The sequence below is a fragment of the Pseudomonas sp. NPDC012596 genome (assembly GCF_042902325.1).
Classification (GTDB): domain Bacteria; phylum Pseudomonadota; class Gammaproteobacteria; order Pseudomonadales; family Pseudomonadaceae; genus Aquipseudomonas.
Genome location: NZ_JBIBEB010000017.1, coordinates 1 through 54,478, shown reverse-complemented (window position 1 = coordinate 54,478; position 54,478 = coordinate 1). Strand labels below are relative to the sequence as shown.

At 63.6% G+C, this 54,478-nt stretch carries 55 protein-coding genes and 1 pseudogene; 29 read left to right on the top strand and 27 right to left on the bottom strand.

Going from position 1 to position 54,478, the window contains the following annotated elements; all coding sequences use genetic code 11:
• The first annotated feature begins 30 nt into the window (after positions 1–30).
• The 3 genes from ACFY68_RS19755 (at position 31) to ACFY68_RS19745 (ending at position 2,883) form a co-directional block, all read left to right on the top strand.
• Complete coding sequence (locus tag ACFY68_RS19755) at positions 31–870, top strand: LysR family transcriptional regulator (RefSeq protein ID WP_387530877.1); 840 nt, start codon at positions 31–33, stop codon at positions 868–870.
• A gap of 224 nt (positions 871–1,094) precedes the next feature.
• Positions 1,095–1,706 carry an FMN-dependent NADH-azoreductase gene (locus tag ACFY68_RS19750; protein WP_387530667.1) on the top strand — a complete coding sequence of 204 codons (612 nt, stop codon included), beginning with the start codon at positions 1,095–1,097 and terminating at the stop codon, positions 1,704–1,706.
• A 130-nt stretch (positions 1,707–1,836) separates the two neighbouring features.
• A complete protein-coding gene (locus tag ACFY68_RS19745; protein ID WP_387530664.1) occupies positions 1,837–2,883 on the top strand; it encodes an alpha/beta hydrolase family protein in 1,047 nt (348 codons plus the stop codon).
• Here ACFY68_RS19745 and ACFY68_RS19740 read toward each other — a convergent pair.
• Positions 2,845–4,107, bottom strand: coding sequence for an MFS transporter (locus ACFY68_RS19740; protein WP_387530874.1), 1,263 nt, complete (start codon positions 4,105–4,107; stop codon positions 2,845–2,847). The genes ACFY68_RS19745 and ACFY68_RS19740 overlap by 39 nt on opposite strands.
• Positions 4,108–4,276: 169 nt before the next feature.
• Between ACFY68_RS19740 and ACFY68_RS19735 the strand changes: the two genes are divergently transcribed.
• Entirely contained in the window at positions 4,277–5,308 is a 1,032-nt protein-coding gene (locus ACFY68_RS19735; RefSeq protein WP_387530661.1) for an RHS repeat-associated core domain-containing protein, read from the top strand.
• A gap of 53 nt (positions 5,309–5,361) precedes the next feature.
• Here the strand turns inward: ACFY68_RS19735 and ACFY68_RS19730 are convergent, their stop codons facing one another.
• From ACFY68_RS19730 to ACFY68_RS19720, 3 genes and pseudogenes are all read right to left on the bottom strand, one after another.
• The gene (locus ACFY68_RS19730; RefSeq protein ID WP_346614264.1) at positions 5,362–6,948 is read right to left on the bottom strand and encodes an ABC-F family ATPase; all 1,587 of its coding nucleotides are present in this window, start codon (positions 6,946–6,948) and stop codon (positions 5,362–5,364) included.
• A gap of 33 nt (positions 6,949–6,981) precedes the next feature.
• Positions 6,982–7,257 (bottom strand): annotated as a pseudogene (locus tag ACFY68_RS19725) (integrase); the annotation flags it as partial.
• A gap of 75 nt (positions 7,258–7,332) precedes the next feature.
• Complete coding sequence (locus ACFY68_RS19720) at positions 7,333–8,052, bottom strand: SOS response-associated peptidase family protein (protein ID WP_346614263.1); 720 nt, start codon at positions 8,050–8,052, stop codon at positions 7,333–7,335.
• A gap of 101 nt (positions 8,053–8,153) precedes the next feature.
• Here ACFY68_RS19720 and ACFY68_RS19715 point away from each other — a divergent pair, with 101 nt between their 5' ends.
• Positions 8,154–8,582: a translesion error-prone DNA polymerase V autoproteolytic subunit gene (locus ACFY68_RS19715; protein WP_346614262.1), complete on the top strand. Its 429-nt coding sequence runs from the start codon at positions 8,154–8,156 to the stop codon at positions 8,580–8,582.
• Complete coding sequence (umuC, locus tag ACFY68_RS19710; RefSeq protein WP_387530657.1) at positions 8,572–9,846, top strand: translesion error-prone DNA polymerase V subunit UmuC; 1,275 nt, start codon at positions 8,572–8,574, stop codon at positions 9,844–9,846. Before ACFY68_RS19715 ends, umuC begins: the two co-directional genes overlap by 11 nt.
• A gap of 231 nt (positions 9,847–10,077) precedes the next feature.
• Here umuC and ACFY68_RS19705 read toward each other — a convergent pair whose 3' ends face one another.
• Complete coding sequence (locus ACFY68_RS19705; protein ID WP_387530654.1) at positions 10,078–10,425, bottom strand: hypothetical protein; 348 nt, start codon at positions 10,423–10,425, stop codon at positions 10,078–10,080.
• A 29-nt stretch (positions 10,426–10,454) separates the two neighbouring features.
• Here ACFY68_RS19705 and ACFY68_RS19700 point away from each other — a divergent pair, with 29 nt between their 5' ends.
• From ACFY68_RS19700 to ACFY68_RS19685, 4 genes are all read left to right on the top strand, one after another.
• A complete protein-coding gene (locus ACFY68_RS19700; protein WP_387530652.1) occupies positions 10,455–10,787 on the top strand; it encodes a hypothetical protein in 333 nt (110 codons plus the stop codon).
• A 63-nt stretch (positions 10,788–10,850) separates the two neighbouring features.
• Positions 10,851–11,147 (top strand): hypothetical protein, encoded by a 297-nt coding sequence (locus ACFY68_RS19695; protein ID WP_387530649.1) that lies wholly within the window; start codon positions 10,851–10,853, stop codon positions 11,145–11,147.
• A 177-nt stretch (positions 11,148–11,324) separates the two neighbouring features.
• Positions 11,325–11,657: a hypothetical protein gene (locus tag ACFY68_RS19690; RefSeq protein ID WP_346614257.1), complete on the top strand. Its 333-nt coding sequence runs from the start codon at positions 11,325–11,327 to the stop codon at positions 11,655–11,657.
• Between the two features lie 202 nt (positions 11,658–11,859).
• Positions 11,860–12,189, top strand: coding sequence for a hypothetical protein (locus ACFY68_RS19685; RefSeq protein ID WP_387530646.1), 330 nt, complete (start codon positions 11,860–11,862; stop codon positions 12,187–12,189).
• Between the two features lie 45 nt (positions 12,190–12,234).
• On the opposite strand, the gene ACFY68_RS19680 is transcribed toward ACFY68_RS19685, so the two are convergent.
• On the bottom strand, positions 12,235–12,441 hold the full coding sequence (locus tag ACFY68_RS19680) for a hypothetical protein (protein ID WP_387530643.1): 207 nt from the start codon (positions 12,439–12,441) through the stop codon (positions 12,235–12,237).
• Between the two features lie 194 nt (positions 12,442–12,635).
• Here ACFY68_RS19680 and ACFY68_RS19675 point away from each other — a divergent pair, with 194 nt between their 5' ends.
• Together ACFY68_RS19675 and ACFY68_RS19670 are read left to right on the top strand one after the other, a co-directional pair.
• Positions 12,636–13,424: a lipopolysaccharide biosynthesis protein gene (locus ACFY68_RS19675; RefSeq protein ID WP_387530640.1), complete on the top strand. Its 789-nt coding sequence runs from the start codon at positions 12,636–12,638 to the stop codon at positions 13,422–13,424.
• An 84-nt stretch (positions 13,425–13,508) separates the two neighbouring features.
• A complete protein-coding gene (locus ACFY68_RS19670; protein ID WP_387530637.1) occupies positions 13,509–14,009 on the top strand; it encodes a methylated-DNA--[protein]-cysteine S-methyltransferase in 501 nt (166 codons plus the stop codon).
• 26 nt (positions 14,010–14,035) lie between these two features.
• On the opposite strand, the gene ACFY68_RS19665 is transcribed toward ACFY68_RS19670, so the two are convergent.
• From ACFY68_RS19665 to ACFY68_RS19655, 3 genes are all read right to left on the bottom strand, one after another.
• Entirely contained in the window at positions 14,036–14,278 is a 243-nt protein-coding gene (locus ACFY68_RS19665) for a hypothetical protein (RefSeq protein ID WP_387530634.1), read from the bottom strand.
• A complete protein-coding gene (locus ACFY68_RS19660; protein WP_387530631.1) occupies positions 14,275–15,018 on the bottom strand; it encodes a carbon-nitrogen hydrolase family protein in 744 nt (247 codons plus the stop codon). Before ACFY68_RS19660 ends, ACFY68_RS19665 begins: the two co-directional genes overlap by 4 nt.
• Before the next feature lie 78 nt (positions 15,019–15,096).
• Positions 15,097–15,612, bottom strand: a complete 516-nt coding sequence (locus tag ACFY68_RS19655; RefSeq protein ID WP_387530628.1) for a DUF3016 domain-containing protein — start codon at positions 15,610–15,612, stop codon at positions 15,097–15,099.
• 74 nt (positions 15,613–15,686) lie between these two features.
• Here ACFY68_RS19655 and ACFY68_RS19650 point away from each other — a divergent pair, with 74 nt between their 5' ends.
• Positions 15,687–16,412 carry a metallophosphoesterase gene (locus tag ACFY68_RS19650; RefSeq protein ID WP_387530625.1) on the top strand — a complete coding sequence of 242 codons (726 nt, stop codon included), beginning with the start codon at positions 15,687–15,689 and terminating at the stop codon, positions 16,410–16,412.
• On the opposite strand, the gene ACFY68_RS19645 is transcribed toward ACFY68_RS19650, so the two are convergent.
• The 3 genes from ACFY68_RS19645 to ACFY68_RS19635 form a co-directional block, all read right to left on the bottom strand.
• Entirely contained in the window at positions 16,360–16,974 is a 615-nt protein-coding gene (locus tag ACFY68_RS19645; RefSeq protein WP_387530622.1) for a LysE family translocator, read from the bottom strand. The two genes, ACFY68_RS19650 and ACFY68_RS19645, sit on opposite strands and share 53 nt — an antisense overlap.
• Positions 16,975–17,038: 64 nt before the next feature.
• Positions 17,039–17,881 (bottom strand): helix-turn-helix domain-containing protein, encoded by an 843-nt coding sequence (locus ACFY68_RS19640; protein WP_387530619.1) that lies wholly within the window; start codon positions 17,879–17,881, stop codon positions 17,039–17,041.
• A 105-nt stretch (positions 17,882–17,986) separates the two neighbouring features.
• A complete protein-coding gene (locus ACFY68_RS19635; RefSeq protein WP_387530616.1) occupies positions 17,987–18,718 on the bottom strand; it encodes a hypothetical protein in 732 nt (243 codons plus the stop codon).
• A 294-nt stretch (positions 18,719–19,012) separates the two neighbouring features.
• On the opposite strand from ACFY68_RS19635, the gene ACFY68_RS19630 reads away from it, so the two are divergent.
• The gene (locus tag ACFY68_RS19630) at positions 19,013–19,636 is read left to right on the top strand and encodes a LysE family translocator (RefSeq protein WP_387530613.1); all 624 of its coding nucleotides are present in this window, start codon (positions 19,013–19,015) and stop codon (positions 19,634–19,636) included.
• Here ACFY68_RS19630 and ACFY68_RS19625 read toward each other — a convergent pair.
• The 9 genes from ACFY68_RS19625 to ACFY68_RS19585 all read right to left on the bottom strand — a co-directional run bounded on the left by ACFY68_RS19625 (position 19,633) and on the right by ACFY68_RS19585 (position 29,280).
• Complete coding sequence (locus tag ACFY68_RS19625; protein WP_387530610.1) at positions 19,633–21,969, bottom strand: autotransporter outer membrane beta-barrel domain-containing protein; 2,337 nt, start codon at positions 21,967–21,969, stop codon at positions 19,633–19,635. The two genes, ACFY68_RS19630 and ACFY68_RS19625, sit on opposite strands and share 4 nt — an antisense overlap.
• Before the next feature lie 136 nt (positions 21,970–22,105).
• On the bottom strand, positions 22,106–22,381 hold the full coding sequence (locus tag ACFY68_RS19620; RefSeq protein ID WP_009686637.1) for a peptidylprolyl isomerase: 276 nt from the start codon (positions 22,379–22,381) through the stop codon (positions 22,106–22,108).
• Between the two features lie 113 nt (positions 22,382–22,494).
• On the bottom strand, positions 22,495–22,974 hold the full coding sequence (gene eco / locus ACFY68_RS19615) for a serine protease inhibitor ecotin (protein WP_387530605.1): 480 nt from the start codon (positions 22,972–22,974) through the stop codon (positions 22,495–22,497).
• A gap of 55 nt (positions 22,975–23,029) precedes the next feature.
• Positions 23,030–23,800, bottom strand: a complete 771-nt coding sequence (gene hbdH / locus ACFY68_RS19610) for a 3-hydroxybutyrate dehydrogenase (RefSeq protein ID WP_387530603.1) — start codon at positions 23,798–23,800, stop codon at positions 23,030–23,032.
• Between the two features lie 46 nt (positions 23,801–23,846).
• Positions 23,847–24,863 carry an ABC transporter permease gene (locus tag ACFY68_RS19605; protein ID WP_387530600.1) on the bottom strand — a complete coding sequence of 339 codons (1,017 nt, stop codon included), beginning with the start codon at positions 24,861–24,863 and terminating at the stop codon, positions 23,847–23,849.
• Positions 24,863–25,921, bottom strand: coding sequence for a microcin C ABC transporter permease YejB (locus tag ACFY68_RS19600; RefSeq protein ID WP_387530598.1), 1,059 nt, complete (start codon positions 25,919–25,921; stop codon positions 24,863–24,865). Before ACFY68_RS19600 ends, ACFY68_RS19605 begins: the two co-directional genes overlap by 1 nt.
• Positions 25,918–27,843, bottom strand: coding sequence for an extracellular solute-binding protein (locus tag ACFY68_RS19595; RefSeq protein ID WP_387530595.1), 1,926 nt, complete (start codon positions 27,841–27,843; stop codon positions 25,918–25,920). Before ACFY68_RS19595 ends, ACFY68_RS19600 begins: the two co-directional genes overlap by 4 nt.
• Positions 27,844–27,856: 13 nt before the next feature.
• The gene (locus ACFY68_RS19590) at positions 27,857–28,138 is read right to left on the bottom strand and encodes a peptidylprolyl isomerase (protein ID WP_144173004.1); all 282 of its coding nucleotides are present in this window, start codon (positions 28,136–28,138) and stop codon (positions 27,857–27,859) included.
• 80 nt (positions 28,139–28,218) lie between these two features.
• Positions 28,219–29,280 (bottom strand): 3-deoxy-7-phosphoheptulonate synthase, encoded by a 1,062-nt coding sequence (locus tag ACFY68_RS19585; protein WP_346614240.1) that lies wholly within the window; start codon positions 29,278–29,280, stop codon positions 28,219–28,221.
• 635 nt (positions 29,281–29,915) lie between these two features.
• On the opposite strand from ACFY68_RS19585, the gene benA reads away from it, so the two are divergent.
• From benA to ACFY68_RS19525, 12 genes are all read left to right on the top strand, one after another.
• Positions 29,916–31,274, top strand: coding sequence for a benzoate 1,2-dioxygenase large subunit (gene benA, locus ACFY68_RS19580; RefSeq protein ID WP_387530590.1), 1,359 nt, complete (start codon positions 29,916–29,918; stop codon positions 31,272–31,274).
• The gene (benB, locus tag ACFY68_RS19575) at positions 31,271–31,756 is read left to right on the top strand and encodes a benzoate 1,2-dioxygenase small subunit (protein ID WP_387530587.1); all 486 of its coding nucleotides are present in this window, start codon (positions 31,271–31,273) and stop codon (positions 31,754–31,756) included. The genes benA and benB overlap by 4 nt, the downstream gene beginning before the upstream one ends.
• A gap of 70 nt (positions 31,757–31,826) precedes the next feature.
• Positions 31,827–32,837, top strand: a complete 1,011-nt coding sequence (gene benC / locus ACFY68_RS19570) for a benzoate 1,2-dioxygenase electron transfer component BenC (protein WP_387530584.1) — start codon at positions 31,827–31,829, stop codon at positions 32,835–32,837.
• Positions 32,838–32,885: 48 nt separating this feature from the next.
• A complete protein-coding gene (locus tag ACFY68_RS19565) occupies positions 32,886–33,647 on the top strand; it encodes a 1,6-dihydroxycyclohexa-2,4-diene-1-carboxylate dehydrogenase (protein WP_387530581.1) in 762 nt (253 codons plus the stop codon).
• A 51-nt stretch (positions 33,648–33,698) separates the two neighbouring features.
• A complete protein-coding gene (locus ACFY68_RS19560; protein WP_387530578.1) occupies positions 33,699–34,820 on the top strand; it encodes a muconate cycloisomerase family protein in 1,122 nt (373 codons plus the stop codon).
• 108 nt (positions 34,821–34,928) lie between these two features.
• Complete coding sequence (gene catC / locus ACFY68_RS19555; protein ID WP_346614234.1) at positions 34,929–35,219, top strand: muconolactone Delta-isomerase; 291 nt, start codon at positions 34,929–34,931, stop codon at positions 35,217–35,219.
• Positions 35,220–35,259: 40 nt separating this feature from the next.
• Positions 35,260–36,174: a catechol 1,2-dioxygenase gene (catA, locus tag ACFY68_RS19550; protein WP_387530575.1), complete on the top strand. Its 915-nt coding sequence runs from the start codon at positions 35,260–35,262 to the stop codon at positions 36,172–36,174.
• 215 nt (positions 36,175–36,389) lie between these two features.
• On the top strand, positions 36,390–37,475 hold the full coding sequence (locus ACFY68_RS19545; RefSeq protein ID WP_387530572.1) for a metal-dependent hydrolase: 1,086 nt from the start codon (positions 36,390–36,392) through the stop codon (positions 37,473–37,475).
• Positions 37,476–37,478: 3 nt separating this feature from the next.
• On the top strand, positions 37,479–38,180 hold the full coding sequence (locus tag ACFY68_RS19540) for a TraX family protein (RefSeq protein ID WP_387530569.1): 702 nt from the start codon (positions 37,479–37,481) through the stop codon (positions 38,178–38,180).
• 67 nt (positions 38,181–38,247) lie between these two features.
• Positions 38,248–39,159: a LysR substrate-binding domain-containing protein gene (locus tag ACFY68_RS19535; protein ID WP_387530566.1), complete on the top strand. Its 912-nt coding sequence runs from the start codon at positions 38,248–38,250 to the stop codon at positions 39,157–39,159.
• Between the two features lie 99 nt (positions 39,160–39,258).
• The gene (locus tag ACFY68_RS19530; protein ID WP_387530563.1) at positions 39,259–40,239 is read left to right on the top strand and encodes an LLM class flavin-dependent oxidoreductase; all 981 of its coding nucleotides are present in this window, start codon (positions 39,259–39,261) and stop codon (positions 40,237–40,239) included.
• A 160-nt stretch (positions 40,240–40,399) separates the two neighbouring features.
• The gene (locus ACFY68_RS19525; RefSeq protein WP_016499620.1) at positions 40,400–40,612 is read left to right on the top strand and encodes a cold-shock protein; all 213 of its coding nucleotides are present in this window, start codon (positions 40,400–40,402) and stop codon (positions 40,610–40,612) included.
• A 59-nt stretch (positions 40,613–40,671) separates the two neighbouring features.
• Here ACFY68_RS19525 and ACFY68_RS19520 read toward each other — a convergent pair whose 3' ends face one another.
• Complete coding sequence (locus ACFY68_RS19520; protein WP_387530560.1) at positions 40,672–41,769, bottom strand: alkene reductase; 1,098 nt, start codon at positions 41,767–41,769, stop codon at positions 40,672–40,674.
• A 122-nt stretch (positions 41,770–41,891) separates the two neighbouring features.
• Positions 41,892–42,902, bottom strand: coding sequence for an aldo/keto reductase (locus ACFY68_RS19515; RefSeq protein ID WP_387530557.1), 1,011 nt, complete (start codon positions 42,900–42,902; stop codon positions 41,892–41,894).
• A 274-nt stretch (positions 42,903–43,176) separates the two neighbouring features.
• On the opposite strand from ACFY68_RS19515, the gene ACFY68_RS19510 reads away from it, so the two are divergent.
• On the top strand, positions 43,177–45,357 hold the full coding sequence (locus tag ACFY68_RS19510; RefSeq protein ID WP_387530554.1) for a PQQ-dependent dehydrogenase, methanol/ethanol family: 2,181 nt from the start codon (positions 43,177–43,179) through the stop codon (positions 45,355–45,357).
• Between the two features lie 8 nt (positions 45,358–45,365).
• Positions 45,366–46,799: an aldehyde dehydrogenase gene (gene aldA / locus ACFY68_RS19505; RefSeq protein WP_387530551.1), complete on the top strand. Its 1,434-nt coding sequence runs from the start codon at positions 45,366–45,368 to the stop codon at positions 46,797–46,799.
• A gap of 128 nt (positions 46,800–46,927) precedes the next feature.
• Here the strand turns inward: aldA and ACFY68_RS19500 are convergent, their stop codons facing one another.
• Together ACFY68_RS19500 and ACFY68_RS19495 are read right to left on the bottom strand one after the other, a co-directional pair.
• Entirely contained in the window at positions 46,928–48,841 is a 1,914-nt protein-coding gene (locus ACFY68_RS19500) for a sigma-54-dependent Fis family transcriptional regulator (RefSeq protein ID WP_387530548.1), read from the bottom strand.
• A gap of 169 nt (positions 48,842–49,010) precedes the next feature.
• A complete protein-coding gene (locus ACFY68_RS19495) occupies positions 49,011–50,531 on the bottom strand; it encodes an FAD-dependent oxidoreductase (protein WP_387530545.1) in 1,521 nt (506 codons plus the stop codon).
• Positions 50,532–50,874: 343 nt separating this feature from the next.
• On the opposite strand from ACFY68_RS19495, the gene ACFY68_RS19490 reads away from it, so the two are divergent.
• Positions 50,875–51,831: an AraC family transcriptional regulator gene (locus ACFY68_RS19490; protein WP_387530542.1), complete on the top strand. Its 957-nt coding sequence runs from the start codon at positions 50,875–50,877 to the stop codon at positions 51,829–51,831.
• A 132-nt stretch (positions 51,832–51,963) separates the two neighbouring features.
• Here ACFY68_RS19490 and ACFY68_RS19485 read toward each other — a convergent pair whose 3' ends face one another.
• Together ACFY68_RS19485 and ACFY68_RS19480 are read right to left on the bottom strand one after the other, a co-directional pair.
• The gene (locus ACFY68_RS19485) at positions 51,964–53,115 is read right to left on the bottom strand and encodes an acyl-CoA dehydrogenase family protein (RefSeq protein ID WP_387530539.1); all 1,152 of its coding nucleotides are present in this window, start codon (positions 53,113–53,115) and stop codon (positions 51,964–51,966) included.
• Positions 53,116–53,131: 16 nt separating this feature from the next.
• Positions 53,132–54,202 (bottom strand): enoyl-CoA hydratase/isomerase family protein, encoded by a 1,071-nt coding sequence (locus ACFY68_RS19480; protein ID WP_387530536.1) that lies wholly within the window; start codon positions 54,200–54,202, stop codon positions 53,132–53,134.
• Positions 54,203–54,478 lie beyond the last annotated feature (276 nt).

Below are 54,478 nucleotides of genomic sequence, written 5' to 3'. Positions count from 1 at the left end.
CCAGGATTCGGTTTGAAGCTGAGCTTAACAATGAAGACAGGCAATCTGAGCGATCTAGTGGTCTTCGTGGCTGTGGCCCAGGAGAGCAATTTCACCCGGGCGGCGGCATGGTTGGGTGTGTCACCCTCAGCCGTTAGTCAAACAATACGGGGCCTGGAGGAGCGTCTTGGCGTTCAACTCCTGACCCGGACCACTCGGAGCGTCACGCGAACGGAGGCGGGGGAGCGATTACTGCAAGAGATCGCGCCCCTGCTGGATCAAATCCATGGTCACCTTGGTGCCCTGTCGGCGCTCGGGCAACACCCGTCAGGGACGGTACGTATCACTGCCGACGAGTACGCCGTCCGGCACGTTCTTTGGCCAAAGCTACGACCAGTGATTGAAACCTGCCCAGATGTCGCGATTGAATTGATGACTGATTATGGTCTGACCGACATCGTTGCGGAGCGATTTGATGCGGGTGTACGTTTGGGCGGGATCATTGATGCTGACATGGTGGCCGTGCCCATTGGGCCACCGATGCGGATGGTTACAGTCGCCTCACCCGCCTACCTGAAGCGTTACGGCGCACCCCGGCGACCTGAAGAGCTGATAACCCATCGTTGCATCAACTTGCGGCTGCCTACGCACGGCGGCGTCTATCCATGGGAGTTCACCAGCGATGGCAGCGAGTTTCGTGTTCGCGTGCAAGGGCCCCTGATCATGAACAGCGCGCTGCAGATACTTGATGCCTGTTTGGCTGGGGTCGGATTGGCCCAGGTCACCGATGCGCACGCGCAGGAATACATCAACAGCGGCGCGCTTGAAGAGGTACTGGGGGGCTGGTCAGAAATGTTCCCTGGCTATCTGGACGCACTGCGCAGGGAGTAGTTGCAGCTGTGACGTCCGCATTTGCGACAGGTGCAGAATTGGTAGCAGGTAAGGGTGACGTGATCAGGGAAGGGAAGATCAATGATTTCATGGCGCTGTCTCACTGTTCTATATGTGGGACAAACTAACGCATTTTTGCCGACTTATCAGCCATTCGACGCCCCGGTAGGATTCTCCCCATCGTGATCGCCCAACGCCGCGGTCTTCATACACAGGAGAGTCCCATGAAACTGTTGCACATCGATTCGAGCATCCTGGGCGACAATTCCGCCTCCCGCCAGCTGAGCCGTGAAGTGGTCCAAGCCTGGCAAGCCGCCGAGCCGGGTATCGAAGTGGTCTACCGTGACCTGGCCGCCGACGCCATCGCCCACTTCTCGGCCGCTACCTTGGTCGCTGCCGGCACGCCGGAAGACGTACGCGACGCAGCCCAGGCCTTTGAAGCCAAGCTGAGCGCCGAAACCCTGGAAGAATTCCTCGCCGCCGACGCGGTGGTGATCGGTGCACCGATGTACAACTTCACCGTACCAACCCAGCTCAAAGCCTGGATCGACCGCGTTGCCGTTGCCGGCAAGACCTTCCGCTACACCGAAGCCGGCCCTGAAGGCCTGTGCGGCAACAAGAAAGTGGTGCTGGTGTCGACCGCTGGCGGCCTGCACGCAGGCCAGCCGACCGGTGCTGGCCATGAAGACTTCCTCAAGGTGTTCCTCGGCTTCATCGGCATCACCGACCTGGAGATCGTTCGCGCCCACGGCCTGGCCTACGGCCCGGAACACCGCAGCCAGGCCATCGATGCCGCCCAGGCGCAGATTGCCAACGAGCTGTTTGCCGCCGCCTGATCGGCAGGCACGAAAAAACCGGTTGTCGCCTGTGCGGCAGCCGGTTTTTTTCATCCAGTTTTCATCTGCCCCACCCCAGCCTCGACCTATTCTGACGCTATCCCCTCGCTCCGCGTGGAAGCGCCGGCCGATGAACCTCTCCCGTTGCTTGCTGGCACTGTTGCTGTTCGCTGGGCTGTTGGCGCACGGCGAGGCTGCGCCCTGGGTCGCCGGGCTGCACCACATGACCCTGGCCGACCCCGTCGATGCGCGCCCGATGCAGGCGCTGGCGTTCTACCCGGCACAAGGCACCGCTCACAGCACCCGCATTGACGGTTACCCCGTCGAAGTCGCTGATGAAGCCCCGGTCGCCCTCGGGCAGTTCCCGCTGCTGGTGCTGTCCCACGGCAATACCGGCAGCCCGCTGGCGCTGCATTACCTGGCAACCGCCCTGGCGCGCCAAGGGTTTGTGGTGGTGGCGGTGGTGCACCCTGGCGACAACGCCCGCGACCCTAGCCGCCTGGGCACCCTGAGCAACCTGTATGGCCGGCCTTTGCAGGTCAGCGCTGCGATTACCGCCGCCCGTGACGATGCCTTGCTCGGGCCTTACCTGAACGATGGCAAAGTGGGCGTGATCGGTTATTCGGCCGGCGGCGAAACGGCGCTGATTCTCTCCGGCGCCCAGCCCGACCTGGACCGCCTGCGCCAGTATTGCCTGGAGCGCCCCACCGACGCCGATGCCTGCAAAACCCATGGCGTGCTGATCGCCGACCGCAGTGAGCTGGCGCCCAAGGCCGATGCCCGCGTGGGGGCGGTGATGCTGATGGCCCCGCTGAGCCTGATGTTCGGGCGCCACGCCTTGGCCAGTGTCAGGGTGCCGGCACTGATCTACAGCGGCGACAACGACCAGCTGCTGGCCGTGGACCGCAATGCCGAGGCGCTAGCGCGCAAACTGCCGGTAACGCCGGACTACCGCCTGCTGGCAGGCGCCGGGCATTTCGTGTTCATGGCCCGTTGCGACAAGGAGCAGTGGGCCCGCATGACGGCGCTGTGCAAGGACGCAGAGGGCGTCGACCGCCGCCATATCCATCACTCCCTGCAGCGCGATACGGCTGCCTTCTTCAGTCAGGCCCTTGGCGCGCCGGCGCACGGCGAACGTTCAGCCGCGACGGCTGCGCCGCGCCAGCAGCAACGTTAGGCCCACCCCGGCCAGGGCCAGCAAGGCGGCTACGCAGAAGATCGAGGCATACCCCAGGTGCACCGCCACGGCGCCCATCACCGGCCCGGCCACTGCCAGTGCCATGTCGAAGAACACCGCGTAGGCGCCCAGCCCGGCACCGCGGCTGCTGCTGGGCACCTGCCTGATCGCCTCGACACCCAGCGCCGGGTACACCAGCGACAGGCCAAAACCGGTCAAGCCGGCACCAACCAAGGCCCAGAGCGGCGAGGGCGCCAGCCATAGCAGGCTCAAGCCGAGCACTTCGGTGGCCATGCAGGCGACTGCCACGTTGTAGCCGCCAAAGCGGTTAACGGCGTTGACGAACAACAGCCGCGAAACGATGAAACACAGGCCGAAGGCACTCAGGCACCAGGCCGCACCTGCCCAGCCGCGCTCCAAATAATAAAGGGTGACGAACGTGGTCAGGGTGCCGTAACCGATCGATGCCAGTGTCAGCCCCAGGCCGCAAGGTGCAACCCGGGCGAACGCCGACCAGAACGGCAGCCGCTCACCCCGCACCACCACCACGTCCGGGCGCTTGCGCAGCACCAGTAAACCCAGCCCGGCAAGCACCAGCAAGGCAGGCCCGAGCACGCTGAAATCCAGGCCATCGACCGCCAGCACCCCCACCGGCGCGCCGATGGCAATGGCGCCGTACGAAGCGATGCCGTTCCAGGAAATGACCCGCGCCGTATGCTCAGGCCCAACCTGGCTGATGCCCCAGCTTAGCGTCGCAACACCGATCAGGCCCTGGGCAAGCCCCAGCAGCAAACGCCCGCCCAGCAACAGCGCCAGGCTCAGCAGTGGCACGCTCAAGGTCCAGGCCGAAGCGAACGTCAGCACCCCGCAGGCAGCAATGCCCATCAGGCCGTAACGAATCGCCTGCTTGCCGCCCAGCGTATCTGCCACGCGCCCGGCAAAAGGCCGGCTGAGCAGAGTGGCCAGGTATTGCAGGCCAATAGTCACCCCGGCAATCACCGCACCAAAGCCCAGCTGATCGTGCACATAGCTGGGCAACACCGCGATCGGCAGGCCGATGCAGAGGAATGCAATAAAGGTGTAGAAGACGATCGACAGGATCTGCAGGGTGATGCTGAAGGTGCTGCTGGCGGGGGCGGGCTGTTGCGCGGTCATGGGCTCGTTCGCGGGCGGGCGGTTGGGCGTGGCTTCATCATGGCCGTTGCGCGAAGGAAATGAAAGCAGGCTAACGAATTAATCTCGGCTGGAACGTTGGCCTCGCGTTGTTGTGACGCCTGGTGTGGGGCTTATCGATAATCGACCGAGGTGACAGTAGAGCCATCATTTCTACCAGTTGTCGGTACTGCCGGATTTGCCAGATGCTCTCTCAACCGAACCGAGAGGGTTGCAGCGCATGAAAATGTTCTACCAGCAGAATGCGGTGCAGACTGTACTGCACCCCGATGGCGACACAACGCTTTTAAGGGCACTAGACACGCCGCTTGCGGAGCATTGCTCCGGCGCTCGCTCACAAAGCCTCGTGCTCGGTTGTGATCAACAAGGCTCACCGATGAATGTCATGTCGGCCAACGCCTCTCGCACTGGGCGTTACACGCCGTACGGCTTGGAAACAACACTGCCATCAGCGACAGGGTTCACAGGGCAACTGAAAGCCTGGAGCCTGCCGGGATATTTTCTGGGTAGCGGTTATCGTTTTTTTAACACGGTGTTGATGCGTTTCCATTCGCCAGACTCCTTCAGCCCATTTGCGGCGGGAGGCATCAATGCCTACATGTATTGCGGAGGGGATCCGATTAATCGGATTGATCCTTCTGGACATATGGATATATTTTCGATCGGCCGTCCCAGGTCGCCGCTGCACGTTGGGTACGACTATTCAGTCCATTCTCTTAGTGCCGCCCGACATCGACTTCTTGTCGCTCCCTATCCTTCACAACGTCCAGGGGCTGCTGTCATTGCTAGTTCTTCAACTAATAGAGTGGCTAATGTCAGCGCTGGATCTTCAACTAATACAGTGGCTAATGTCAGCGCTGGTTCTCCAGATTATGTCATGACTACTATCAGTGCTGGTCCTTCAAGCACTTCGGGGACTACTGGCAGTACTACGTTCGTGAGAACCTCTACCAGAAATTATCGGTCTATGGATGACTCAACACGCCGTCATCTGGCTGAACCAGCAGTTGAGCAAAGTTTTCAAGATTTTATTCAAACTGCAACGCCTATTCGCGGGATGGATGGTCCACAAACACAGCGTTTGCTGTTTGCAATATACAAAGCTCTACGGGATAAAACTGAGATTACTGCAGAAGATCGTAGTAAGTTCGGAGCTGATGATTTCCAGAAGAAAAACGCTTCAGTTCGCGTGCGTCGCTGGACAATAGCGGAAATGAAGCGCGCTGGTGGTAATAATGTTCGATTAGACTAATTCAACGAATAGGTGACCTGGCGCCATTGCGGCGCCCAGGCCAACTCTTAGGTTTACACCACCACACCCTGGCTGCGCAGGTAGTCGTCATAAGTACCGCTGAAGTCCACCACACCGTCCGGCGACAGCTCGATGATGCGGGTGGCCAGCGACGACACGAACTCACGGTCGTGGCTGACGAACAGCAGCGTGCCTGGGTAGTTTTCCAGCGCCAGGTTCAGCGCCTCGATCGATTCCATGTCCAGGTGGTTGGTCGGTTCGTCCATCACCAGCACGTTCGGCTTCTGCAGGATCAGCTTGCCGAACAGCATGCGGCCCTGTTCACCACCGGAAATCACCTTCACCGACTTCAGAATCTCGTCGTTGGAGAACAACATGCGCCCCAGGGTGCCGCGGATGACCTGTTCACCGGAGGTCCACTGGCCCATCCAGTCGAACAGCGACACGTCGTCTTCGAAGTCGTGCGCGTGGTCCTGGGCGTAGTAACCCACTTCGGCGCTGTCGGTCCACTTCACGGAGCCGGCATCTGGCGTCAACTCGCCAACCAGCGTGCGCAGCAGGGTGGTCTTGCCGATGCCGTTGGGGCCGATGATCGCCACGCGCTCGCCGGCTTCGACCGTGATGTCGAAGTTCTTGAACAGCACCTTGTCGTCGAAGGCCTTGGCCATTTTCTCGACCACTACGGCCTGACGGTGCAGCTTTTTGGTCTGCTCGAAGCGGATGAACGGGCTGACACGGCTGGAAGGCTTGACCTCAGCCAGCTGGATCTTGTCGATCTGCTTGGCCCGCGACGTTGCCTGCTTGGCCTTGGAGGCGTTGGCCGAGAAGCGGCTGACAAAGGTCTGCAGCTCGGCGATCTGGGCTTTCTTCTTGGCGTTGTCCGACAGCAGCTGCTCGCGCGACTGGGTGGCCGCGGTCATGTACTCGTCGTAGTTGCCCGGGAACAGGCGCAGCTCACCGTAATCCAGGTCAGCCATGTGCGTGCACACGCTGTTGAGGAAGTGACGGTCGTGGGAAATGATGATCATGGTGCTGTTACGCGCCGTCAGAATCGTTTCCAGCCAGCGGATGGTGTTGATGTCCAGGTGGTTGGTCGGTTCGTCGAGCAGCAGCACGTCCGGGTCCGAGAACAGCGCCTGGGCCAACAGCACACGCAGCTTCCAGCCCGGCGCCACTTCGCTCATCGGGCCGAAGTGCTGCTCCAGCGGAATACCCAGGCCCAGCAGCAGTTCACCGGCGCGCGATTCGGCGGTGTAGCCGTCCATCTCGGCGAACTCGGTTTCCAGCTCGGCGACGGCCATGCCGTCTTCTTCGGTCATTTCCGGCAGCGAATAGATGCGGTCACGCTCGGCTTTGACCTTCCACAGTTGGCCGTGGCCCATGATCACCGTGTCGATCACGGTGAATTCCTCGTAGGCGAACTGGTCCTGGCGCAGCTTGCCCAGGCGGGTGTTCGGCTCGAGCATGACCTGGCCGCCGGACGGGTCCAGGTCGCCGCCGAGGATCTTCATGAAGGTCGACTTGCCGCAACCGTTGGCGCCGATCAGGCCGTAGCGGTTGCCGTTGTTGAATTTGACCGAGACGTTTTCGAACAGCGGCTTGGCGCCGAACTGCATGGTGATGTTAGCGGTAGAAATCAAAGTGCTTGTCCTGCGGGGGTTCCAGAGGTGTATTTAGGCCCTCTTGTCTGTGTTGGGCCAGTTCTGGGCCAATTCGACTCGGGGCGGCAGCTTCTCCAGCTCCCTCCAGTCCGAGGAGGAGCTGATCCATTTCGCGTAGGTAGAGGGCAACATCTCGACGCTGTGACCGAGCGGGTCTGCGATGAACGCAGGGTTCATCCCAACCATCAGGCTCAGGGTTGCAGAGGTGTGGCGGGTGTCGTACTGCCGGCGTTCACGGATGGCCAGCGCCTTGAGCGCTGATTTGAAGGGACGGATTGTAACACTTGGTTAGTCAAGCGCGCACGTAGCTGTTCGTCTCGCCGCCTTATGCGGCAGTGAATAGCGTTGCGTCGCCGCACCCGCTCAAAACTCCAGGTCACCTTGCCGAGCGGGTTCACTGATCGGCTCCAGCAACGCTGCACCCTGATTACGTACATTGCCCACAGCCTTGTCGACGGGATACCAGCGAAAATCCTCAGCCGGCCTGCAACCGCCCTGCATGATCGCGACTGCTCGCGCTGGTGATGTGGCCGAGTCAAGCCACTCCCTTGCCGTTTCCGCTGTGAGCACCAGCGGCTTCCTGTCGTGGATGTCTACCAAGCCCTGGTCGGCAGCCGCCGTGATGATCACGAACCCATCGCGTTCATCTGGCTCCAGGCCCTGGTGCACTTCGGCAAGCGCTGCGAAATACAGCGGCCCGCCGTCGGCGCTGGTGATGTAGTAGGGCTGCTTGCGTTTCGGGTCTGCAGGGTCGGGTATCCATTCGAACCAGCCGTTCGCCGGCGCCAAGGCTCGGCCGCCTGGCCATAGCCCTTTGAAGAATTTCCCGGTAACCACCGTCTCGCCCCGTGCATTGATCGGGTCGGGGCGCTTCCCCTTTGCCCAGAACGGCGACCAGCCCCACTTGACCCGGTCCACGCTCAGCCCGCCCTCCACCTGGCGAATAATCTCGACACGCGTCGAGGGCGCTACGTTGTAGCGGTCGATCGACGCGTGGTCATAGCCATTGATCACCACCAGGTCCAGTGACAGCTGCCGAAGGTAGTGATCCATCGACTCGTAGATCGAGTACCGTCCACACATATGCACCTCTCGCTTGTCAGAAATTTCGCTGCCCAGGATTGACCGGACGAACGATGCCAGATTAACTGTATATGCATACAGTCTGCATCGGGCCTTCCATCATGACCATCACGTTCCTGGGTACGCCAACCGGCGGTACCGAACCGCTACCGCTGTACTCATTCCATGTCCCGGCAGGTTTTCCATCACCTGCGGCAGACCACCTGGAAGGTCATATTTCCCTCGATGAGCTATTCGACCTCCGCGCGCCGCATGTGTATCTGGTGAAAGTCGAGGGCGACAGCATGCAAGGGGCGGGCATCTACTCTGGTGACATCGTCATCGTAGACCGCGGGCGTGAAGCAGAGCACGACGATATCGTCATAGCAGCGGTCAATAGCGAGCCCGTCTGCAAGCGGCTGCACCGCCGCGCCGGGGTGGTGATGCTCAAGTCCGAGAACCCCGCCTACCCACCGCGTTACATCATGGAAGGCGACGAGCTGGTTGTCTGGGGTGTGGTGCGCTACAGCGTGCGCGACCATGCCCAGTGACCAGGTGTTCGCGCTGATCGACTGCAATTCGTTCTATGCGAGTTGTGAGCGTGTGTTCCGGCCCGATTTGGCCAAGACGCCCATCGTCGTGTTGAGCAACAACGACGGCTGCGTGATTGCCAGGTCGTACGACGCCAAACCGTTCGTGAAAATGGGCGAGCCGTACTTCCAGGCAAAGGACAGGCTGCGCAAGCACGGGGTCATGGCCTTCAGCAGTAATTACGCGTTGTACGGCGACATGAGCGAGCGCGTGATGACGCTGATCGAGTCGATGGTGCCGGCGACCGAGGTGTACAGCATCGACGAGTGCTTCGCTGACCTGCGCGGCATTCAGGGCAACCTGACCCAGTTTGGCAGGCAGGTGCGTGCGCGGATCTTTCAATGCACGGGGATCCCCGTGGGCGTGGGGATCGCGGCCACCAAGACGCTGGCCAAGCTGGCCAATCACACCGCCAAGCGCTTGCTGGCGCAAACCGGTGGGGTGGTCGATATCTGCGACCCCTTCAAGCGCGACTGGGTGCTGCGCAATACAGACGTGAAGGAGGTGTGGGGGATCGGGCGGCGAATGACAGCGCACCTGGAGGCGATGGACATTCGCACGGCCATGGACCTGGCCAAAGCGAACCCAGCGACGCTCCGCCAGAAATTCAGCGTGGTCGTGGAGAAGACCGCCCGGGAGTTGCGTGGCACACCTTGCCTGGAGCTTGACGAAGCTGTACCCCCGAAGCAGGAAATCTGCTGCAGCCGCATGTTTGGCAAGCGGCTTGCCGAGCTTGCGCCAATCAAGCAGGCGGTGGCCACCTATGTGGGGCGAGCGGCAGAGAAACTCCGCGCCCAGGGATCGGTGTGCAAGCGCATGCGCGTGAGTATCCGCACCGGGATGTTCAACCCGGACGAGGCGCATCATGCCCAAGGTGCACTGGTCGAACTGCCTTACCCGACTTGCGACACGCTGCTGATGACCCGGCTGGCCACCGATGCAGTAGCGCGAGTCTTCCGGCCGGGTTTCCGTTACAGCAAAGCTGAGGTACTGCTGATGGACCTGCGCCAACCTGGCGAGTTTTCCGAGGACCTTTTCGCGCTTAAGCAGTCGGTAGCGTGTGACCGGCTGATGCAGGTGATGGACGACATCAACGAGCGTTGGGGCAGGGGGACCATGAGAGCGGGCAGCGTGCCGGTGTCCCCTGACTGGGGTATGCGAAGGGAAATGATGAGCCAGTCATACACCACGCGGATCGATCAGCTGTGGCGCGTCAGATGTTGAGGTACCGTTCGGGTTGGGCGGGACGCTCTACGAAAGATGGCGTGGCGCGGTCTCTGTAGGAGCTGGCTTGCCGGCGATCGGCTGCGCAGCAGTCGTAAAATCGGTTTCTGCGCAGTGCCAGACAGAATGCGGATATAGCATTTACGACTGCTGCGCAGCCGATCGCAGGCAAGCCAGCTCCTACACCAGCCGATCGCAGGCAAGCCAGCTCCTACAGCATTCGGGCAAAACCTAGAGCTTGTATTGAATGGTGTAGGACGCATCGGTTCGAGGTTCAATGATAACCGGCATGCCGAATAGCTTGCCTTTACATTCGCTGACGACGCAGCGATACACGGACCCCTGCCTGAGCTGGGTCCACAGGCCTTCGTCATGTATCACGATACGCACGACCCTGTTTTCCGGAGCCTCTCTGGCCTGGGCAACATGGTGGTCCAGGTCGCAGCCGAATTCCGGCGAGGTGAACTCGGGGTCATAGCCGATCAGCACCCCGTGCCGTTTAAGATCGTCCCTGATACGCTCAATCACGTCGTCTGCTTCTTGTTTTAGCATGATCGTCATCTCACGGTGCTTGAACACATCAAAACTCTAGCTGACCCTGATGGTTTTTGCTGTTCACCAAAGCAATCAACGGCCGCTTGACGCTAAACGGCAGCCTGGCCGATCATTGCCTCACCCCGTCATGCCTGTGCGTGTTGAGGCGTGATGCAGAAGCCCGACATAACGTCGGGTTTTTTCGTTATGGGGCAATTACACGATTCAGGATGTGTGGGTTGTTGCGATTTACCAGAAGAAAGCTGTATCGGCTGTTCAGGCGGTGGTTTGTCTACCTCTCTATTGCAGGCGCGATGGGAAACGCCAACCGGCTGTTCGAGCATTTCTCCTTGTGGAAATCCTGGCATCTGGTCAAAGGCATTGTCGCGCACTGGGTCGTTTACTGAGCTGTCATGCCTGAGCGGCGTTCTACACTTTGTTGAACTGCGACCATTGATCAGGAGTTTTGTATGGAGCGCTTACTGTTGGGTGCTGTTCTGCTTGCCGTGGCCAGCCTGGCCAATGCCGATATCCCGTTGGTGAACGCTAACTGCCCGGGCAACATTGAAGTGCATGCGGACGAGGGAGGGCCGGTGTTTATCAATGGCAAGGAAGCAAAGCTGAAAAAATTCAGTGATGCCTACTACGAGGCCAAGGGCAGCGGAGTGACCATTTCGATTTCGATCAACCCCGATGAGTCGCTCGGGGTGTCGTACACGGGGAAAGGGGGCGTGAATGGGGTGTGTGAACTGACTGAGCAGGATTGATCACAGTCGTTCATATAGCGAACAAGAATATTGGCGCGTTGCTGACGCGGTTTAATATAGTCACGCCTACAACTAAAACATGGGCTTTTCTGCTTCGCCAATTTTGCAACGTACTTGCAGGGGGCTGCAGGAGTGTGTCGCGTGAAGAGCCCAATATCATTCACAGGTGCAATACTGATGTCGGCTTTGGCTACAAGTTTCATTGCGGGGTGTGCACAAAACCCTGATGTTCGTGATGGCCACGATTATACGTCTGGCATCACCGACAAGAGCCCGCCGGATTATCTGGGGTGCGTCAAGGAAGAGTTGCATGGCAGTGCAACGACGTATGAAGTCGGTACGGGTGACGCGCTGAAGCTGTTCGTTGACAGCACTGATCCCACTACCGCCAACGGCCTGATAGAGCTGCGTAACGCCGGCACGCACCATCAATTCACCGCCTACCAACGTGATGCCTGGTATGACCACGGGCGGTTACTGGACGCGGCACTCATGTGCTCCAAAGCCTGATCGTAGTGTAGGAGTTGGCTTATCGGCGGTCGGCCCCTGTAGGAGCTGGCAAGCCAGCTCCTACAGGGGCCACGTAGAGCCTGGTACAGAAATACCGCCGCGCATATGGAGTGCGCCGCAAATCGCGGGTTCTACCTTTGTGGATTAGTGCATTCGCCAAAGCATGGCTAAAATGCACCCTGTCCATTTGGGTTAATTGCAAATGCCTACACTTCGCATTCTTTTCTGCTCCGTATTGGTCGTCGGCCTTGCCGGCTGCGCAAACCCTGGTAAGCCCACCGCCAGCAAGCTGACCAACAAATCCCCCGATGTCTATGCCGCGTGTGTCTTGCCAAAGTGGCAAGCACTGGCGCCGCTGACTACGCAGAAGTCCATCAGCCACGGTTATCGGCTGACCGCGCCCAGCGCAGTGGCGTCCGATGAAGTCCTCGAAGTGGTGGAGAGCCGTGCAGGCAGCCGGGCGACGTTCTATAAAGGCAGCTTCCTGTCGGGCAACAAACTGCGCCAGGCGGCGAGAGAGTGCTTGGATTGACTGCCCCATAGCCCGACCCGCCGGCATCGGCGGGCCGCAGCTTTTCTAGCGTATTTCAACCTTCAGGTTCATTTGGCGGCATTGCACCTCCGCATCCACCTTGCTCGGGTAGCTGGGTTTGAGCCGCTCCTTCGCGTGGTTGTCATAGATGTCGAAGCCCCCGCACACCGTAGCCGCGCAGTATTTGCCACTGATGCGCACGGACTCCCTTTCGATGGGCACAGCAGGAACGATAACAAATCGTGGTTGCATTGATCGTGCCTCCCCAGGCAGAGACTTAAGTATTAGTACCGCAAGGGATAACCAGCAAGGAAACTCATGGATAAATGAGCAGGGCGGACGATCAGCGACCCGTTGGTCGGATTGTGTAAGGTTTTGGTAAAACCGACTGCAACGTAGGCGTCAGGGGGTACTCTGTTCTAGATAGTCCAAACCGATGATTCAAGATGAACACACTTCCGTCGCAGCTCAATGCTGAACGCGGGGCGTTCTCCAGTTTCGAGGCGTGTCGCAATACCCAGAAGGGCCCTGTGGTGATTCTTGCCTCAGGGGCCTCGGCCAGGCAGTTCCCCTTGCGTGAATTCGCCCACCTTCCCGTAATTGCCATGAATGGTTCAGTCGCGCTCACCGCCGCCTGCGGGATAAAGCCGTTTTTCTACGTCTGCACCGACAAGAGCTTTCGTGATCAACAGCCTGAGCTGTTTACCACGGCCTTGCATCACAGCGAGCGCCTGGCCCTGTGGCCCGAGCAGTTCGCCGGCGCGGATATTCCGGCAGGCACCGAGTGCTACCCGCTGCACAAGGCCGACAACCCGGGAGTACTCGATGGCTTGCGTGGGCATGGTGCAAGCCATGTCTGCAGTCGCGCGCTGTGGAGCAAGCGGGCGCGGTCGATCGCCTTCAGCAAGGACCTGTCCAGTGGCTACTACGATGCTCGCACGGTGGCCTATGTCGCCCTGCAGCTGGCGTACCACCTGGGGTTCGAGCAGGTGCTGATGGTGGGTGTGGACCTCGACCAGTCGCTGGGCCGTTTTTACGAGAGCGGCGAGGGCGAATGTTCACCTTGCGGGCTCGACCAGCACTGGGACAGCCGCATCCTGCCATCGCTGGCGCTGATGGCCGAGCACGTAGTCAACGAGCATTTTCAGGTGTACAACCTGTCTGCCGTGTCGCGCATCCCCCCGGCGTTGATCCCCCGAATCGGCCTGGATGAAGCGCGGCGCATCGCTGCCTGAACATTACCGGCGCAAGAAAGCGAGTGCGCAGGCCGGGGCACGGCGCTACAGTGCGCCGACCTTGCCACGCAGTGAGTACCTCGCATGTCCAGCGCCTTCACCTTCATGCAATCCCCGGTCGGTACCCTGACCCTGGTGGCCCGCGGCGATTGCCTGGCCGCCGTGCTGTGGGAAGAAGAGCGGGAAAACCGCGTGCGCCTGGGCGCGCTGCACCGTGATGACCAGCAGCCGATACTGCGCGAGGCTGCGCGCCAGCTGGGTGAGTATTTTGCCGGCAAGCGCCGACGTTTCGAGCTGGCGCTGGACTTTGCCGGTACCGAGTTCCAGCGCCAGGTGTGGGCGGCGCTGCTGACCATTCCATTTGGCGAGACGCGCAGCTACAGCGACATCGCCCGGCAGATCGGCAGCCCCAGTGCGGTAAGGGCGGTGGGCGCGGCCAACGGGCGTAATCCGATCTCGATCATCGCGCCGTGCCACCGCGTGATTGGCGCGTCCGGAAGCCTGACCGGTTTTGCCGGTGGCTTGCCGGCCAAGCAATTCCTGTTGGCGCTGGAAGGGCGACAGAGCCTGGCGTTGGACTTGTAGCCGATACAGCCCGCAGCCCGGCGGCATCAGCTGAGCGCATAGACAATCAGGCAGATCACCAGCGCCACCGCCGAGCCCGCCATCAACGTGTACTGCCGATGTGCCCGACGTGCATGCGGCCGCACTTCCCGCAAGTACTGCCCGGGCGGCGGCGCATCCGGGCGGTGGCGCAACGCTTCAGCAATGTCCGCCAACTGGCCCTGGATCAACAGCCCTACCAGGTAGTAGGTACTGGCAAAACTGGCCAGGATCAAAAGCAGGTATTTCATGCCGCTGGCGCGTCCAGCGGTACGCCAGTGGCGCAGGAAGCCAGGGTGTCCAGCACGATCATGCCTTCATCACGTTCGCCCAGCGCCGCCAGCAATTGGCCCTGGCTGTCCCAGGCGGCCGAGCCACCGGCACCCACGAAGTTGTCGGCAGGGCCGACGCAGTTGGCCATCAACACCGGGATACCCAGGGTACGCGCCACTTCCGGGTAGTGCTCGTAGCCTTCGCGGATGCCCTTGGCAGTCTTCGCCACGCTCACCAGGTACAGCTGCGCGCCACGTGCGCGCGCGTCTGCGGCATGCGCCATGAACATCGATTCGTAACAGATGGCAGGCGCCACCTGCAGCTGCCCGGCCGCGAATACCAATGGCTGGTCACCGGCCGCGAAAAACGCCAGCTCGTCGGCATGCAGGCGCTGTTTGGCGTACGCCAGCGGCGGCTGGCGGGGGCGCAGGATCGGCATGCCGATCTGTATGCCCGCTGGGGTAGGCAGCGGCAGGCCCACGGCGACGCAGATATTCAGCCGGTCACAGAGTGCCTGCAACGGCTCGAGCCGGGCAGAGCTGATCGGCAATGCCACCTGCCGGGCCAAGGTGGGCTCGTAGCCGGTCAGCGACAGTTCGGGAAACACCACCAGGTCGGCGCCCAGCGCTGCGGCCTGCTCGATGCAGCGCAAGTGCCGGTCAAGGTTGCCTGGCAAATCGCCTTTGCGTGATGCCAGCTGGACGGCGCAGAGTTTCATGGGTGAGTCCTTTCCCTGATACAGATCGAAGGGCCGAGCATACTCTCGGCAGGATCGCCTGTGCCAGTGAAGGGATTTTCAGGAGGCTGGCTGGGGCGCGAAGCGCTGGCGGAACCAGTCGTTCAACATGGCTTTTTCCGCATACAGCCGGTCGCTGCCGCTGGTCACCCGGCCCGGGCGGCTGAGGTACATCTTGTCACTGACCCGTTCCTCAGCCTGCTGGGTCGGTTGGCCGGGCTGGCTCAGGGTGTAGCTTAGGTCGATGGTCGGCCAGGTGATGTCGCGCATGAAGCGCACATCGTAGGCACGGCTGTGCCACGGCTCGAAACGGCCGGCCAGGTCGATGTCACGGATGTCGATGACCAGTTGCTGGCCCGGTTGCAGGTAGCGCTGGCCAAGCTTGTGCAGGTATTGAGTAAGTGTCTTGATCACGTAAGCGTCGGCGCCGCGTTCGTAACCCGCGCTGTCCAGGCTGGCGTCGCGGAATTTTTCCGGGTGATCGAAATGCACCTCGACCTGCGCAGGTGGGGTGGCTTGTGCCATGCTGTTGGTTGATAGCGCCATCAGCGCGGCACAGACAAGAGCGGTACGCATGATGCACCTCCGGGGCGGGCTGCCTGTTCGCCCATTTTACGCCTGCCAGGGTGCGGCAGCAGAGGAACATTGTAATGAGCCGGTTTCGGCGGGTAGCCGCCAACAGCCACGGGCGTGACCTGGCCGTTGGCGATATTCACGGGCATTTTCGGCGCCTTGAGCAGTGCCTGGCCGCAGTGGGCTTCGACCCGCAGGTGGACCGCCTGTTCAGCGTCGGCGACCTGGTTGACCGCGGCCCGCACAGCGAAGAAGCCCTGGCCTGGTTGGCTAAGCCGTGGTTCCACGCGGTGCAAGGCAACCACGAGTCGCTGGCCATCACCCACCTGTATGGCGGGCGGCTTGACCTGGAAATGTACCGGGCGGCGGGCGGTGGCTGGTTCATCGACTTGCCCAGTGACCAGCAAGCGGTGTTTGTCGAGCAGTTCCTGCAACTGCCGATTGCCATGGAGGTTCAGACCCCGGCCGGGTTGATCGGCCTGTTGCACGCTGATAGCCCCTTCGCTGACTGGGCCGCATTGCGCGAGAGCCTGCTGTTCGACGATGACGCAAAAGTACGCGAGGTCTGCCAGTGGTCGCGCCAACGCCTGAAGGGCAGTGATACCCAAGCCGTAGAAGGCGTGCGAGCCCTGCTGGTCGGGCACACACCGGTGTTGCAGGCCAAAAGGCTGGGCAACGTCTGGCACCTGGACACCGGTGGCTGGGCCAGTGGCCATTTCAGCTTGATGGACATGGCCACCTTGGCCCTGCTCAGCCCTGCACCAGGTGAACCATCAACGCCGCCGCCAGCAGCATCAACATGACCCCCGATGCCCGTTCCAGCCAGGGCAGGGCATGGGTGAAGCGGCGCAGCAGGCGTCGATTGCCGATGGCCACGGCCACCAGCAGGTCCCAGAGCAGCACGATGCTGAACATCCAGGCACCATAGGCCCACTTCCAGCCAGCACCACTGCTGGCGACCATGCTCGCCAAGCTGGCATAGAACAGCGCGTTCTTGGGGTTGAGGATGCCAGACACAAAGCCCATTCTCAGCCCCCGCCACCAACCTCGAATAGCCCCGCGCGCATCGACGACAGCCAGGTCGCACTGCCCGGCATGGCGCAGGAACAGCGCGCCGATGTACAGCAGGTAGGCCGCACCGGCCAGCTGCAGGGCGATGAACAGCGCACTGCCTTCGCGCAGGATGGCCAGGCCGGCGAAGGCTACGCCGATGAACAGGCCATTGGCCAGGGCGATGCCCAGGCAGGCACCGCTGGCCACGCGCCAACCGGCATTGATCGAGGTGCGGGCAACGAGGAAAAAGTCCGGCCCGGGGGACAGCAGGGCGAGGAAGTGGGCGAGGGCGATGATCAGGAACTGCTCCATGGGGTGGGCTTGCTCAGGTGAGAAAGCCGCAGTGTGGAGGCAGGCCAGGCGCGGGTATTGAAGATTATTGCAGGCGGGCCGACGCCTGCCGGTATTCGCCAGGTGTCACCCCTACATGCGCTTTGAACACCCTCTGGAAATGGCTCTGGTCGGCGAAGCCCAACCGGTAAGCCACCTCGGCCAGGGCAAGCCCTTGGCGGAGCAAATGCCGGCCATGGTTGACCCGGGCATTGATCAGGTAGGCATGCGGCGTCAGCCCGGTTGCGGTGCGGAACGCCCGGATCAACTGGTAACGGCCCAGGCCTGCCTGGCGGGCCAACGCTTCAAGGCTCAACTGTGCAGGGTCTTGTGCTTCGATATGCTCGATCAGGCCTTTCAAGGCTGGCAGGGCCAGCTCAGGCGCTGGAGCAGGCGCCAACGGCGGGTGGGTGGAAAAATCATGGTCCCCCATGAAGGCGATCAGCGCGGCTTCCTTCTCGCCGATGCTCGCGGCAGAAAACAGCAGATCATTCAGCGCGCAAAACGCGTGATACAACGCCGGTGCCCGGCTGATCCGAGCCGGTGCCCCAGGCTCGGCCGCATCAAGGCCGGATTCCAGGCGCATGGCGGCCAGCCATTGCGCATCCATATGCAGCATCTGGTAGCTCCAGGCCTCGCCGGGCGCAGGGTTGCACGCATGCACCCGCTGCGCGGGCACCAGCACCACGGTGCCTGGCGTCAGGCGCTGCTGGCCTTGGGCAGCACCGGTGAAGTGGCTATAGCCTGCGTCCACAGCGCCCATGGAAAAGGTCGGGTGGCTGTGCGCCTTGTAGCAGGCGCGGCTATGGCAGGCGCGGCGGCTTTCCACCCAGGGCAGGGCGGGGTCACGCCAGAGGGAGGCTTGGGCTAAAGCGCGAGTGCGAGACATTGCGGCTTCCTCGGTAGGGCCGCAAGCTTAGCAGCGCCGGCCATACCGGGGCAAAACGGAGGAGGCTCCCGGGCGGAGCCTCCCAGGCCTTGCGCCTACCTGCTGCTACAGGGATTGCAAGGCGATGCTGGCGGTTTGCGAGTCCTGCGGGCTGTCAGCATCGATCCACACCCACTGGCTTCCATCGCCCTGCAGGTTTTCGTTGATGCTCTGGGTGGACGAGGTGGTGATATTGACCGTGCCCTGTTCCTTGGCCGTCGGCCCCATGCATTGCACCTGGCCGCTCAGCAAGCCATTGCTGGTTTCGTTGACCACGAACACCACCGCCTTGTCCTGGCGGAACTGGCACGAGATGAACTGGTTGATGGTACTGACGATGGTCAGTTTCATCCATTTGGAGGGCGGCACAGCGTAGTAGCGGGTGTATTTGTTGAACGGCACCTGCTCGCCGTTGGCCGGCAGCGGCTGGTTGTTCAGGCCGGCGGTATTGGTCGGCATGCTGACGCTGCCGATCCACGCTTCGACCTGGGCAATGCCGCTGTTGGGGGGTACCGACAGGGAAATCGTCTGGGTGTCCGTACCCGAAACGAAGCCTATCGAGGCCAGGCCGGCGTTGGCCGTGGTGCCGGGGATGGTCATCTGGCACGGTGGCTGGCTGTTGCTCCACACCAGGTTGACGTCGGCGTTGTTGTCCTTGCCCGCCGAGTTGTAGATGAACACCCCGTACAGCTGGCCTGGGCGCAGGGTGGTGCAGGTGGCAACGTCGCCGGAGCCAAGAGTAATGCGTTGGCCGCCGTTCCAGTTGATCTGTGCAGCGCTGATTCCGATGCTATCCATGTTGTAAATCCCTATACATGTTGAAAGGACAGGTGCTTTCACGCCGCTTCCGTTGCGCAGGGCTCCGTGCACCTGGGCACTTTTTTGTGCCAAGGGCAGGTATAGATCGCCTGGCATCGCCAGTTGATATTGATTTGCTATCAGTGTTTGCAGGCTTTCAAGCGAACCGCGATAGCCAACAGGCGAGCCCGCATGGCGCTTGGGCTTGCGCCCATACAGTTTTATTCTCCGGCTGTACCTTGACCGGATGGCCGGTAAGCGCCGAAATGACTGGCTGATGACAAGGAAAAGAACATGGACCTTTCGAGCCTGCTGCTATTCATCCCCGCCTGCTTCGCCCTGAACATGGCCCCGGGGCCGAACAACCTGCTGTCGCTGCACAACGCCAGCCGTTATGGCCTGCGTACCGCCTGCATGGCGGGTGGTGGGCGTATCCTCGCGTTCAGCGGCATGATCGCCTTGGCTGCCATGGGCCTGGCCGTGGTATTGCACACCAGCGAATACCTGTTCCTGGCGATCAAGGTGGTGGGCGCGGCCTACCTGTTCTACATCGCGTGGCAACTGTGGCGTGCCCCGGTGGGCGAAGCGGTGGTCGCAGGTGAGCAGCCACGTGGCGGCTGGCGCCTGGCGCGGCAGGAGTTCTGGGTGGCAGCGGGCAACCCGAAGGCGATCTTGATCTTCACCGCCTTTCTGCCCCAGTTCGTTTCAGTCGCCAGCCCTACGCCAGTGGGTGAGCAGTTCCTCTACCTGGGTGTGCTGTTCTTGTTGCTGGAGTGGGCGGCGATCGCCATCTACGCGGGCCTGGGCGCCTACCTGCAGCGCTGGTTCAGCCAGCCAGGGCCGCGCCGGATGTTCAATCGGGCCAGCGCATCCCTGCTGGGCTGCGCTGGCCTAGGGTTGCTGGCAGCTCGCCGCTAGAACTGCCAGCGCACACCCAGGTTCACGCCGCTGGCTTCCTGCTGGCGGCTGTCCAGGTTGCTGGCGTACTGCACACCGCCGTGCAGGCTCAGCGCTTCGTTCACCTGGGCGACCAGCCCGGCTTCAAGCTGCAGCGAGGTGTAGCGGTAATCGGTCTTGATCGAGTCCACGCCGTCAAACGTCAGGGTGTCGCGGCCACCGTCGCCATGCCACAGGTTGACCTGCGCGTAGGGCTGCAGCAGGCGGGCGCTGCTACCGGTAAAGCTGCCTTCCAGGCGCACGCCGAGGCGGCCGGTCAGCTCCACCTGGGCGTCGTAGGTAACATGCGAAATGCTGTCGTTGGCGCTGTCGAGTGACACCTTCTGGGCGATGAGCTGGGCCTGCGGTTCGACGGTCCAGCGTTCGGATACGCTGATCGGGTAACCGGACTCCAATGAGGCCGTCCAGGCGTGGCCGTTGATGTTCAGCTTGTCGCCACGCTGGGAGCGGGCGCGGCCGTCCAGGTCGGTGTACTGCAGCACGGCATCGAGGTACCCGCGCTGCGGGCCGACCAGCGTCCAGTAGGCACCCACGCTGTCCCCATCGAGCGTGAGGTCACCGACACTGCGGTCCTCGACGGCCAGGGCGAAGCCTTTTACATCCGCATTCAGGCGGCTGTGGCTGACGTAAATGCCCACCTGCTGGCGGTAACCGCTGTCACTGACGCGGGCATACAGGTCCTGGCCTACCTTGAAGCCGTACAGGTCGCCGTCCAGGCTCGGGCTGACCGTACCACTCCATTGCTGGCGCAAGGTGCCGCCATAGGCTTGGCCCCAGGCTGCGGGCAGGCCACCCTGGCCGTCGAGCAACTGCTGATCGCCCTGGCGCTGGTGGAACGTGCCAAGGGCCTGGCGGGCGATAAGGGCGGCGCCGCGTGGGGCAGCCGCGTAAACCGGTACTTCGGGGCGGTACAGCGGCGTGCTGACGCCGGCTACCGGGGCAGGCAGCTCGGCCTGGCCAGGGGCGGGTGCTGCCACCGGCGGCGTGGCCGCCGGCTCCTCGGTGGGGTCAGTGCCGGGGTTAACCGGTACGCTTGGCTCTGGCGGCACGGGGGTGACCGGCGGTGCCGCCACCAGCGTGGAACGCAGGAACCAGCTGTTTTCCGAACCTGCGGTGACACCGCCTTTGAACAGCCGGTAATCGTAGGCACCTGCCGACAATGTCTGCGTTTGGGTGAAGGCGGTGGCGCTGCTAGTGGCGCCGTCGCGGGCTTCGACCACCTGGATACCGTTTTGCGGCGTGGCCGCACCCGCGCCGCCCAGGTTGTTGACCAGCAGGCGGGTGCTGCCGCTGATGGCGCCCTGGCTGACCACCAGCCGGTCGGAGGCAGCGTTGTCACCGGCCAGCACGCTGTTCACACGCAATACGCCATCGTTGCCTTGGTAATCACCCTTGATCGTGAGGCGCCCCTGCGCATCGTTGCCGCCGCTCAAGTCAATTGTGCCGGCGTTGATTAGCGTTGCGCGTTGCCCTTCGGTGAACGCCGCAACCGTGCCCTGGCGGGAACGCAACGCGCTGCTGCCATCAAGGCTCAACGTGCCCGTTGCGCTATTGGCATCGCCCAGCGTCATCGTGTCGTTGAGTGTGAGGACGCTGTTGTCGGTCAGGCTGATCGTCTCCCAGTTGGGATACAGCACGCCGCCCGCCACCTGGCTGTTACTGAAGCGCAAACTGTCATTGCCGTCACCGCCGTCCAGCGTGTTGACCAGGGTGTTGGCGTCGAGGTTGCTGATAGTGGCCTGGTCATTGCCCAGGCCCATGTCGACCCGGCCACCGATGCTGCCGCCCGACCAATTGAAAACGTCGTCGCCGGCACTGGCCAGTACGTTGCCGCGCAAGGCGCCGCCACTGATGGTGATCGTATCCACACCGCCACTGGTGCTGATGTTTCCACCGATGGTGCCACCGCGCAGGATGATGGTGTCGTTGCCGAAACCGCTCACCAGGTTGCCATCGATGAGGGTCGCTACGGCTGTGTCCTGGGACATTTCGAAATAGTTGTTGGCGAGTTTCAGGTCCACCCGGCCGATGCGCCCGCCACTGAAAATGGCCCGGTCGCCGTCTTCGAAGGCACCGATGATGCGCCCGTCGGCCATGCTGAAGGTGTCGTAGCTTTCACCCTGGTTCAGTGACTGAACCGTGCCGCCTGTCATGGTGAAGTCATCGATGGCCGGTGTCTGCACCACGGCACCCAAGGTGTCGCCGGCCGAGACAGTCAGGTTCTCAGCGTGAATCGCGGCAGGCAGGGCAAGCAGGGGTAACGCGGCAGCGGCCAGCAAGTGAGGAAAACGCATCGGCAGGTCTCCGTGTCCATGTGAGAGGGACCACTACCTGGCGCCCCCCCAATGGGGGTTACACCGGCCCTGCCTGCTTTGTATGTAAATGCCCGCCAGTGGACAACTGGCAGAAATGCTAGGTGGCGCGTCGCTATCAGTCGCGATAGAACGTCTGCACCAGGTGGTAACCGAACTTGCTCTTGATCGGCCCGTGCACCACGCGCAATGGCTTTTTGAAGATTACCTGGTCGATCGCGCCCACCATCTGCCCGGGGCGCACTTCGCCCAGGTCGCCGCCGCGCTTGCCCGAAGGGCAGGTGGAAAACTTCTTGGCCAACACGTCGAAGGCTTCGCCGTTGGCGATGCGCTGCTTGAGCTTTTCGGCTTCGTCAGCGGTCTTGACCAGGATGTGGCGGGCTTGAGCTTTCATGGGACACCTGTACTTCGGGATAAAAAAAAGGGCGCCATTATGCCTGATCGCGCAGCTGCGTGCGGTCACGCAACTGCACGAGCAACCTGGGGGTTGGCAAGGCGGGGGGGTACTTATTCCACCTTGGCCTTCTTCACGTCCTGCGACGCCGACCACACGCGATACCGCACCTCGACACCTTCCGGCACATACACCACGACCGGCAGCTTGCTGTTGTAGCGCAGCATGAAACCTTCACCGACTACCGGCACGAAGTCCATTTTCTTCTTGCCATCCGGGCAAGCCATCAGGGTGCTGGCCGGGCCGCCGACCTTGTCCAGGCGGTAGTAGGTGTAGCCCCAGCCTTCGAGGGTACGCTCTTCCAGGCTGCCGGCCAGGCGCTGGCGGTTGCAGTCGACCTCCAGCGTCTTGCCAGCCAGAATTTCCAGCTTGTAGGCGTATTCATCGGCTTGTGCCGGCAGGTGGATCACCTGCCGGGTGAAGCCTTTTTCTGCATCGGGGTAGGGTGCGACGTCCTTGAGGCTGGCGGCCATCGCCGGGGCGGCGGCAGCCAGGGTCAGGGCCAAAATCACGGACAGTGGGGTTGGGCGCATACGGCCTCCTTGCAATTGAACGGGTGCCAGACCAGCGCCAGGCCCAGGCCGGCCATCACTGGGCCAGCCAGCCACCATCGACGTTCCAGGCGGCGCCGCGGACCTGGCTTGCGGCCTCGCTGCACAGGAATAGTACCAGTTCACCCAGGTGCTCAGGCGTGACGAAGGCCAATGAAGGCTGCTTCTCGGCCAGCAGATCCGCCTGCGCTTGCTGCGGGTCAATACCCTTGGCGGCGCGTTCGTCGATCTGCTTCTGCACCAGCGGGGTCAGCACCCAGCCCGGGCAGATAGCGTTGCAGGTGACGTTACCGGTGGCCGTTTCAAGCCCCACCACCTTGGTCAGGCCGACCACGCCGTGCTTGGCAGCCACGTACGCCGCCTTGCCGGTGGAGCCGACCAGCCCATGCACCGAGGCGATGTTGATGATCCGCCCCCATTCGCGCTTACGCATGCCCGGCAGCGCCAGGCGCGTGCCGTGGAACACCGCTGACAGGTTCAGGGCGATGATCTTGTCCCAGCTTTGCACCGGGAACTGCTCGACCGGCGCGACGTGCTGAATACCCGCGTTGTTGACCAGAATATCGACGCCGCCGAACTCGCGCTCGGCGAAGGCGAACAGTGCTTCGATCTGGGCCACATCGGCAAGGTCGGCCGGGTGGTGCGCAGCCTTGCCGCCATGCTGCGCAACCTCGGCCAGCGCCGCTGCGGGGTCGCCAAACCCGTTGAGCAGAATGTTGGCTCCGGCGCGCGCCAGGACCTGGGCGATGCCCAGCCCGATGCCACTGGTGGAACCGGTGACCAGTGCAGTTTTACCTCTGAGTGTCATGCCAATCCTCCTTGCAACGAAATGCCCGCGATAGGGCCGCTGCGCACTACCGCCGCGGATCAAACGCCTCCCGCAAGGCATCCCCGATAAACACCAGCAACGACAGGATCACCGCCAGTGCAAAGAATGCAGTAAAGCCCAGCCACGGCGCCTCCAGGTGCTGCTTGCCCTGCGTCACCAGCTCACCCAGCGAAGCGCTCCCGGCCGGCATGCCAAAGCCCAGAAAGTCCAATGCGGTCAACGTGGTGATGGCCCCGGTCAGCATGAACGGCACGTAGGTCAGCGTGGCGTTCAGTGCGTTGGGCAGGATGTGCCGGAACATCACCTGGCTGTCCCGCAGCCCCAGGGCGCGGGCAGCCTTGACGTATTCCAGGTTGCGCCCGCGAAGGAACTCGGCGCGTACCACATCGACCAGCGTCAACCACGAAAACAGCGCCATGATGCCCAGCAACCACCAGAAGTCCGGCTCGACGAAGCCACTCAGAATGATCAGCAGATACAGCACCGGCAACCCCGACCATACCTCCAGCACACGCTGCCCAAGCAGGTCGACCCACCCGCCGTGGTAGCCCTGCAAGGCGCCGGCGACCACGCCAATCAGCACGCTGACCACGGTCAGGGCGAAGGCGAACAGCAGCGACACCCGGGTACCGTACAACACCCGCGCCAGCACGTCGCGGCCCTGGTCGTCGGTGCCCAGCCAGTTGCCACTGCTCGGCGGGCTGGGGGTGGGCACCTGCAGGTCATAGTTGGGGGTGTCGGCGCTGAACGGGATGGGCGCAAACAGCATCCAGCCACCCTGGCCCTCGATCAGCTGGCGCACATAGGCGCTGCGGTAATCAGGCTGGAACGGCAGCTGGCCACCGAACTGCTGTTCGCTGTAGCGCTTGAGCGCCGGCACGTACAGCTCGCCCTTGTAGCCAAGCAGCAAAGGCTTGTCATTGGCCACCAGCTCCGCCCCGAGGCTAAGCAGCAACAGGCCGGCGAACAGCCACAGCGACACCCAACCCAGGCGGTTGCGGCGAAAACGCTGCAGGCGGCGACGCGATACCGGCGAGAGCATCAGCGGCTCCTCGCGTCGAAGTCGATGCGTGGGTCGAGCAGGGTGTACGACAAGTCGCCGATCAGGCGGATCAGCAGGCCCGCCAGGGTGAAGATGAACAACGTGCCGAACACCACCGGGTAATCCCGCGACACCGCCGCCTCGTAACTCATGCGCCCCAGGCCATCGAGCGAGAAAATCACCTCGATCAGCAGCGAGCCTGCAAAAAACACCGTGATCAACGCCTGCGGCAACCCCGCCAGCACCAGCAGCATGGCGTTGCGCAACACATGCCCGTAAAGCACCCGGCGCTCGCTCAGGCCTTTGGCCCGAGCGGTGACCACATACTGGCGGGAGATTTCGTCAAGGAAGGCATTTTTGGTCAGCAGCGTCAGCGTGGCGAACCCGCCGATCACCAGCGCACCCACCGGCAATACCAGGTGCCAGAAGTAATCGGCGACCTTGCCCAGCAGGCTGAGCTGGTCGAAGTCGTCAGATACCAGGCCGCGTACGGGGAACCAGTTCAGCGAGGTACCGCCGGCGAACAGCACGATCAGCAGCAGGGCGAACAGGAACGAGGGCAGGGCGTAGCCAATCACGATCAGCGCGCTGCTCCAGGCGTCGAAGCGGCTGCCGTGGCGCACGGCCTTGCGGATGCCCAGCGGGATCGACACCAGGTAGGTGATCAGCGTGGCCCAGAAACCCAGCGACAACGTCACCGGCAGCTTGTCGAGGATCAGGTCGGTGACCTTGGCACCGCGGAAGAAGCTCTGGCCGAAGTCCAGCCGCGCGTATTGGCCGAGCATCAGCCACAGGCGCTCGGGGGCCGACTTGTCGAAGCCGTACTGGCGCTTGATCTCTTCGATCAGTTTCGGGTCCAGGCCACGGGTGGCGCGGGATTCACCGTGCATCACTTCAGTGCGCGCCCCCGGGGCACCGCCGCCGATGCCTTGCAGCCTGGCCACGGCCTGCTCCACGGGGCCACCGGGGGCGGCCTGAACAATGGCGAAGTTGACCAGCAGGATCGCCAGCAGCGTGGGGATGATCAGCAGCAGGCGCCGCAGGATATAGGCCGTCATGGCTTGGCCTTTTGGCGCTCGGCCATCTGTGCGTTGGTCAGCGCGCTGGGGCTGACTTCCCACCAGCTGTCCAGGCCTTCGTCATAGGCGGGCTGCACCTTGGGCAGGCCGAAGCGGTTCCACCACACGGTCGAGCTGCCCGGCGGGTAATAGTTGGGGATCCAGTAGTAGTTCCATTGCAGCACCCGGTCCAGCGCGTGGGCGTGGCGCAGCATGTCGGCCTGGGTGTCGGCGCGCACCAGCCCGTCTATCAGGGTGTCGACTGCGGGGTCTTTGAGCACCATCAGGTTGTTGGAACCCGGGTCGTTGGCCGCCGCAGAGCCGAAGTAGTTGTACAGCTCGGCGCCCGGCGACAGTGTGGTCGCATAGCCGGTGACGATCATGTCGTAATCGCGGGCCATGACGCGGTTGACGTACTGCGCCGAGTCGACGTTGCGGATGTTCAGGGTGATGCCGATCTGCGCCAGGTTGCGCTTCCATGGCAGCAGCAGGCGCTCGAGGCCGGACTGCCCATTGAGGAAGGTGAACGCCAGAGGCTCACTGGCGGCGTTCACTAGCCGATCATTTTCCGGGTGCCAGCCCGCTTGTTCGAGCAAGGCCAGCGCCTGCAACTGTTGCGTGCGGATGATCCCCGACCCATCGGTTACCGGTGCCGTGAACACCTGGCTGAAAACCTCGTCCGGCACCTTGCCGCGCAGCGGTTCGAGCAGTCGCAGCTCGCTGGCATCGGGCAGCGCGCGCGCGGCCAGCGGGGTGTTGGCAAACACGCTCTGCTGGCGGATGTACAGGTTGCGCATCATCTGCCGGTTGCTCCATTCGAAGTCCCAGAGCATGGCCAGTGCCTGGCGCACGCGGCGGTCCTTGAACTGCGGCTGGTCGAGGTTGAACACGAACCCCTGGGCGGTCTGTGGCTTGGCCGGGCCCAGGTGGGCGCGCTGCAAGCGGCCGTCGTCCAGTTGTGCGCCGTTGTAGCCGAGGGTGTAGGCGGTTGCGGAAAACTCGCGGTTGTAGTCGTAGCCACCGCCCTTTAGCACCTGGCGCGCCACTTCGGTGTCGCCGAAAAATTCGACGCGAATACGCTCGAAGTTGAAGCGGCCGCGGTTTACCGGCAGGTCCTTGGCCCACCAGCGCGGGTCGCGCTCGAAGGTGATGCTGCGGCCGTTGTCGATGCGCCCGATGCGGTACGGGCCACTGCCGACCGGCGTGTCGAAGCCGGCGCCGTTGGCGAAGTCGCGCTGTTGCCAATCGTGTTCGGGCAGCACCGGCAGGCTGGCGAGGTCCAGCGCCAAGGCGCGGCCGTGGGGCTGCTTGAAGTCGAAGCGTACGCGGTGCGGGCCTTCGACGGTAACACCGGTGACGTCGGCGAACTGGGTGCGGTACTTGAGGCTGCCCTGGCTCATCAGTTTCTCGAAACTGAAGCGCACATCTTCGGCGCGTACCGGCTTGCCGTCGGCGAAGGTGGCCTTGGGGTCGATCTCGAAACGCAGCCAGGCGTCTTGCGGGCCGCGCTCCATGCGCCGGGCGATCAGGCCATAGACGGTGTAGGGTTCATCGAACGAGCGCACCGCCAGTGGGGCATACAGCCAACCGTCGACCTCGCTGACGCCGGTGCCTTTGTCGATGTAGGGCAGAATATGGTCGAACTGGCCGATCTCCATGGCCGAGCGGCGCAGGGTACCGCCCTTGGGGGCGTCGGGGTTGACGTAGTCGAAGTGGCGGAAGCTTTCAGCGTAGCGGGGTGTTTCGCCGTAGACGGTGAGGGCGTGGGTGGGGGCAGCCAGGGCCGCAAGGCTCATGCACGCCAGTAACAAGCCCAGAAAACCCTGTAGGAGCGGGCTTGCCCGCGATAAGGCCCGGCCAGACAACGGCGTTGCCTGCTCGGGCCTCATCGCGGGCAAGCCCGCTCCTACAAGGATATTCATCGCCAGTGAGGACTTAGTCCTGACGGCTGGTCACTTCCAGCAGGTGGTAACCGAACTGGGTCTTCACCGGGCCTTGCACGGTGTTGATCGGGGCGCTGAACACCACAGTGTCGAATTCCTTTACCATCTGGCCTGGGCCGAACGCGCCCAGGTCACCGCCCTGGCGGCTGGACGGGCAGGTGGAATTGGCTTTGGCGATTTCAGCGAAGTCGGCACCGGCTTCGATCTGGGCTTTGAGCTCGTTGCATTTGTCTTCGCTGCTGACGAGGATGTGGCGGGCGGTTGCGCGTGCCATGGGGTACTACTCCTTGGGTGAAAAGGGCAAGCCTAGCGCACTTGCTTGGGAAATGTCTCGCAAGGCTTGCTGTACGCTTCCTACAGCCGTGCCGCAGCCTCACGCAGCAGGCTTTGCGTTGCTTCCCAGCCCAGGCAGCCATCGGTAATCGACACGCCGTACTTCAGCGGGCCTTTGCCCAGTGCCTGGCAGCCATCGAACAGATGGCCTTCGAGCATTACCCCGACAATCGACGTATCGCCGCCCAGGCGCTGGGCCAGCACGTCCTCGAACACAGCCGGCTGACGCGCCGGGTCTTTAGCGCTGTTGGCATGGCTGCAATCGACCATGATCCGTGCCTGCAGGCCGGCCTTGGCCAGCCCTTGGCGGGCCTGGGCAATGCTGGTGGCGTCGTAGTTCGGGCCTTTGTGGCCACCGCGCAGCACCAGGTGGGTGTCCGGGTTGCCCAAGGTCTCGATGATCGCTGGGTAGCCTTGCGCATCCATGCCGAAGTGGCGGTGCGGGGCGGCGGCGCTGCGCATGGCGTCGCAGGCAATGGCCACGCCGCCGTCGGTGCCGTTCTTGAAACCGACCGGCAGCTCCAGGCCGCTGACCATTTCACGGTGCACTTGCGACTCGGTGGTGCGCGCACCAATCGCCGCCCAACCCAGCAGGTCGTCGAAGTAGCCGGCCGCCATCGGCTGCAGCAGCTCGGTGGCGATCGGCAGGCCGCGTTCGATCATGTTCAGCATCAAGCCACGGGACAAGGCGATGCCGGCATGCATGTCGTCGCTGCCATCGAGGTGTGGGTCGTAGGCCAGGCCTTTCCAGCCCACCGTGGTGCGCGGTTTTTCCACGTAGGCGCGCATCACCAGCAGCAGCTTGTCATCCACTTCGCGGCTGAGGGCGGCCAGGCGGTCGGCGTATTCCAGGGCCGAACGTGGGTCGTGGATCGAGCACGGGCCGACAACAACCAGCAGGCGCGGGTCGCGGCCTTCGAGGATGGCGCGGATGGCCTGGCGCTGGGCCTGGACTTGCTGGGCGTGTTCGACGGTCAGCGGCATCTGCTGCTTGAGCAGGTGCGGGCTGGGCAGGCGGCGGCTGACGGTGGTGTTGGCAGCGTGGGGCTGGGTCAGGGGCAGAGCGAGGTTCGAAGCGTGCATGGCGTAGGTTCCCTGGGCGGACGGCGGGCTCTGGCCCGCGCGGTCGGCCCCTATCGAGGTGTTCGACTGATCGTTGAATTCACATTGGCTGCAGCATTGCCACCACGGATGGACCGGTCGGAGGCGGCAGGCTGGCCCGAACGGGATTGGCTAAATCGCCAGGCGTAGGTGCTTGCGTAGTAATAAGTGGCGTAGTTCATGGCAGTGTCCTCAAGGTGAATCAGTAATTTTGAAAGGCCTGAAAAGCAAAACCCCCGGTCGGGGAGCCGACCGGGGGTTTGAGTATTCTCATGTTCGGCGGCCCCTCGAAGGTGGGCGCCGTGTGGGTATCGGCGCCTAGTGGCTAAACCAATACCCAAAATAAAAGCTCGCAGCAGCCTTGCAGCCAGCAACGGCCAGCACTGGGCGCAGGGTGCGACCGGTGTGGTTGGCGTGGTTGCGGGTGTGTTTCGGCATGTTGCTCTCCAGTGAATGAGCCCGAGCTTACTTCAGGTGGTACACGCCGTTCAATGGATAAATGCTATGGCGTCGATATCTGCACAAACTGGATAGTGCTGTGCAGCAGGCGGATATTGCCGGCGTGGTGCAGCCCCTAACCTGACCCGGTCTGAACAATAACAATGGAGACCCCGGCCATGTCCCTGGGATTCGACTACCTCAATGCCATGCTCGAGGACGACCGTGAACAGGGCATCTACCGCTGCAAGCGCGAGATGTTCACCGACCCACGGTTGTTCGACCTGGAGATGAAGCACATCTTCGAGGGCAACTGGATCTACCTGGCCCACGAAAGCCAGATCCCCGAGAAAAACGACTTTCTCACCCTGACCATGGGGCGCCAGCCGGTGTTCATCGCGCGCAACAAGGACGGTGAGCTCAATGCCTTCCTCAACGCCTGCAGCCACCGTGGTGCCATGCTGTGCCGGCACAAGCGCGGCAACCGCGCAAGCTACACCTGCCCGTTCCACGGCTGGACCTTCAACAACAGCGGCAAGCTGCTCAAGGTCAAGGACCCGAGCAACGCCGGCTACCCCGACAGCTTCAACTGCGACGGCTCCCACGACCTGACCAAGGTGGCCCGCTTCGAGTCGTACCGGGGTTTCCTGTTCGGCAGCCTGAATGCCGACGTCAAGCCGCTGGTCGAGCACCTGGGTGAGTCGGCCAAGATCATCGACATGATCGTCGACCAGTCCCCCGAAGGCCTGGAGGTACTGCGCGGGGCCAGTTCGTACATCTACGAAGGCAACTGGAAGCTCACCGCCGAAAACGGCGCCGACGGCTACCACGTAAGCTCCGTGCACTGGAACTACGCCGCCACTCAGGGCCAGCGCAAGCAGCGCGAGGCGGGTGAGCAGATCAAGACCATGAGCGCCGGGTCCTGGGCCAAGCAGGGCGGCGGCTTCTATTCCTTCGACCACGGCCACCTGCTGCTGTGGACCCGCTGGGCCAACCCCGAAGACCGCCCGGCCTACGAGCGCCGCGAACAGCTGGCCGCCGACTTTGGCCAGGCGCGCGCCGACTGGATGATCGAAAATTCGCGCAACCTGTGCCTGTACCCGAACGTGTACCTGATGGACCAGTTCAGCTCGCAGATCCGCGTTGCCCGGCCTATTTCGGTGAACAAGACCGAAATCACCATCTACTGCATCGCGCCCAAAGGCGAGAGCGCCGATGCCCGCGCCAAGCGGATTCGCCAATACGAAGACTTCTTCAACGTCAGTGGTATGGCCACCCCGGATGACCTGGAAGAATTCCGCTCCTGCCAGACCGGCTACGGTGGCGGTACTGGCTGGAACGACATGAGCCGCGGCGCGAAACATTGGGTCGAAGGCGCCGATGAGGCAGCCAGGGAAATCGAACTGCAACCGTTGCTGTCCGGCGTGCGCACCGAAGATGAAGGGCTGTTCGTGCTGCAGCACAAGTACTGGCAGGACACCATGATCCAGGCCCTCAAGGACGAGCAGCAACTGATCCCCGTGGAGGCCGTGCAATGAACCTGCATGACACCGTGCGCGACTTCCTCTACCGCGAAGCGCGCTACCTGGACGACGCCCAGTGGGACCAGTGGCTGGATCTGTATGCCAGCGACGCCACTTTCTGGATGCCCGCATGGGATGACGACGACCGCCTCACCGAAGACCCGCAAAGCGAGATCTCGCTGATCTGGTACGGCAACCGTGGCGGCCTCGAGGACCGGGTGTTTCGCATCAAAACCGAGCGCTCCAGCGCGACCGTGCCCGACACCCGCACCTCGCACAACATCAGCAACATCGAGATCGTCGAGCAGGGCGACGGCCACTGCCGGGTGCGCTTCAACTGGCACACCCTGAGCTTTCGCTACAAGACCACCGACAGCTACTTCGGCAGCAGCTTCTACACCCTCGACCTGCGCGGCGAACAGCCGCTGATCAAGGCCAAGAAGGTAGTGCTGAAGAACGACTACGTGCGTCAGGTCATCGACATCTACCACATCTGATCCGAGGTAACGCGAACTGCCCGGTGTGCCCCAAGGCGCGCCGCGGCCAGGTTCGCCCGCGAGGTGCAACATGAGCTTCCAGATCGCGCTTAATTTCGAAGACGGGGTCACCCGCTTCATCGAGGCCAACGGCCATGAAACCGTGGCCGATGCCGCCTACCGCCAAGGCATCAACATCCCCCTGGACTGCCGCGACGGTGCCTGCGGCACCTGCAAATGCAAGGCAGAGTCTGGCCGCTACGACCTGGGCGACAACTTCATCGAAGACGCCCTGAGTGAAGATGAAATCGCCGAAGGCTACGTGCTGACCTGCCAGATGCGCGCCGAAAGCGACTGCGTTGTGCGCATCCCGGCGTCTTCGCAGGTGTGCAAGACCGAGCAGGCCAGCTTCCAGGCCGCCATCAGCGACGTGCGCCAGTTGTCGGCCAGCACCATCGCCCTGTCAATCAAGGGTGAGTCGCTGAGCGGCCTGGCCTTCCTGCCGGGGCAGTACGTCAACCTCAGCGTGCCCGGCAGCGACCAGAGCCGCGCCTATTCCTTCAGCTCGTTGCAGAAGGACGGCGAGGTCAGCTTCCTGATCCGCAACGTGCCCGGCGGCCTGATGAGCAGCTTCCTTACCAGCCTGGCCAAGGCCGGCGACAGCATGAGCCTGGCGGGCCCTTTGGGCAGCTTCTACCTGCGGCCGATTCGGCGCCCGCTGTTGCTGCTGGCCGGTGGTACGGGCCTGGCGCCGTTCACGGCGATGCTGGAGAAGATTGCCGAGCAGGGCAGCGAGCACCCGTTGCACCTGATCTACGGGGTGACCAACGATTTCGACCTGGTCGAGCTGGACCGCCTGCAGGCGCTGGCCGCGCGTATCCCCAACTTCACCTTCAGCGCCTGCGTGGCCAACCCCGACAGCCAGTACCCGCAGAAAGGCTACGTGACCCAGCACATCGCGCCGCAGCACCTCAATGGCGGGGATGTGGATGTGTACCTGTGCGGGCCGCCGCCGATGGTCGAGGCGGTGAGCCAGTACATCCGTGAACAGGGCATTACCCCGGCCAACTTCTACTTCGAGAAATTCGCCGCAGCGGCCTGAAGTTGCTCGGGGCCGCCTTTGTGGGAGCGTCAGCATGGAGAACTACCAATGAATGCAAGATTTGAAGGCAAAGTCGCCCTGGTCACCGGCGCCGCGCAAGGCATCGGCCGTGGCGTGTGCTGGCGGCTCAAGGCCGAAGGCGCGCAGGTGGTGGCGGTTGACCGCTCCGAGCTGGTCCACGAACTGGCCGGGGAGGGCATGCTGACTCTCATCGCCGATCTCGAGCAGCCCACCGACTGCGCCCAGGTCATGGCCACGGCAGTGCAGGCCTTCGGCCGCCTCGACATCCTGGTCAACAACGTCGGCGGCACCATCTGGGCCAAGCCGTTCGAACACTATGAAGTGGCGCAGATCGAGGCCGAAGTGCGCCGCTCGCTGTTCCCCACCCTGTGGTGCTGCCACGCGGCGCTGCCCTACATGCTCGAACGCGGCAGCGGCGCCATCGTCAACGTCTCGTCCATCGCCACCCGCGGAGTCAACCGCGTGCCCTATGGCGCAGCCAAGGGCGGCGTCAACGCGCTTACCGCCTGCCTGGCCTTCGAAACCGCCGGCCGGGGCATCCGTGTCAACGCCACCGCGCCGGGCGGCACCGAAGCGCCACCCCGGCGCGTGCCGCGCAACCAGGCCGAGCAGAGCGAGCAGGACAAACGCTGGTACCAGCAGATCGTCGAGCAGACCCTCGACAGCAGCCTGATGCACCGCTACGGCAGCATCGACGAACAGGTCGGCGCGATCCTTTTCCTGGCCTCGGACGAGGCCTCCTACATCACCGGTGTGACCCTGCCGGTAGGGGGCGGCGACCTCGGCTGAGGCTCCCCCCAGCACACTCCATTTCATCGCTGACCTAACTGGAGCTCTTGCATGACAAGCCCGACCATTGACCGGCTGGAGGCGCTGATCGTCGACCTGCCCACGATCCGCCCGCACAAGCTGGCCATGCACACGATGCAGCAACAGACCCTGGTGGTGCTGCGCCTGCGCTGCAGCGACGGCGTCGAAGGCATCGGCGAGGCCACCACCATCGGCGGCCTGGCCTACGGCTACGAGAGCCCCGAGGGCATCAAGGCCAACATCGATGCGCACCTGGCGCCGGCGCTGATCGGCCTGCCGGCGGACAACATCAACGCCGCCATGCTCAAGCTCGACAAGTTGGCCAAGGGCAACACTTTTGCCAAGTCCGGCATCGAGAGCGCCTTGCTCGACGCCCAGGGCAAGCGCCTTGGCCTGGCGGTTAGCGAGCTGCTTGGCGGGCGGGTGCGCGACAGCCTGGAAGTGGCCTGGACCCTGGCCAGCGGCGACACCGCCCGCGACATCGCCGAAGCCGAACACATGCTGGAGGTTCGCCGCCACCGCGTGTTCAAGCTGAAGATCGGTGCCAACCCGCTGCAGCAGGACTTGAACCACGTGGTGGCGATCAAGCGCGAACTGGGCGAGCGCGCCAGCGTGCGGGTCGATGTCAACCAGTACTGGGACGAGTCACAGGCCATCCGCGCGTGCCAGGTGCTGGGCGACAACGGCATCGACCTGATCGAGCAGCCGATCTCGCGCGTCAACCGTGGCGGGCAGGTTCGCCTGAACCAGCGCAGCCCGGCGCCGATCATGGCCGACGAATCCATCGAAAGCGTCGAGGACGCCTTCAGCCTGGCCGCCGACGGTGCTGCCAGCATCTTCGCCTTGAAAATTGCCAAGAACGGCGGGCCACGTGCAGTGCTACGCACGGCGCAGATCGCCGAGGCAGCCGGCATCGCACTGTACGGCGGGACCATGCTCGAAGGCACGATCGGCACGTTGGCTTCGGCCCATGCCTTCCTCACCCTGCGCCAGCTGACCTGGGGCACCGAGCTGTTCGGGCCGCTGTTGCTCACCGAAGAAATCGTCAACGAGCCGCCGCAGTACCGCGACTTCCAGCTGCACGTGCCGCGTACCCCGGGCCTTGGCCTGAGCTTGAACGAAACCCAGCTGGCGCGCTTCGCCCGCCGCTGATTCCAAATTGGCGCAGCACCTGTGGGAGCGGGCTTGCCCCGCGAACACCGGCGGCGCCCGTGCCACCCACCGCGGCGCCTGCTTCGCCTCAGAGTAAGGAGAACCCCCATGCTGTTCCACGTGAAGATGACCGTGAAACTGCCGCCCGACATGGACCCGGCCAAGGCCACACAGCTGAAGGCCGACGAAAAGGAGCTGGCCCAGCGCCTACAGCGCGAGGGCACCTGGCGCCACCTTTGGCGCATCGCCGGGCACTACGCCAACTACAGCGTGTTCGACGTGCCCAGCGTCGAGGCGCTGCACGACACGCTGATGCAGCTGCCGCTGTTCCCGTACATGGACATCGAGGTCGATGGCCTGTGCCGACACCCGTCGTCGATCCACGCCGACGACCGCTGAACCCCAGCCTTCTGCACAAGAACAAGACGAGGTAAGCCCCATGACCGTGAAGATTTCCCACACTGCCGACGCCCAGGCGTTCTTTGAGCAAGCTGCAGGTTTTGGCAACGACGCAGGCAACCCGCGCCTCAAGCGCATCATTCAGCGCGTGCTGCAGGACACTGCCCGCCTGATTGAAGACCTGGACATCAGCGAAGACGAGTTCTGGCACGCCGTCGACTACCTAAACCGTTTAGGTGGGCGTGGCGAGGCCGGGCTGCTGGTGGCGGGCCTGGGTATCGAGCACTTCCTCGACCTGCTGCAAGATGCCAAAGATGCCGAGGCCGGCCTCACCGGCGGCACCCCGCGCACCATCGAAGGGCCGCTGTACGTCGCCGGTGCGCCGATTGCGCAGGGCGAAGTGCGCATGGACGACGGCAGCGAGGAGGGCGTGGCCACGGTCATGTTCCTCGAAGGCCAGGTGCTCGACCCCCAAGGCCAGCCGCTGGCCGGTGCCACGGTCGACCTGTGGCACGCCAATACGCGTGGCACTTATTCGTTCTTCGACCAGAGCCAGTCCGCGTACAACCTGCGCCGGCGCATCGTCACCGATGCCGAAGGCCGCTACCGCGCCCGCTCGATCGTGCCGTCGGGCTATGGCTGCGACCCCCAGGGCCCGACCCAGGAATGCCTGGACCAGCTCGGCCGCCATGGCCAGCGCCCGGCGCATGTGCACTTCTTCATCTCGGCGCCCGGGCATCGGCACCTGACCACCCAGATCAACCTGTCCGGGGACAAATACCTGTGGGATGACTTCGCCTATGCCACTCGTGATGGGCTGGTGGGTGAGGTGGTGTTCCGTGACGGTGCCCAGGGGCGCTATGCCGAGCTGAAGTTCGACTTCCAGCTGCAAAAGGCCCAGGCAAGCACGGAGGAGCAGCGCAGCGGGCGGCCTCGGGCCCTGCAGGAAGGCTGAGGTGCAATCGTCGGCACAGCTACAGCGCAGGCCTTGAATTCAGCACGGTCTGGGCGGGGCCGGCTTGCCGGCGATGAAGGGCAGAGCCCTTGCCATCCACCACCGTCCCCAGAGTGCGCGCCCCAGACGTTGCCAAGCGTTGTCACACAGCAGTATTTGCACCACGGGCTGTTCGAGGGTTAGGTTTCCGTATTGCCCATTCAGGAAGCCTTCCCTTGGACTCCATCACCCAAGCCGTACTCGGCGCCGCCCTGCAGGGCACGGTGCTCGGCCGCATACAGGGCCGTCGCTCGCTCATCTACGGTGCGCTCCTTGGCACCGTGCCAGACCTCGACGTGGTTATCCGCTACGCCGACCCGGTATCGCAGATGACCTTCCACCGGGGCTTCTCGCACTCCATCTTCGTCCTGACCGGGTTGGCCCTGCTGCTGGCGTGGCTGGTCAACTGGCAAGGCCGCAGGCGCTGGCCCGACAAGGGCTACACCTTGCCCAGGCTGTTTTTGGCGTTCTGGCTGGTGCTGGTCACGCACCCGATTCTGGACGCATTCACCGTGTACGGCACCCAGCTGTTCTGGCCGCTGCACTTCACCCCGCTAAGCTGGGCCTCGGTATTCATCATCGACCCGGTGTACACCGTGCCACTGCTGGCTGCCGTGCTTTACGCCGCGCTCAAGGGCGTCAGCGGCAGGGCCGTGCGCCTGTTGAGCCTGGCGCTGGTATTCAGCACGGCCTACCTGGGCTTCGGCCTTGCCAGCCGCATGGCCGCCGAGCAGCGCTTCCAGGCTGCGCTGGACCAGCAGGGCATTGCCGTCAGCAGCGTGCGCGCGGTGCCGATCGCCTTCAACAGCCTGGTCTGGCGGGTGCTGGCGAAAACCCCCGAGGGCGATTATTACGAAGGCGTCAGCAGCACGTTCGACCGCGAACCCCCGGAAATGCAGCGCCTGCCACGCAACCTGCCGCTCGCCGAGGCCCTGGCCGACGCGCCGCTGCTGCAGCGCCTGCGCTGGTTTACCGATGACTGGCTGCGCTACGACGAAGTGAACGGCGCACTGGTGGTCACCGACCTGCGCATGGGCATCCCGGGTAATTACACCTTCCGCTTCAACATGGCCCAACGCGACGCGCAGGGGCACTGGGTCGCTCACACGCCAACCGCATGGCAGGGCGCCGGGGTGGGCTCGATGTTCAACAGCCACGACCTGGCGTTGATCTGGCGGCGCATCTTCGACCAGCAACCGCCGCTGCCGCTGGCCGCCTGGGCCAGCAAATATCTCGGCCAGGCCGCCGTGCCGGGGCGTTGAGGCGTGCGTTCGGCGGGGTTGGACCTGGTCAAGTGGACAGCCATCGTGACCATGGTCGCCGACCATCTGCGTTTTCTCTGGCCGGCAGCCGATGGCCTGTTCATCGTCGGCCGGCTGGCGTTCCCGCTGTTCTGCCTGGCTATCGCGGTCAATGTCGGGCGCAGCCCACAGGGGCAGCTGTTCACCCGTGGCAACCTGCGCTACGTGGGCTGGATGCTGGCCTTCGCAGTGCTGTCCGAAGGGCCTTATCGCTGGCTGGACCCTGCCACGCAGACGCTCAGTGTGATCCCGACGCTGACGTTGGGGCTGCTGGCTGCCTGGGGTGTGTGGCACCCACAATTGCAGGCACGGTTGATCGGCCTGGGCGCCTTGTTGATCGCGACGCTGTTCAGTGCGCAGCTGATGTACGGCTTGCCGGGTGTACTGTTGCCTGCTGCCTGGCTTGTGGCGCGCAACAGCGGTGGTGTTGCGTGGCTGCTGCCGTGCCTGTTGGCGGTGGCCGGCAACCTGACCAACAGCTGGTTGCTCGAACACCTGACGGCACCCGTCACTGTGTTGACCATGATCGCCGCCTTGTTGGCCATCCCCCTCGGCTGCCTGCTGCTGCGGTGCGATGATCGGCCCGTGCCAGCGGTGGGCCGTTGGGGCTATCTGTTCTACCCGTTGCACTTGCTGATCATCAAAGGGTTGCAGGGGATGCTGTGACTCTGCCCTTGCAATATGGCAAAACGCACCCATTTAAGCCGGTCTTCAGTACCCGCAGGAGCCTTCCATGGAACCCAACCGCTTCGGCGACATCGCCGCCTTCGTAAGCGCCGCGAAGGCCGGCAGTTTCACCGCTGCAGCGGTAAGCCTGGGGCTGACGCGCTCGGCCGTGGGCAAGAGCATCGCCCGGCTGGAAGCGCGCATGGCGGTGCGCCTGCTCAACCGCACCACGCGCAAGTTGAGCCTGACCGACGAGGGCCTGGTGGCGTTCGAGCGCTGGCGGCAGATCCTCGACGACCTGGACGAGGTCGAAAGCACCATGGCCCAGCGCCGCGGCAAACCAACCGGCACCTTGCGCCTGACCGCGCCGCTGTCGTTGGGCCAGCGCCATGTGTTGCCGATTCTCGATGCCTATCTCAAGCAGTGGCCGGAGCTGCGTGCCGACATCCGTTTTACCGACCGTTTCGTCGACCTGGTGGAGGAGGGCGTGGACGTCGCCGTGCGTATCGGCGCGCCCAAGGAGGATTCGCAACTGCTTACCCGCACCGTGGCCTGGCAACAGTTCGTCACCTGCGCCTCGCCCGACTACCTGCGCCAGCACGGTGTGCCGCAGGTGCCTGCAGACCTTTACGGGCATGACAAGATCGCCTTTCTGGCGGGTGAAAAATCCATGCCCTGGCGCTTTCATACGGCCGAAGGCCTGCACCTGTGCGAGGAACCCGGGCGGCTCAACATCGACAGTTCCGAAGCGATGCTGGACGGCGCGCGGGCAGGTTTCGGGCTGATTCACCTGCCTACCTACATCACCGGCGATGATTTGCGCGCGGGCACGCTGGTGGAGGTATTGCACGCCTACAGGCCACCGGCAGACCCGATTCGCGTGGTGTACCCGAGCAAGCGCCACCTGTCCCCGCGGGTGCGCGGTTTCATCGACATGCTGGTCGCCAACTGGGAGCAGGGCGTGCCTTGGGAGCAGTGATTGGGGAATATCAGGCCCGAATGTAGGGCCTGAACCTGGGTTTATCCTTGGCGCTACAGGCTGGACACTGGCGTCACTGATAATCCCTTTGGAGACCCCATGACTGCTCTGTCCGTACTGGATCTGGTGATGATCGGCGAAGGCAAGACCTTTGCCGACGCGATCGAAGAGTCCCGCCAACTGGCCCGCCATGTCGAGCAGCACGCCTACAGCCGTTACTGGATCGCCGAGCACCATGACATGCCCGGCATCGGCTCTGCCGCCACCTCGCTGGTGATCAACGAAATCGCCAATGCCACACGGCACATCCGCGTGGGTGCCGGCGGCATCATGCTGCCCAACCACGCGCCATTGGTGGTGGCCGAGCAGTTCGGCACCCTCGACACGCTCCACCCGGGCCGCATCGACCTTGGCCTGGGCCGTGCCCCCGGCACCTCGGGGCCGACCGTGCGTGCCTTGCGCGGCGCCACGCCCGAACGTGATTTTGCCCAGGACATCGCCGAGCTGCGCGACTACCTGGCCGACAATGGCAAGCGCCAGGTGCGTGGTGTGCCAGGCGCCCATGACGTGCCGGTGTGGATCCTCGGCTCCAGCCTGTTCGGCGCCGACCTTGCCGCCAAGCTGGGCTTGCCGTATGCCTTTGCCTCGCATTTCGCGCCGCGCTTTCTGCTGCAGGCCGTGGCCCATTACCGGGCGAACTTCCAACCGTCGGCGCAGCTGGCCAAGCCTTACGTGATGGTGGGCGTGAACCTGTTTGCCGCCGCCAGCGATGCCGAAGCCGATTACCATGCCAGCTCTCATCGGCAGTGGATGCTCGACCTGCACGTAGGGCGTTACGGCCTGCTGCCCAAACCGCAGGAAGGGTACGTTGAAAGCCTGCCAGCCCACGAACGTTCAGTGCTTGAGCAGGTGATGGCATGCACCATCGCCGGTGGGCCGGAGCGGGTGAGGGAAGGCCTGCGCTCGCTGATCCAGCAGACAGGCGCCGATGAACTGATGATCGATTGCCGGATCCATGACCCGCTGGCCCGTTTGCGCTCGCACGCCTATGCGGCGCAGGCGTTGAGCGCGCTTGGGTAACAAGGCCTTGTGCAGGCAGGGTTGGCTGCGCTGACAAAAATGGCAGTGGCGCCTTTTCAATGTATGGCTGAAACTGTTAACGCCCGGGCCTTGTAAAGCGACAAGGTTCCCGTGACCTTCAACTCATGCAGCAAGCTGCCAGCGACCGAGGATTCAGCGCATGTCCAACAGACAGTCCGGAACTGTTAAATGGTTCAACGATGAGAAAGGCTTCGGCTTCATTACCCCGGATGGGGGTGGTGATGACCTGTTCGTGCACTTCAAGGCCATTGAGTCCGATGGCTTCAAGTCTTTGAAAGAAGGCCAGAAGGTCAGCTTTGTTGCCGAAAAAGGGCAAAAAGGCATGCAGGCCGCGCAAGTACGGGCGGAGTAAACCGGGGCTTAAATAAAAAGGGGCCGTGTTCGGCCCCTTTTCAGTTGCTGCGGTACCGATCAGGCCTGCTGCAGGAACGGGTAATCGGTATACCCCTGCGGCCCGTTGGCGTAGTCGAATTGCGCGCGGTGCTCGTTCAAAGGGGCTTGTGCTTGCAGCCGCGCCACCAGATCCGGGTTGGCAATGAAGCTGCGGCCGAACGCGGCGGCGTCGATCAGGCCGCGCTGGATCAGGCCCTCAGCCTTCTCGGCGGTGTAAGCGCCGGCTGCCACGATCACGCCGGGGTAGGCCGCCCGAATCGCCTCACGGAACGTGTCACGCAGCGGTTTACCGCCTGCCCAGTCCGGCTCGGACAGGTGCAGATAGGCAAGGTTGCGCTTTGCCAGTTCCTGGATCAGGTACGAGCCTGCCGCTTCCTGGTCTTCGCCATTGTCCACACCATTGAAGCCGCCCAGCGGGAAGATGCGGATCGCCACGCGGTCGGCGCTCCAGTTGGCAATCGCTGCGTCCACGGCCTCCAGCACGATGCGGGCGCGGTTTTCGACGCTGCCGCCATAGCGGTCTTCACGCTGGTTGGCGCTGGGTGTCAGGAACTGATGCAGCAGGTAGCCGTGAGCGGCATGCAGCTCGATGAAGTCGAAGTTGGCCTCACGGGCATTCGCTGCCGCCTGGCCGAAGTCGGCGACGATGCCGGCGATTTCGTCTTCGCTCAATGCCCGCGGGGCAGAGGTTTGCACACGTACCAGGTTGCCTTGCTCATCGCGCAAGGTGGTACGGGCTTCAGCGGGCAGGGCAGACGGTGCCACCGGGGCAGCGCCACCGGGTTGCAGCGATGTATGCGAGACCCGGCCGGTGTGCCAGACCTGCACGGCGCTGTGGCCGCCTGCGGCGTGGATGCCTTCGTTGACCAGGCGCCAGGCGGCAATCTGCTCGGCGCTGTGGATGCCGGGCGAGCCTGAATAGCCCTTGGCCTGGAAGGAAATCTGCGTGGCCTCGGTGATGATCAGCCCCGCGCTGGCACGCTGGGCGTAGTACTCGGCCATCATCGGCGTCGGCACGTCGCCGGGTTCCCGGCTGCGCAGGCGGGTGAGAGGGGCCATGAATACGCGGTTGGGCAGTGTCAGTGGGCCGATCTGCAGGGGGTGGAAGAGTTTCATTACCGCTCCAAAGGTGGAAAACCAATGGCGCGCACGATACCGGGATGATTGGGGAAAGGGGGGACCGGCACCCCGGCGGTGGGCTCCCCAATGGGTATTGGTTTGCCCAGTGCCGCCAAGGCTCAGCCCCGAGCCAATCGCCCACTGACAAAATGCGCCACATCATTGAACCCGGGCGTCGACGCATGCCCCGGCGTCACCAGCGAGTCGATGAACGCCTCATCGTCGGCGGTGATTTTCACCGCCAGCGCCCCGGCATAGGTGTCCCACTGCGCCTCGGTGCGCGGCCCGACGATCGCCGAGCTGACCAACTGGTTGTTGAGCACCCAGGCAATCGCGAACTCGACCATGCCCACACCCTTGGCCTCGACATACGCCTGGATTTGCCGGGCGATGCTCAGTGACTCCTGGCGCCATTCCACTTCGAGGATGCGCTTGTCCTGGCGCGCGGCGCGGCTGCCGGCTTCAGGCTCGGCGCCGGGTGCGTACTTGCCGCTGAGCACGCCACGGGCCAGCGGGCTGAACGGCACCACGCCCAGGCCATGGTAGGCCGCCGCAGTCAGCTGCTCAGGCTCGGCCTGGCGGTTGACGATGTTGTACAGCGGCTGGCTGACCACCGGCTTGGCCACCCCCAGGCGCTCGGCCAGGTTGCAGATTTCGGCGATGCGCCAGCCGCGGTAGTTGGAAACGCCCCAGTAGCGGATCTTGCCCTGCTGCAGCAGGTCGCCAATGGCCCGCACTGTCTCCTCCAGCGGCACCTTGTGGTCCTCGCGGTGCAGGTAGTAGATGTCCAGGTAGTCCAGCCCCATGCGCGTCAGCGTGGCGTCAATGCCATTGAAAATGTGCTTGCGCGACAGCCCGCTGCGGTTGGGCAGGCCATCGGCCGGGCCCATGCCGACTTTCGAGGCGACGATCCAGTCCTGCCGGTGGCGCGCCACCGCTTCGCCGACGATTTCCTCGGAACGGCCAGCGTTGTACACGTCGGCGGTGTCGATGAAGTTGATGCCCTGGTCCCAGGCCTTGTCGATGATCCGCAGTGCATCCTCGGTGCTGGTCTGCTCACCGAACATCATGCTGCCCAGGGTGAGCGCGGAGACTTGCAGGCCGCTGTGGCCGAGGGGGCGGTAGATCATGCCGGGTGTCCTTGGAAGGGAATGATCCGCCTGTTTTACACAGAACCGGCCGGCATTGAAAGGCCGCAGGCCGGGCTGGCACACCTGTGTCATACCTGCAGCGAATGTTTCGCCCGTGCGCCATTGCCTAAAGGTCGGGCCTTTACCGCACGGAAGGCTTAAGGCGCTCTAGCATGCGCTGTTCGAAGGTGGTCTGCGCCTGTGGCACAGCCGTTGCTCTGCTTGTTGACGATGCCCGTTGCGGTGTCGCCATAACAAGAACGGAGAACCGAGCATGAACCAGACAGGCCCGCACCGCCGGCCCCTGCCACACATCCTCAGCTGCCTGGCCCTGAGCCTGGCGTGCAGCGCAGGTGCCTTTGCTGCCGAAGTCGATGGCCAACGCATCATCAATGCCGACCAGGAGCCCGGCAACTGGATGAGCCACGGCCGTACCTACGACGAGCAGCGCCACAGCCCGCTGAAGGCGATAAACCAGGGCAACGTCAACCAGCTCGGCCTGGCCTGGAGCTACAAGCTGGACCTGGACCGTGGCGTGGAGGCCACGCCGATCGTGGTCGATGGGGTGATGTACACCACCGGGCCGTTCTCGGTGGTGTATGCCCTGGACGCGCGCAACGGCAAGCTGTTGTGGAAGTATGACCCGCAGTCCGACCGCAACCGCGCTGGCGAAGCCTGTTGCGACGCGGTCAACCGCGGTGTGGCGGTGTGGCAGGGTAAAGTCTACGTTGGCGTGCTCGATGGCCGCCTGGAGGCCATCGACGCCAAGACCGGCAAGCGCGTGTGGTCAGTGGACACCCGCGATGATGACCAACGCAGCTACACCATCACCGGCGCGCCGCGGGTGGTCAACGGCAAGGTGGTGATCGGTAACGGCGGCGCCGAGTTCGGGGTGCGCGGCTATGTGACCGCCTACGATGCCGAAACCGGCAAGCAGGCCTGGCGGTTCTTCACCGTGCCCGGCGACCCCAAACTGCCGCCCGAAAACAAGGCCATGGAAATCGCCAGCAAGACCTGGCACGGCGACGCCTACGTGGAGTGGGGTGGCGGGGGCACGGCCTGGGATTCGTTCGCCTACGACCCTGAGCTGAACCTGTTGTACATCGGCGTGGGCAATGGCTCGATGTGGGACCCGAAATGGCGCAGCCAGGCCAAGGGCGACAACCTGTTCCTGTCGTCGATCGTGGCGGTCAATGCCGACACCGGCGAATACGCCTGGCACTACCAGACCACGCCGGGCGATGCCTGGGACTTCACCGCCACCCAGCACATGATCCTCGCCGAGCTGCCCATCGACGGCAAACAACGCAAGGTGCTGATGCAGGCACCCAAGAACGGCTTCTTCTACGTGCTCGACCGGGCGACCGGCGAGTTGCTGTCGGCGAAGAACATCGTGCCGGTTAACTGGGCCAAGGGCATCGACATGAAGACCGGGCGGCCAATCCTCGACGACGAGGCCGCGGCCTACTGGAAGGACGGCAAGCGCAAGCTGGTGACCCCGGCATTCTGGGGCGCCCACGACTGGCACCCGATGTCCTACAACCCCGACACGGGCCTTGTGTACATCCCCGCGCACATCATGTCGGCGTACTACGAGCACATTCCCGAAGCGCCGAAGCGCAACCCGTTCAAGAGCGTGTACCAACTGGGGCTGCGCACCGGCATGATGCCCGAAGGCGCCGATGGCTTGCTGGAGATGGCCAAGGGCTGGTCCGGCAAGCTGATCGCCTGGGACCCGGTCAAGCAAGCGCCGGCCTGGGAAGTGCCGTACATCACCATCTTCAACGGCGGCACCCTGAGCACTGCCGGCAACCTGGTGTTCGAAGGCAGCGCCGATGGCCGGGTGATCGCCTATGCCGCCGACTCGGGCAAGAAGCTCTGGGAGTCGCCAGCGGCCAGTGGGGTGATGGCCGCGCCGATCACCTATTCGGTGGATGGCGAGCAGTACGTGACCTTCATGGCAGGCTGGGGCGGTGCGTTCTCCACCTTTGCCGGGGCGCTGTCGCTGCGCGCTGGCGTGCAGCCGTTCTCCCAGGTGCTGACCTACAAGCTCGGCGGCACCGCCACGTTGCGTGAGCCCGCACCACCCGCCAATGCGCCGGAACCACCCGCGCTGACCGCCGATGCGCAAACGGTCGCAGCCGGCGCTGCCCTGTACGACGGCAACTGCTCGCAATGCCACGGCATCCATGCCGTCAGCGGCGGCGTGCTGCCTGACCTGCGCAAGCTCACCGCAGAAAAACACCAGATGTTCCTCGGCATCCTTTATGGCGGCCGTGTGCCGGACGGCATGCCCTCGTTTGCCGACAACCTCAAACCCGAGCAGGTCGAGCAGGTGCACCAATACCTGATCAAGCGCGCCCATGACCTGAAGGCTGAAGGCAATACCTGGCAGCAGTTCAGCGCCAAGCCTGCCGCGCACTCGCCGCTGGCTGACAACCACCCACAGGAGTGAAAACGAGCATGACTGACACGACCTACCAGAACTTCATCGACAACGCCTTCGTCCCCAGCGAAGCATTGATCGAGGTCTATAACCCGGCCGATGGGCAATTGCTGGGGCGGGTGCCGGAGTCGCCGGCCGAACAGGTCGAGCGCGCCATCGCCGCAGCGCGCAAGGCGCAAAAGGGCTGGGCCGCGAAGGCCGCCATCGAGCGGGCCGGTTACCTGCGCCAGATCGCCAGCAAGGTGCGCGCCAATGCCGACCGCCTGGCCCGCATCATCACCCAGGAGGGCGGCAAGGTGCCGGCCCTGGCCCTGGTCGAGGTCAACTTTACCGCCGATTACCTGGATTACATGGCCGAGTGGGCGCGGCGCCTGGAAGGCGAGGTGCTGAGCAGCGATCGCGCCAGCGAGCACATCTTCCTGCTGCGCAAGCCGCTGGGTGTGGTGGCGGGCATTCTGCCGTGGAATTTCCCGTTCTTTCTCATCGCCCGCAAGATGGCGCCGGCGCTGCTTACCGGTAATACCATCGTGATCAAGCCCAGCGAGGAAACGCCAATCAACTGCTACGCGTTCGCCCAACTGGTGGCCGAAACCGACCTGCCGGCGGGGGTGTTCAACGTGGTCGGCGGCAAGGGGGCGAGCGTAGGGCATGGGCTGTCCAGCCACGCAGGCATCGACCTGGTGAGCTTTACCGGCAGCGTCGCCACCGGCGCGCGGATCATGGCCGCAGCGGCGCCGAACATCACCAAGCTCAACCTTGAGCTGGGCGGCAAGGCGCCGGCAATCGTGCTGGCTGACGCCGACCTGGACCTGGCCGTGAGGGCCATCGTCGCTTCGCGGGTGATCAACACCGGCCAGGTGTGCAACTGTGCCGAGCGGGTGTACGTGGAGCGCAAGGTGGCCGACGCCTTCGTCGACAAGGTGGCCCAGGCCATGGCCGCCACCCGTTATGGCGACCCGTCGCGCCAGGCCGACCTGGACATGGGGCCGCTGATCAACCAGGCAGGGCTCGACAAGGTGGCGCAGATGGTGCGCACGGCGGTCGGGCAGGGCGCCCAACTGGTGACTGGCGGGCAGGTGGCCGACCTCGGTGCCGGGTTCCATTACCAGCCAACCGTGCTGGCCGGCTGTGCGGCGGGCATGGAGATCATGCGCAAGGAAATCTTCGGCCCGGTGCTGCCGATTCAGGTAGTGGACGACCTGGACGAGGCGATCGCCTTGGCCAATGACAGCGAGTACGGCCTGACCTCGTCGCTCTACACCCGTGACCTGAACGCGGCGCTTAAGGCCTGCCGCGAAATAGACTTTGGCGAGACCTACATCAACCGCGAGAATTTCGAGGCCATGCAGGGCTACCACGCCGGGGCGCGTAAATCCGGGGTCGGCGGGGCGGATGGCAAGCACGGGTTGTATGAGTACACGCGCACGCAGGTGGTGTATATCCAGGGGTAACTGTTGGTTTAGCGGGGACTTGTGGGAGCGGGCTTGCCCCGCGAACCAGGGCGCAGCCCTGGCCATGCACTTCTAGTGTCCGGGCAGGCCCCTTCGCGGGGCAAGCCCGCTCCCACTGACCAGCACAATCACCCCAACAAGTTCGGCTGCACGATCCCGTAGCGTTTCATCTTGCGGTACAGCGTCGAGCGCGAAACCCCCGCCGCCTCGGCCGCCGCACTCATGTTCCAGCGCGCGCGCTTCAAAGTCTGGAGCAAGTGCCGCATCTCGGCATCCTCGACCTGTTGCTCCAGTGCCATCGGCCTGGCAGGCGCTGCGCAGTCCAGCAACTCCTCCGGCAGGTCAGCCAGTTCGATCAACCCACCCTCAGCCAGCGCCACCGCCTGGCGCAGCGCATTGAGCAACTGCCGCACATTCCCCGGCCAGGCATGCCCCAGCAAACAGCGCCGCGCTTCATCGCTCAGCCGCACGCCCGAACCATTGGGCAAGCCCGCCAGCAAGCCCTCGATCAACGCGCGCCGATCACTTCGTGCGCGTAATGCCGGCAACGTCACGCGCATCCCGCATAACCGGTAGTAAAGGTCTTCGCGAAAGCGCTTGTCGACGATCATCGCCTGCAGGTCCTGATGCGTCGCCGAGACCACCTGAATGTCCAGCGCCACCGGCACCTCGGCCCCCAGCGGCACCAGCTCGCGCTCGGCCAACACCCGCAGCAGCCGCGTTTGCAGGTGCGCCGGCATGTCGCCGATCTCGTCGAGGAACAGCGTGCCGCCATTGGCCTGCTCCAGCTTGCCTTTCATGCCTTTGCGGTTAGCGCCGGTGAAGCTGCCGGCGCGGTAGCCGAACAGTTCGCTTTCGATCAGCGATTCGGGTATCGCCGCGCAGTTGAGTGCCACGAACGGCTTGGCATGGCGCTGGCTGGCCTGGTGCAAGGCACGGGCGAACGCCTCTTTGCCGGTGCCGGTTTCACCGTTGAGGAGGATGGCGATGTCCTTGTCGAGCACTTTACGCAGGCGCAATACCGCATGTTGCAGTTGGGTGTCCTCGCCAGCCAACTGCTCGAGCGTGGGGTGGCCAGTACGCGTGGGCACAGGCTTGGAAGGCGCCGTTTGACGGTAGCCGGCCGGCACGCGCAGGCCAACGTCCAGCAGGTACGGCTGTTCATGGCCGCGCAGCTGCGTGCCGCGGGCACCGCCACGCGTCAGCTCCAGCAGCTGGTCGATGCCGGCAGGCAGCAGTTGATCGATAGGCATGCCCAGCAACGTGCCCCTGTGCGCCAGGAAGGCCGCCCGATTGGCGCCGATCACCTGGCCGCCTTCGTCCAGTGCCAGCAACTGCTCGGCGGCGAGGTCGGAGAAGTCGTCACGCGGCTTCAGCGCCAAGGTCAGGCGGTCGCGGTAGCACTGGCGAAAATGGCTGTTCTCGATCAGCCGGGCGTATAGCGTCACCAACTGCAAGGTCAGGTGTTGGGCCTGTTTGGGGCCGTCGTTGTACAGGCAGGTTGCATTCAGGCAGCCGAGCAGCTGGTTATGGGCGTCGAAGATCGGTGACACCGAGCAACTGAGCCGCGCGTTGGCTGCCAGAAAGTGCTCCTGGCGGTGGATGGTTAGTGCCTGTTGCGAGGCTAGGGCGGTGCCGATGCCGTTGGTGCCGGCGATCGACTCGTCCCAACGTGCACCCACGATCAGCCCGGAACGGGTATAGCGTTGCGGGTCGGCGGGCAGGCGAGCGTCGAGGGTGATGCCGTCGGCATCGCTGAGCAGCACGGCGAAACCTGCGTCTACCACACGCCGCGCCAGGCCACTGACGCCTTGGCTGGCGACCGCCAGGTAGGCCTCGTGCTGGGCTTGGTGCTGGCGGATTTCAGCAGCGCTGAGGATGTTGTCGACGTGGCGCAGCTCGGGGTCCAGGTGGTGCTGGTTGATGCTGCGGTACCAGGATTCGGCGATCACCGGCTCCGGCACCAGGCCACGCCCGGCAAAATGGCAGTCGACGAATGCGGCCAACTCGGTGGCGCGATGTGCGGCAGTTTGCGCGGCCATGGGCGCTCCACTAATTCTTGTTATTTGAAGTGGAGAAACCATAGCTGATTATTGCGGTGTGGGCACTGGCCCAATCGCCGGCAAGCCGGCTCCTACAGGATCCGCGCCAAATCAGTAAGTTAGCGTTTGTTCTGTGGGAGCCGGCTTGCCGGCGATGGGGCCATTGGATTCAACCAATCAGCTTGAACGCTTCCTGCAGGTTCAGAGGCCGCTTCATCCGCTGCGAAAGCTCCGCCATTGCATCCGAATACCCTTTGGCAATCACCGCCTCGACCTGCTCGCCCACACACTGCAAGGCAATGAAATCACCACTCTCCGGTTCCCCGACAAACTCGATGCGGTCCCAGTCCCGCGCATGCCCCAACACTTCATAAGTGCGCCCATGCTGATACGTCCAGAAGAACGGTACATCCGCGTACCGGCGCTGTTCGCCGAGCATGTTGGCCGCAGCGATCACGCCTTGCTGCTGGGCCAGGCGCCAGTGCTCGATGCGCACCGGGCGGCCGGTGAGGGGAAAGGTGGCGATGTCGCCGGCGGCCCATAGCCGTTCGCCTGCATGCAGCTCGGCGTCGACCTTCAACGAACGGTCTTCGGCCAACGGTAGGCCCTGTACGAATGCGGTGGCCGGCGTGACCCCAGTGCCCAGCAGCACCAGCCGCGTGGTCAGCTGCTCGCCGTTGGCCAGCAGCACGCCTTCGACCTGCTCTGTACCGATGAAACGCTCGACCTCGGTCGGGCCATGGAAAACTACGCCTTTGCGCTCATGCAGCGCGCGGATGCTGCGCCCGATCCGTTCACCCAGCTGTTTGCCCAACGGCACCTCGTGCCGCGTAACCACATGCACCTGCGCGCCGTATTTGCGCAATGCAGAGGCCGCCTCCAGGCCGATGAAACCGTCGCCGACGATCACCACAGGCTGCCCCGGTTCGGCGGCGTCCAGCAGGCGCGCGGCATCGTCGCGCGAGCGCAGTGTCATCACACCCGCAAGGTCGACCCCAGGCAGGTCAGGGCGCTGTGGCTTGCCGCCGGTGGCCAGCAGCGCGGCGTCATAATCGATACGCTTGCCATCGGCGAGGGTGACCTGGCGCTTTTTCACATCCAGTGTGCGCACTTTGCCCATGCAGCGCTCCAACTGGCCCTTGCGCAGTTGGTCAGCCTCCAGCAGTGCCGGTACTTCGTCTGCCGGCATCTGCCCGGCAATCACGAATTTGCTCAGCGCGGTACGGTCGTAGGCCGGCTGCCGCTCCTGGTCTATCCACACCAGGCGGCCGCCGAAGCCATGGGCCAACAGCGTGGCCACCGCCGCCGAGCCTGCCGCGCCGGCACCGATGACGACGAAGCAGCGAGCATCACTGTGGCGCGGTGGTTCGGGGTGCGGCAATGGGTGGTCATCCACCCAGATTTCGCCGTCCTTGACCCGCGCTGGGTAACGGCGCAGGTCCGCCAGTGCCGGCGGTTCGCAGACTGCGCCTTCGTCGACGGCAAACGCGGCCTTGTGCCAAGGGCAAACCAGCAGGCCACCGCAGATCAAGCCTTCATCCAGTGGCGCACCCGCGTGCGGGCAATTGCCTTGGTAGGCGTGCACCCGGTCACCCTGGCGCACCAGGATCACTTCTTCGCTGCCGGCCTGCACGCGCAAGGGGCGTTGGGGGTCGAGCTGTTCAAGGCGGGCCACAGCGTGTTCGGTCATGGGGCTTCTCCAGAGGGTCCTTGCAACCATTTGACGCTTGTGGTGCAGCGGTGCTGCGTCGAGCTGACGATCGGAGAGATGAATGTCATCGACAGGATGCCACCGGAATGTGTTCGATAATCGGGCATGTGCCCTGCCAAGCTGTTCGCTATCCGCCCATCCAATCCGAAGATCCAATTGCCCAACCACCCCCTTTTGCTTAGTGTGTATCAGCCACCGGCGGTCAGCTGCCCCCGTTGAAGTGACCCCGGCTCGATACAATCACCGTGAACGACCGCAACCACAGGCCTCGTGCCGGTAGGAAGCGGCGCCCAGAACAATAACGACACCGAGTGCCTTGCCTATGGAAAGCCGCTTGCTGAGCGAGCGCAGTAGCGTGTTCCATCACGCCGACCCCTATGCCGTGTCCGACTACGTGAACCGGCACGTCGGCCAGCACTGCATCGGCCTGTCGCGCACCACCCATCCGCAGGCCAGCCTCAGCCACCGCAAGTTCGCCGAGCTCGACCTGTGCCGCATCAGCTACGGCGGCAGCGTGCGGGTCACCTCACCGGCCCTGGAAACCATCTACCACCTGCAGGTGCTGCTCAACGGCAACTGCCTGTGGCGCGGGCACCAGCGCGAGCACCACCTGGTACCGGGCGAGCTGCTGCTGATCAACCCGGACGACCCGGTTGACCTCACCTACTCGGACGACTGCGAGAAATTCATCCTCAAAGTGCCGACGCACATGCTCGACTCGATCTGCGAGGAGCAGCGCTGGCAGCGCCCGGACGGCGGTGTACGGTTTTTGCGCAACCACTATCGGCTGGATGAGCTGGACGGTTTCGTCAACCTGCTGGCCATGGTCTGCCACGAGGCGGAGGTCAGTGATTCGTTGCCGCGGGTGCAGGGGCATTACAGCCAGATCGTGGCGAGCAAGCTGTTGACCCTGATGAGCACCAACATCCGTCGCGAAAGCCTGGGTACGCCGGGGGCGAGCCTGGAGCGGATTCTCGACTACATCGACCGCAACCTGAAACTGGAGCTGGCCGCCGAGACGCTTGCGGAGCAGGCGTGCATGAGTGTGCGCTCACTGTATGCGCTGTTCGACCGCCAGCTGGGCACCACGCCCAAGCAGTACGTGCGGCAACGCAAGCTGGAACGCGTGCACGCGTGCCTCAGCGACGGCAGCTGCGCGGTGCGCAGCGTGACCGAACTGGCGATGGATTATGGGTTTTTGCACCTGGGGCGGTTTGCCGAGATCTACCGGCAGCAGTTTGGGCAGTTGCCGTCGGAAACCTTCAGGCAGCGGCGCTGACTGTTCGGGCCTCATCGCCGGCAAGCCGGCTCCTACAGATACCCCATCAGCCTTGAGGGCAGTGGTTTACCGGTGGGCGCCGGCTTGCCGGCGATGGGGCCATAAAAACCACCGGAGCACCCACCGGCAGAATCACAACGGATAATGCTTCAACTCCCGTGCAATCAGCATCCGCTGAATCTCGCTCGAGCCTTCATAAATTTGCGTAATCCGCGCATCACGGTAGTAGCGCTCCACCGGGTAATCCTCCAGGTAGCCATACCCGCCATGCACCTGGATCGCCATCGAGCACACCCGTTCGGCCATCTCCGAAGCGAACAGCTTGGCCTGTGAGGCCTCCGACAGGCACGGCTTGCCGGCACTGCGCAGGCGGGCTGCGTGCAGGATAAGCAGGCGTGCGGCATTGACCTGCACCTGCATGTCAGCCAGCAGGTTGGCGATGCTCTGGTGCTCGTTGATCGGCTTGCCGAACTGAATCCGCTCACGCGAATACACCAGCGCTGCCTCGAACGCGGCACGGGCAATGCCCAGTGCCTGAGCAGCGATACCGATGCGCCCGCCCTCGAGGTTAGACAACGCGATCGCCAGGCCTTTGCCACGCTCACCCAGCAGATTGGCGGCGGGGATGCGACAGTTGTCGAAGGTGACCGCACAGGTGTCGGATGCGCGAATGCCCATCTTGTGCTCGCTGCGGTCGACCTTGAAGCCTGGGTTGTCAGTGGGCACCAGAAACGCCGACAGGCCTTTTTTGCCCAGCTCCGGGTCGGTCACTGCAAAGACGATCGCCAGGCCCGCACGGCGGGCATTGCTGACGAACTGCTTGGCGCCATTGATCACCCACTCACCGTCAACAAGTTCGGCGCGGGTGCGCAGGTTGTGGGCTTCGGAGCCCGCCTGCGGCTCGGTCAGGCAGAAGCAGCCGATCACTTCGCCGCTGGCCAGGCGCGGCAGCCAGGCCTGTTGTTGTTCGGGCGTGCCATAGGCCAGCAGCGGGCCACAGCCCACCGAGTTGTGGATGCTCATCATCGCGCCGGTGGCGCCGCAGCCTGCGGCGATTTCCTCGACCGCCAGGGCATAGGCGACGTAGTCGGTGTAACTGCCACCAAAGTCTTCGGGCACCACCATGCCCAGCAGGCCCAGCTCACCCATCTTGCGCACCACGCCGTCATCGATCCAGCCGGCTTTCTCCCAGGCCTGGGCATGCGGGGCGATCTCGCCGCGGGAGAAATCCCGGGCCATGTCGCGGATCATGATCTGTTCTTCGCTCAGTTCCAGGTCTTGCATCTGTGTACTCCCCGGCTCACAGGCCTTCGAAGAATTGGTCGACCCGCTGGCGTTGCAGGCCTGCCAGGGTCGGCGGGTTCCAGCGTGGCTGCTTGTCCTTGTCGATGATCAGGGCGCGCACGCCCTCGATGATGTCGCCGTGGCGAAACCATTGGCGGTCCAGGTGCAGCTCCATGGCAAAGCAGTCTTCCAGCGCCAGGTGGCGGCCGCGGCGCAGCATCTCCAGGGTAACCGCCATGGCCAGTGGCGAGCGGCTTTCCAGCTGGTCGGCGGTGGCCAGCGCCCATGCATGGCTGTCGCCGATGCTGACGGCGCGCAGCTGTTCGACGATCGCCGCCGGGTCGGGCAGGGCGAAGAAGTGGTCGATGACGGCGCGCAGCTTCTCAAGCGGGGCATCGTCCAGCACCTGGCTGCCGAGTGTGGCCAAAAGGTTTTGCAGGTCCTTGAGCGGCTGGTCACTGAAGCTCAGGCCGTCGAGGCCGGCGTCCAGCGCGGCGATTCTCTCGCTGGGCAGGTACCAGTCGGCCAGCCCGCAGTACAACGCATCGGCCGCCTGGATCTGCGCCCCGCTGACGCCCAGGTAGGTACCCAGTTCGCCCGGCACGCGGGAAAGGAAATAGCTGCCGCCGACATCGGGGAAGTAGCCAATGCCGACCTCCGGCATACCCAGGCGGCTGCGCTCGGTGACGATGCGCAGGTCGCAGCCCTGGGCCAGGCCCATGCCGCCGCCGAGTGTGAAACCATCCATCAGCACCAGCACGGGTTTGCGGTAGTGGTGGATGACCAGGTCCAGGGCATATTCCTCGACGAAGAACTCTTCGTGCAGGGTTTCGCCGGCTTGGTAGCTGTCGTACAGCGAGCGGATATCGCCCCCGGCACAGAAGCCCTTGGGGCCTTCGCCGCGCAGGACCACGGCCTGTAAGTGCGGGTCTTGGGCCCAGCGATCGAAGTGCTGGCGCAGGGTGCGCACCATGTCGAGGGTGAGGGCATTGAGGCCGGCGGGGCGGTTGAGGGTGAGGTGGCCTATCTGATTGCGGACCTCGGCCAGTACATGATCGGTTGCCGAGATGTGAGCATGCGCGGTCATTCGCGTTCTCCCTGCTTTGTTATTGATTTTCCAAGTGAAGTCTGGAGTGCGCTGATGTATCCGTTGATCGTGGCATGCGAATTTGCCCGGCACAATTGGCAAATCTGCAGGGGGAGTGTGCGTTTATGCGATGGGTATGTCTTGGGGTTTTTGGCGCCTATGAGATCGAGCGCCGCGCGGGGCGCTTGCCTTGGGATTTTCAGCGCCCTTGAGATCGAGCGCCGCCCGCGCGGCGCATCGCGGGCAAGCCCGCTCCTACATTTGTTGCAACGTGCC

Excerpts from the sequence above, each read along its gene's own strand:
- ACFY68_RS19755 (WP_387530877.1), top strand. The coding sequence starts at position 31 with ATGAAGACAGGCAATCTGAGCGATCTAGTGGTCTTCGTGGCTGTGGCC.
- ACFY68_RS19750 (WP_387530667.1), top strand. The coding sequence starts at position 1,095 with ATGAAACTGTTGCACATCGATTCGAGCATCCTGGGCGACAATTCCGCC.
- ACFY68_RS19745 (WP_387530664.1), top strand. The coding sequence starts at position 1,837 with ATGAACCTCTCCCGTTGCTTGCTGGCACTGTTGCTGTTCGCTGGGCTG.
- ACFY68_RS19735 (WP_387530661.1), top strand. The coding sequence starts at position 4,277 with ATGAAAATGTTCTACCAGCAGAATGCGGTGCAGACTGTACTGCACCCC.
- ACFY68_RS19720 (WP_346614263.1), bottom strand. The coding sequence starts at position 8,052 with ATGTGTGGACGGTACTCGATCTACGAGTCGATGGATCACTACCTTCGG.
- ACFY68_RS19715 (WP_346614262.1), top strand. The coding sequence starts at position 8,154 with ATGACCATCACGTTCCTGGGTACGCCAACCGGCGGTACCGAACCGCTA.
- umuC (WP_387530657.1), top strand. The coding sequence starts at position 8,572 with ATGCCCAGTGACCAGGTGTTCGCGCTGATCGACTGCAATTCGTTCTAT.
- ACFY68_RS19695 (WP_387530649.1), top strand. The coding sequence starts at position 10,851 with ATGGAGCGCTTACTGTTGGGTGCTGTTCTGCTTGCCGTGGCCAGCCTG.
- ACFY68_RS19690 (WP_346614257.1), top strand. The coding sequence starts at position 11,325 with ATGTCGGCTTTGGCTACAAGTTTCATTGCGGGGTGTGCACAAAACCCT.
- ACFY68_RS19685 (WP_387530646.1), top strand. The coding sequence starts at position 11,860 with ATGCCTACACTTCGCATTCTTTTCTGCTCCGTATTGGTCGTCGGCCTT.
- ACFY68_RS19680 (WP_387530643.1), bottom strand. The coding sequence starts at position 12,441 with ATGCAACCACGATTTGTTATCGTTCCTGCTGTGCCCATCGAAAGGGAG.
- ACFY68_RS19675 (WP_387530640.1), top strand. The coding sequence starts at position 12,636 with ATGAACACACTTCCGTCGCAGCTCAATGCTGAACGCGGGGCGTTCTCC.
- ACFY68_RS19670 (WP_387530637.1), top strand. The coding sequence starts at position 13,509 with ATGTCCAGCGCCTTCACCTTCATGCAATCCCCGGTCGGTACCCTGACC.
- ACFY68_RS19665 (WP_387530634.1), bottom strand. The coding sequence starts at position 14,278 with ATGAAATACCTGCTTTTGATCCTGGCCAGTTTTGCCAGTACCTACTAC.
- ACFY68_RS19660 (WP_387530631.1), bottom strand. The coding sequence starts at position 15,018 with ATGAAACTCTGCGCCGTCCAGCTGGCATCACGCAAAGGCGATTTGCCA.
- ACFY68_RS19655 (WP_387530628.1), bottom strand. The coding sequence starts at position 15,612 with ATGCGTACCGCTCTTGTCTGTGCCGCGCTGATGGCGCTATCAACCAAC.
- ACFY68_RS19650 (WP_387530625.1), top strand. The coding sequence starts at position 15,687 with ATGAGCCGGTTTCGGCGGGTAGCCGCCAACAGCCACGGGCGTGACCTG.
- ACFY68_RS19645 (WP_387530622.1), bottom strand. The coding sequence starts at position 16,974 with ATGGAGCAGTTCCTGATCATCGCCCTCGCCCACTTCCTCGCCCTGCTG.
- ACFY68_RS19640 (WP_387530619.1), bottom strand. The coding sequence starts at position 17,881 with ATGTCTCGCACTCGCGCTTTAGCCCAAGCCTCCCTCTGGCGTGACCCC.
- ACFY68_RS19635 (WP_387530616.1), bottom strand. The coding sequence starts at position 18,718 with ATGGATAGCATCGGAATCAGCGCTGCACAGATCAACTGGAACGGCGGC.
- ACFY68_RS19630 (WP_387530613.1), top strand. The coding sequence starts at position 19,013 with ATGGACCTTTCGAGCCTGCTGCTATTCATCCCCGCCTGCTTCGCCCTG.
- ACFY68_RS19625 (WP_387530610.1), bottom strand. The coding sequence starts at position 21,969 with ATGCGTTTTCCTCACTTGCTGGCCGCTGCCGCGTTACCCCTGCTTGCC.
- ACFY68_RS19620 (WP_009686637.1), bottom strand. The coding sequence starts at position 22,381 with ATGAAAGCTCAAGCCCGCCACATCCTGGTCAAGACCGCTGACGAAGCC.
- eco (WP_387530605.1), bottom strand. The coding sequence starts at position 22,974 with ATGCGCCCAACCCCACTGTCCGTGATTTTGGCCCTGACCCTGGCTGCC.
- hbdH (WP_387530603.1), bottom strand. The coding sequence starts at position 23,800 with ATGACACTCAGAGGTAAAACTGCACTGGTCACCGGTTCCACCAGTGGC.
- ACFY68_RS19605 (WP_387530600.1), bottom strand. The coding sequence starts at position 24,863 with ATGCTCTCGCCGGTATCGCGTCGCCGCCTGCAGCGTTTTCGCCGCAAC.
- ACFY68_RS19600 (WP_387530598.1), bottom strand. The coding sequence starts at position 25,921 with ATGACGGCCTATATCCTGCGGCGCCTGCTGCTGATCATCCCCACGCTG.
- ACFY68_RS19595 (WP_387530595.1), bottom strand. The coding sequence starts at position 27,843 with ATGAATATCCTTGTAGGAGCGGGCTTGCCCGCGATGAGGCCCGAGCAG.
- ACFY68_RS19590 (WP_144173004.1), bottom strand. The coding sequence starts at position 28,138 with ATGGCACGCGCAACCGCCCGCCACATCCTCGTCAGCAGCGAAGACAAA.
- ACFY68_RS19585 (WP_346614240.1), bottom strand. The coding sequence starts at position 29,280 with ATGCACGCTTCGAACCTCGCTCTGCCCCTGACCCAGCCCCACGCTGCC.
- benA (WP_387530590.1), top strand. The coding sequence starts at position 29,916 with ATGTCCCTGGGATTCGACTACCTCAATGCCATGCTCGAGGACGACCGT.
- benB (WP_387530587.1), top strand. The coding sequence starts at position 31,271 with ATGAACCTGCATGACACCGTGCGCGACTTCCTCTACCGCGAAGCGCGC.
- benC (WP_387530584.1), top strand. The coding sequence starts at position 31,827 with ATGAGCTTCCAGATCGCGCTTAATTTCGAAGACGGGGTCACCCGCTTC.
- ACFY68_RS19565 (WP_387530581.1), top strand. The coding sequence starts at position 32,886 with ATGAATGCAAGATTTGAAGGCAAAGTCGCCCTGGTCACCGGCGCCGCG.
- ACFY68_RS19560 (WP_387530578.1), top strand. The coding sequence starts at position 33,699 with ATGACAAGCCCGACCATTGACCGGCTGGAGGCGCTGATCGTCGACCTG.
- catC (WP_346614234.1), top strand. The coding sequence starts at position 34,929 with ATGCTGTTCCACGTGAAGATGACCGTGAAACTGCCGCCCGACATGGAC.
- catA (WP_387530575.1), top strand. The coding sequence starts at position 35,260 with ATGACCGTGAAGATTTCCCACACTGCCGACGCCCAGGCGTTCTTTGAG.
- ACFY68_RS19535 (WP_387530566.1), top strand. The coding sequence starts at position 38,248 with ATGGAACCCAACCGCTTCGGCGACATCGCCGCCTTCGTAAGCGCCGCG.
- ACFY68_RS19530 (WP_387530563.1), top strand. The coding sequence starts at position 39,259 with ATGACTGCTCTGTCCGTACTGGATCTGGTGATGATCGGCGAAGGCAAG.
- ACFY68_RS19525 (WP_016499620.1), top strand. The coding sequence starts at position 40,400 with ATGTCCAACAGACAGTCCGGAACTGTTAAATGGTTCAACGATGAGAAA.
- ACFY68_RS19520 (WP_387530560.1), bottom strand. The coding sequence starts at position 41,769 with ATGAAACTCTTCCACCCCCTGCAGATCGGCCCACTGACACTGCCCAAC.
- ACFY68_RS19515 (WP_387530557.1), bottom strand. The coding sequence starts at position 42,902 with ATGATCTACCGCCCCCTCGGCCACAGCGGCCTGCAAGTCTCCGCGCTC.
- ACFY68_RS19510 (WP_387530554.1), top strand. The coding sequence starts at position 43,177 with ATGAACCAGACAGGCCCGCACCGCCGGCCCCTGCCACACATCCTCAGC.
- aldA (WP_387530551.1), top strand. The coding sequence starts at position 45,366 with ATGACTGACACGACCTACCAGAACTTCATCGACAACGCCTTCGTCCCC.
- ACFY68_RS19500 (WP_387530548.1), bottom strand. The coding sequence starts at position 48,841 with ATGGCCGCGCAAACTGCCGCACATCGCGCCACCGAGTTGGCCGCATTC.
- ACFY68_RS19495 (WP_387530545.1), bottom strand. The coding sequence starts at position 50,531 with ATGACCGAACACGCTGTGGCCCGCCTTGAACAGCTCGACCCCCAACGC.
- ACFY68_RS19490 (WP_387530542.1), top strand. The coding sequence starts at position 50,875 with ATGGAAAGCCGCTTGCTGAGCGAGCGCAGTAGCGTGTTCCATCACGCC.
- ACFY68_RS19485 (WP_387530539.1), bottom strand. The coding sequence starts at position 53,115 with ATGCAAGACCTGGAACTGAGCGAAGAACAGATCATGATCCGCGACATG.
- ACFY68_RS19480 (WP_387530536.1), bottom strand. The coding sequence starts at position 54,202 with ATGACCGCGCATGCTCACATCTCGGCAACCGATCATGTACTGGCCGAG.